Annotated in this window: 70 protein-coding genes and 1 riboswitch (2 of these 71 running past the window's edge); of the genes, 15 read left to right on the forward strand and 55 right to left on the reverse strand. The window is 39.4% G+C overall.

Annotated elements, in window-relative coordinates; genetic code table 11:
- The 5 genes from FS608_RS21455 to FS608_RS30490 all read right to left on the reverse strand — a co-directional run.
- A protein-coding gene (locus FS608_RS21455) for a tetratricopeptide repeat protein (protein ID WP_144554622.1) crosses the window boundary here: on the reverse strand, positions 1–244 show its 5' end (the start). Its footprint begins 977 nt before the window's first position; 244 of the gene's 1,221 nt are visible here — the first part of the coding sequence; it begins with the start codon at positions 242–244; its stop codon lies beyond the left edge, outside the window.
- A 145-nt stretch (positions 245–389) separates the two neighbouring features.
- Positions 390–1,649, reverse strand: a complete 1,260-nt coding sequence (locus tag FS608_RS21460; protein WP_144554623.1) for a S8 family peptidase — start codon at positions 1,647–1,649, stop codon at positions 390–392.
- Positions 1,650–1,801: 152 nt separating this feature from the next.
- On the reverse strand, positions 1,802–2,740 hold the full coding sequence (locus FS608_RS21465; protein WP_144554624.1) for a magnesium transporter CorA family protein: 939 nt from the start codon (positions 2,738–2,740) through the stop codon (positions 1,802–1,804).
- A gap of 229 nt (positions 2,741–2,969) precedes the next feature.
- Positions 2,970–3,920 (reverse strand): cation diffusion facilitator family transporter, encoded by a 951-nt coding sequence (locus FS608_RS21470; protein ID WP_313958728.1) that lies wholly within the window; start codon positions 3,918–3,920, stop codon positions 2,970–2,972.
- Between the two features lie 67 nt (positions 3,921–3,987).
- Positions 3,988–4,125, reverse strand: coding sequence for a hypothetical protein (locus FS608_RS30490; RefSeq protein WP_186328845.1), 138 nt, complete (start codon positions 4,123–4,125; stop codon positions 3,988–3,990).
- 99 nt (positions 4,126–4,224) lie between these two features.
- Between FS608_RS30490 and FS608_RS21475 the strand changes: the two genes are divergently transcribed.
- Positions 4,225–4,440, forward strand: a complete 216-nt coding sequence (locus FS608_RS21475; protein ID WP_144554625.1) for a YozQ family protein — start codon at positions 4,225–4,227, stop codon at positions 4,438–4,440.
- A gap of 56 nt (positions 4,441–4,496) precedes the next feature.
- Here FS608_RS21475 and FS608_RS21480 read toward each other — a convergent pair whose 3' ends face one another.
- On the reverse strand, positions 4,497–5,252 hold the full coding sequence (locus FS608_RS21480) for a yteA family sporulation protein (protein ID WP_144554626.1): 756 nt from the start codon (positions 5,250–5,252) through the stop codon (positions 4,497–4,499).
- A 230-nt stretch (positions 5,253–5,482) separates the two neighbouring features.
- Between FS608_RS21480 and FS608_RS30495 the strand changes: the two genes are divergently transcribed.
- A complete protein-coding gene (locus FS608_RS30495; RefSeq protein WP_186328846.1) occupies positions 5,483–5,644 on the forward strand; it encodes a hypothetical protein in 162 nt (53 codons plus the stop codon).
- Between the two features lie 18 nt (positions 5,645–5,662).
- Positions 5,663–7,018, forward strand: coding sequence for an amino acid permease (locus tag FS608_RS21485; protein ID WP_144554627.1), 1,356 nt, complete (start codon positions 5,663–5,665; stop codon positions 7,016–7,018).
- A 37-nt stretch (positions 7,019–7,055) separates the two neighbouring features.
- Here FS608_RS21485 and FS608_RS21490 read toward each other — a convergent pair whose 3' ends face one another.
- The 5 genes from FS608_RS21490 to FS608_RS21510 form a co-directional block, all read right to left on the reverse strand.
- Positions 7,056–7,682: a LysE family transporter gene (locus tag FS608_RS21490; RefSeq protein ID WP_144554628.1), complete on the reverse strand. Its 627-nt coding sequence runs from the start codon at positions 7,680–7,682 to the stop codon at positions 7,056–7,058.
- 154 nt (positions 7,683–7,836) lie between these two features.
- Complete coding sequence (locus tag FS608_RS21495; RefSeq protein ID WP_260871768.1) at positions 7,837–8,259, reverse strand: GtrA family protein; 423 nt, start codon at positions 8,257–8,259, stop codon at positions 7,837–7,839.
- Positions 8,225–9,265: a glycosyltransferase family 2 protein gene (locus FS608_RS21500; RefSeq protein WP_144554630.1), complete on the reverse strand. Its 1,041-nt coding sequence runs from the start codon at positions 9,263–9,265 to the stop codon at positions 8,225–8,227. The genes FS608_RS21495 and FS608_RS21500 overlap by 35 nt, the downstream gene beginning before the upstream one ends.
- A gap of 19 nt (positions 9,266–9,284) precedes the next feature.
- Positions 9,285–10,961, reverse strand: a complete 1,677-nt coding sequence (locus FS608_RS21505; RefSeq protein WP_144554631.1) for a DUF6044 family protein — start codon at positions 10,959–10,961, stop codon at positions 9,285–9,287.
- Positions 10,962–11,123: 162 nt separating this feature from the next.
- Positions 11,124–11,285 carry an aspartyl-phosphate phosphatase Spo0E family protein gene (locus FS608_RS21510; protein ID WP_144554632.1) on the reverse strand — a complete coding sequence of 54 codons (162 nt, stop codon included), beginning with the start codon at positions 11,283–11,285 and terminating at the stop codon, positions 11,124–11,126.
- Between the two features lie 241 nt (positions 11,286–11,526).
- On the opposite strand from FS608_RS21510, the gene FS608_RS21515 reads away from it, so the two are divergent.
- Entirely contained in the window at positions 11,527–12,513 is a 987-nt protein-coding gene (locus FS608_RS21515; RefSeq protein WP_144554633.1) for a potassium channel family protein, read from the forward strand.
- Between the two features lies 1 nt (position 12,514).
- Here FS608_RS21515 and FS608_RS21520 read toward each other — a convergent pair whose 3' ends face one another.
- Together FS608_RS21520 and FS608_RS30890 are read right to left on the reverse strand one after the other, a co-directional pair.
- Positions 12,515–12,922, reverse strand: a complete 408-nt coding sequence (locus tag FS608_RS21520; RefSeq protein WP_144554634.1) for a YugN-like family protein — start codon at positions 12,920–12,922, stop codon at positions 12,515–12,517.
- A 43-nt stretch (positions 12,923–12,965) separates the two neighbouring features.
- Positions 12,966–13,127: a hypothetical protein gene (locus FS608_RS30890; protein WP_222127390.1), complete on the reverse strand. Its 162-nt coding sequence runs from the start codon at positions 13,125–13,127 to the stop codon at positions 12,966–12,968.
- Between the two features lie 528 nt (positions 13,128–13,655).
- Here FS608_RS30890 and FS608_RS31420 point away from each other — a divergent pair.
- Positions 13,656–13,778: a hypothetical protein gene (locus tag FS608_RS31420; protein ID WP_260871769.1), complete on the forward strand. Its 123-nt coding sequence runs from the start codon at positions 13,656–13,658 to the stop codon at positions 13,776–13,778.
- Positions 13,779–13,824: 46 nt separating this feature from the next.
- On the opposite strand, the gene FS608_RS21525 is transcribed toward FS608_RS31420, so the two are convergent.
- From FS608_RS21525 to yugI, 5 genes are all read right to left on the reverse strand, one after another.
- Complete coding sequence (locus FS608_RS21525; RefSeq protein ID WP_144554635.1) at positions 13,825–15,171, reverse strand: glucose-6-phosphate isomerase; 1,347 nt, start codon at positions 15,169–15,171, stop codon at positions 13,825–13,827.
- A gap of 120 nt (positions 15,172–15,291) precedes the next feature.
- On the reverse strand, positions 15,292–16,455 hold the full coding sequence (locus FS608_RS21530) for an iron-containing alcohol dehydrogenase (protein ID WP_144554711.1): 1,164 nt from the start codon (positions 16,453–16,455) through the stop codon (positions 15,292–15,294).
- Positions 16,456–16,549: 94 nt separating this feature from the next.
- Positions 16,550–17,833, reverse strand: a complete 1,284-nt coding sequence (locus FS608_RS21535) for a Glu/Leu/Phe/Val family dehydrogenase (protein WP_144554636.1) — start codon at positions 17,831–17,833, stop codon at positions 16,550–16,552.
- A 27-nt stretch (positions 17,834–17,860) separates the two neighbouring features.
- Positions 17,861–19,060, reverse strand: a complete 1,200-nt coding sequence (locus FS608_RS21540) for an ornithine--oxo-acid transaminase (protein WP_144554637.1) — start codon at positions 19,058–19,060, stop codon at positions 17,861–17,863.
- 169 nt (positions 19,061–19,229) lie between these two features.
- Complete coding sequence (yugI, locus tag FS608_RS21545) at positions 19,230–19,634, reverse strand: S1 domain-containing post-transcriptional regulator GSP13 (protein ID WP_144554638.1); 405 nt, start codon at positions 19,632–19,634, stop codon at positions 19,230–19,232.
- 234 nt (positions 19,635–19,868) lie between these two features.
- Here yugI and FS608_RS21550 point away from each other — a divergent pair, with 234 nt between their 5' ends.
- Positions 19,869–20,066, forward strand: coding sequence for a helix-turn-helix domain-containing protein (locus FS608_RS21550; RefSeq protein WP_144554639.1), 198 nt, complete (start codon positions 19,869–19,871; stop codon positions 20,064–20,066).
- Between the two features lie 133 nt (positions 20,067–20,199).
- Here the strand turns inward: FS608_RS21550 and FS608_RS21555 are convergent, their stop codons facing one another.
- The 6 genes from FS608_RS21555 to FS608_RS21580 all read right to left on the reverse strand — a co-directional run bounded on the left by FS608_RS21555 (position 20,200) and on the right by FS608_RS21580 (position 24,135).
- Positions 20,200–20,463, reverse strand: a complete 264-nt coding sequence (locus FS608_RS21555; protein ID WP_144554640.1) for a DUF1871 family protein — start codon at positions 20,461–20,463, stop codon at positions 20,200–20,202.
- A 115-nt stretch (positions 20,464–20,578) separates the two neighbouring features.
- Entirely contained in the window at positions 20,579–21,775 is a 1,197-nt protein-coding gene (locus FS608_RS21560) for an alanyl-tRNA editing protein (RefSeq protein ID WP_144554641.1), read from the reverse strand.
- Positions 21,776–21,902: 127 nt separating this feature from the next.
- Positions 21,903–22,322, reverse strand: coding sequence for a hypothetical protein (locus FS608_RS31670; RefSeq protein WP_144554642.1), 420 nt, complete (start codon positions 22,320–22,322; stop codon positions 21,903–21,905).
- Positions 22,323–22,476: 154 nt separating this feature from the next.
- On the reverse strand, positions 22,477–23,004 hold the full coding sequence (locus tag FS608_RS21570; protein WP_144554643.1) for a superoxide dismutase family protein: 528 nt from the start codon (positions 23,002–23,004) through the stop codon (positions 22,477–22,479).
- An 84-nt stretch (positions 23,005–23,088) separates the two neighbouring features.
- Positions 23,089–23,298 (reverse strand): hypothetical protein, encoded by a 210-nt coding sequence (locus tag FS608_RS21575; RefSeq protein ID WP_144554644.1) that lies wholly within the window; start codon positions 23,296–23,298, stop codon positions 23,089–23,091.
- A gap of 93 nt (positions 23,299–23,391) precedes the next feature.
- Positions 23,392–24,135, reverse strand: coding sequence for a peptidylprolyl isomerase (locus FS608_RS21580; RefSeq protein ID WP_144554645.1), 744 nt, complete (start codon positions 24,133–24,135; stop codon positions 23,392–23,394).
- A 116-nt stretch (positions 24,136–24,251) separates the two neighbouring features.
- Between FS608_RS21580 and kapB the strand changes: the two genes are divergently transcribed.
- The gene (kapB, locus tag FS608_RS21585) at positions 24,252–24,632 is read left to right on the forward strand and encodes a kinase-associated lipoprotein KapB (protein WP_144554646.1); all 381 of its coding nucleotides are present in this window, start codon (positions 24,252–24,254) and stop codon (positions 24,630–24,632) included.
- A gap of 37 nt (positions 24,633–24,669) precedes the next feature.
- On the opposite strand, the gene kapD is transcribed toward kapB, so the two are convergent.
- The 9 genes from kapD to FS608_RS21625 all read right to left on the reverse strand — a co-directional run bounded on the left by kapD (position 24,670) and on the right by FS608_RS21625 (position 31,204).
- The gene (gene kapD, locus FS608_RS21590; protein ID WP_144554647.1) at positions 24,670–25,293 is read right to left on the reverse strand and encodes a 3'-5' exonuclease KapD; all 624 of its coding nucleotides are present in this window, start codon (positions 25,291–25,293) and stop codon (positions 24,670–24,672) included.
- A gap of 153 nt (positions 25,294–25,446) precedes the next feature.
- Entirely contained in the window at positions 25,447–25,830 is a 384-nt protein-coding gene (locus FS608_RS21595) for a hotdog fold thioesterase (RefSeq protein ID WP_144554648.1), read from the reverse strand.
- A 120-nt stretch (positions 25,831–25,950) separates the two neighbouring features.
- Positions 25,951–26,175: a hypothetical protein gene (locus FS608_RS21600; RefSeq protein ID WP_144554649.1), complete on the reverse strand. Its 225-nt coding sequence runs from the start codon at positions 26,173–26,175 to the stop codon at positions 25,951–25,953.
- 110 nt (positions 26,176–26,285) lie between these two features.
- Positions 26,286–27,794: a leucyl aminopeptidase gene (locus FS608_RS21605; RefSeq protein ID WP_144554650.1), complete on the reverse strand. Its 1,509-nt coding sequence runs from the start codon at positions 27,792–27,794 to the stop codon at positions 26,286–26,288.
- Between the two features lie 107 nt (positions 27,795–27,901).
- Positions 27,902–28,510: a 3D domain-containing protein gene (locus FS608_RS21610; RefSeq protein ID WP_144554651.1), complete on the reverse strand. Its 609-nt coding sequence runs from the start codon at positions 28,508–28,510 to the stop codon at positions 27,902–27,904.
- 151 nt (positions 28,511–28,661) lie between these two features.
- Positions 28,662–28,985, reverse strand: coding sequence for a YuiB family protein (locus FS608_RS21615; protein WP_144554652.1), 324 nt, complete (start codon positions 28,983–28,985; stop codon positions 28,662–28,664).
- 141 nt (positions 28,986–29,126) lie between these two features.
- The gene (locus FS608_RS30500) at positions 29,127–29,252 is read right to left on the reverse strand and encodes a YuiA family protein (RefSeq protein WP_186328847.1); all 126 of its coding nucleotides are present in this window, start codon (positions 29,250–29,252) and stop codon (positions 29,127–29,129) included.
- Positions 29,253–29,408: 156 nt separating this feature from the next.
- The gene (locus FS608_RS21620) at positions 29,409–29,900 is read right to left on the reverse strand and encodes an NUDIX domain-containing protein (RefSeq protein ID WP_144554653.1); all 492 of its coding nucleotides are present in this window, start codon (positions 29,898–29,900) and stop codon (positions 29,409–29,411) included.
- 86 nt (positions 29,901–29,986) lie between these two features.
- Entirely contained in the window at positions 29,987–31,204 is a 1,218-nt protein-coding gene (locus FS608_RS21625; RefSeq protein WP_144554654.1) for an NAD(P)/FAD-dependent oxidoreductase, read from the reverse strand.
- Positions 31,205–31,615: 411 nt separating this feature from the next.
- Here FS608_RS21625 and FS608_RS21630 point away from each other — a divergent pair, with 411 nt between their 5' ends.
- A complete protein-coding gene (locus FS608_RS21630) occupies positions 31,616–32,656 on the forward strand; it encodes an NAD(P)/FAD-dependent oxidoreductase (RefSeq protein ID WP_395947804.1) in 1,041 nt (346 codons plus the stop codon).
- 41 nt (positions 32,657–32,697) lie between these two features.
- Here FS608_RS21630 and FS608_RS21635 read toward each other — a convergent pair whose 3' ends face one another.
- Together FS608_RS21635 and FS608_RS21640 are read right to left on the reverse strand one after the other, a co-directional pair.
- Positions 32,698–33,063 (reverse strand): HesB/IscA family protein, encoded by a 366-nt coding sequence (locus tag FS608_RS21635; protein ID WP_144554656.1) that lies wholly within the window; start codon positions 33,061–33,063, stop codon positions 32,698–32,700.
- Positions 33,064–33,192: 129 nt separating this feature from the next.
- Complete coding sequence (locus FS608_RS21640) at positions 33,193–33,432, reverse strand: YuzB family protein (RefSeq protein WP_026567906.1); 240 nt, start codon at positions 33,430–33,432, stop codon at positions 33,193–33,195.
- 225 nt (positions 33,433–33,657) lie between these two features.
- On the opposite strand from FS608_RS21640, the gene FS608_RS21645 reads away from it, so the two are divergent.
- The gene (locus FS608_RS21645; protein WP_144554657.1) at positions 33,658–34,725 is read left to right on the forward strand and encodes an NAD(P)/FAD-dependent oxidoreductase; all 1,068 of its coding nucleotides are present in this window, start codon (positions 33,658–33,660) and stop codon (positions 34,723–34,725) included.
- Between the two features lie 164 nt (positions 34,726–34,889).
- Here FS608_RS21645 and FS608_RS21650 read toward each other — a convergent pair whose 3' ends face one another.
- On the reverse strand, positions 34,890–35,216 hold the full coding sequence (locus FS608_RS21650) for a YuzD family protein (protein ID WP_144554658.1): 327 nt from the start codon (positions 35,214–35,216) through the stop codon (positions 34,890–34,892).
- 124 nt (positions 35,217–35,340) lie between these two features.
- Here FS608_RS21650 and FS608_RS21655 point away from each other — a divergent pair, with 124 nt between their 5' ends.
- Positions 35,341–35,604, forward strand: coding sequence for a NifU family protein (locus FS608_RS21655; RefSeq protein WP_231507843.1), 264 nt, complete (start codon positions 35,341–35,343; stop codon positions 35,602–35,604).
- Between the two features lie 57 nt (positions 35,605–35,661).
- Here FS608_RS21655 and yutH read toward each other — a convergent pair whose 3' ends face one another.
- On the reverse strand, positions 35,662–36,672 hold the full coding sequence (gene yutH / locus FS608_RS21660) for a spore coat putative kinase YutH (RefSeq protein WP_144554659.1): 1,011 nt from the start codon (positions 36,670–36,672) through the stop codon (positions 35,662–35,664).
- Positions 36,673–36,869: 197 nt separating this feature from the next.
- Here yutH and FS608_RS21665 point away from each other — a divergent pair, with 197 nt between their 5' ends.
- Positions 36,870–37,382 (forward strand): phosphatidylglycerophosphatase A family protein, encoded by a 513-nt coding sequence (locus FS608_RS21665; protein ID WP_144554660.1) that lies wholly within the window; start codon positions 36,870–36,872, stop codon positions 37,380–37,382.
- Between the two features lie 30 nt (positions 37,383–37,412).
- Here FS608_RS21665 and FS608_RS21670 read toward each other — a convergent pair whose 3' ends face one another.
- Both FS608_RS21670 and FS608_RS21675 read right to left on the reverse strand, forming a co-directional pair.
- Positions 37,413–38,177 (reverse strand): TIGR01457 family HAD-type hydrolase, encoded by a 765-nt coding sequence (locus tag FS608_RS21670; protein WP_144554661.1) that lies wholly within the window; start codon positions 38,175–38,177, stop codon positions 37,413–37,415.
- A gap of 69 nt (positions 38,178–38,246) precedes the next feature.
- Positions 38,247–38,684: a DUF86 domain-containing protein gene (locus FS608_RS21675; RefSeq protein WP_144554662.1), complete on the reverse strand. Its 438-nt coding sequence runs from the start codon at positions 38,682–38,684 to the stop codon at positions 38,247–38,249.
- Between the two features lie 232 nt (positions 38,685–38,916).
- Here FS608_RS21675 and FS608_RS21680 point away from each other — a divergent pair, with 232 nt between their 5' ends.
- Both FS608_RS21680 and FS608_RS21685 read left to right on the forward strand, forming a co-directional pair.
- On the forward strand, positions 38,917–39,183 hold the full coding sequence (locus FS608_RS21680; protein ID WP_144554663.1) for a DUF3055 domain-containing protein: 267 nt from the start codon (positions 38,917–38,919) through the stop codon (positions 39,181–39,183).
- 57 nt (positions 39,184–39,240) lie between these two features.
- Positions 39,241–39,531, forward strand: coding sequence for a cytosolic protein (locus FS608_RS21685; RefSeq protein WP_144554664.1), 291 nt, complete (start codon positions 39,241–39,243; stop codon positions 39,529–39,531).
- Between the two features lie 28 nt (positions 39,532–39,559).
- Here the strand turns inward: FS608_RS21685 and FS608_RS21690 are convergent, their stop codons facing one another.
- The gene (locus FS608_RS21690) at positions 39,560–39,826 is read right to left on the reverse strand and encodes a YutD family protein (RefSeq protein WP_395947805.1); all 267 of its coding nucleotides are present in this window, start codon (positions 39,824–39,826) and stop codon (positions 39,560–39,562) included.
- A 124-nt stretch (positions 39,827–39,950) separates the two neighbouring features.
- On the opposite strand from FS608_RS21690, the gene FS608_RS21695 reads away from it, so the two are divergent.
- Positions 39,951–40,589 (forward strand): YhcN/YlaJ family sporulation lipoprotein, encoded by a 639-nt coding sequence (locus FS608_RS21695; RefSeq protein WP_144554666.1) that lies wholly within the window; start codon positions 39,951–39,953, stop codon positions 40,587–40,589.
- A gap of 36 nt (positions 40,590–40,625) precedes the next feature.
- Here the strand turns inward: FS608_RS21695 and lipA are convergent, their stop codons facing one another.
- Entirely contained in the window at positions 40,626–41,543 is a 918-nt protein-coding gene (gene lipA, locus FS608_RS21700; RefSeq protein ID WP_144554667.1) for a lipoyl synthase, read from the reverse strand.
- A gap of 201 nt (positions 41,544–41,744) precedes the next feature.
- Here lipA and FS608_RS21705 point away from each other — a divergent pair, with 201 nt between their 5' ends.
- Positions 41,745–42,743 (forward strand): M23 family metallopeptidase, encoded by a 999-nt coding sequence (locus tag FS608_RS21705; protein ID WP_395947806.1) that lies wholly within the window; start codon positions 41,745–41,747, stop codon positions 42,741–42,743.
- Between the two features lie 21 nt (positions 42,744–42,764).
- Here the strand turns inward: FS608_RS21705 and yunB are convergent, their stop codons facing one another.
- The 14 genes from yunB to FS608_RS21775 form a co-directional block, all read right to left on the reverse strand.
- Positions 42,765–43,556, reverse strand: a complete 792-nt coding sequence (gene yunB / locus FS608_RS21710) for a sporulation protein YunB (protein ID WP_144554668.1) — start codon at positions 43,554–43,556, stop codon at positions 42,765–42,767.
- A gap of 117 nt (positions 43,557–43,673) precedes the next feature.
- A complete protein-coding gene (locus tag FS608_RS21715; protein ID WP_144554669.1) occupies positions 43,674–43,976 on the reverse strand; it encodes a YunC family protein in 303 nt (100 codons plus the stop codon).
- Between the two features lie 65 nt (positions 43,977–44,041).
- Positions 44,042–45,394 carry a bifunctional metallophosphatase/5'-nucleotidase gene (locus FS608_RS21720; RefSeq protein WP_144554670.1) on the reverse strand — a complete coding sequence of 451 codons (1,353 nt, stop codon included), beginning with the start codon at positions 45,392–45,394 and terminating at the stop codon, positions 44,042–44,044.
- Positions 45,395–45,401: 7 nt separating this feature from the next.
- Positions 45,402–46,223, reverse strand: a complete 822-nt coding sequence (locus tag FS608_RS21725; protein WP_144554671.1) for a sulfite exporter TauE/SafE family protein — start codon at positions 46,221–46,223, stop codon at positions 45,402–45,404.
- 21 nt (positions 46,224–46,244) lie between these two features.
- A complete protein-coding gene (locus FS608_RS21730) occupies positions 46,245–47,090 on the reverse strand; it encodes a DUF72 domain-containing protein (RefSeq protein ID WP_144554672.1) in 846 nt (281 codons plus the stop codon).
- A 287-nt stretch (positions 47,091–47,377) separates the two neighbouring features.
- A complete protein-coding gene (gene sufB / locus FS608_RS21735) occupies positions 47,378–48,775 on the reverse strand; it encodes a Fe-S cluster assembly protein SufB (RefSeq protein ID WP_026567869.1) in 1,398 nt (465 codons plus the stop codon).
- A gap of 55 nt (positions 48,776–48,830) precedes the next feature.
- The gene (sufU, locus tag FS608_RS21740) at positions 48,831–49,268 is read right to left on the reverse strand and encodes a Fe-S cluster assembly sulfur transfer protein SufU (protein WP_144554673.1); all 438 of its coding nucleotides are present in this window, start codon (positions 49,266–49,268) and stop codon (positions 48,831–48,833) included.
- Positions 49,258–50,487 (reverse strand): cysteine desulfurase, encoded by a 1,230-nt coding sequence (locus FS608_RS21745; protein WP_144554674.1) that lies wholly within the window; start codon positions 50,485–50,487, stop codon positions 49,258–49,260. Before FS608_RS21745 ends, sufU begins: the two co-directional genes overlap by 11 nt.
- Positions 50,487–51,797, reverse strand: coding sequence for a Fe-S cluster assembly protein SufD (gene sufD, locus FS608_RS21750; protein WP_144554675.1), 1,311 nt, complete (start codon positions 51,795–51,797; stop codon positions 50,487–50,489). The genes FS608_RS21745 and sufD overlap by 1 nt, the downstream gene beginning before the upstream one ends.
- Positions 51,798–51,818: 21 nt before the next feature.
- Positions 51,819–52,604 carry a Fe-S cluster assembly ATPase SufC gene (gene sufC, locus FS608_RS21755; RefSeq protein ID WP_026567865.1) on the reverse strand — a complete coding sequence of 262 codons (786 nt, stop codon included), beginning with the start codon at positions 52,602–52,604 and terminating at the stop codon, positions 51,819–51,821.
- 380 nt (positions 52,605–52,984) lie between these two features.
- Complete coding sequence (locus FS608_RS21760) at positions 52,985–53,830, reverse strand: MetQ/NlpA family ABC transporter substrate-binding protein (RefSeq protein ID WP_144554676.1); 846 nt, start codon at positions 53,828–53,830, stop codon at positions 52,985–52,987.
- Positions 53,831–53,843: 13 nt separating this feature from the next.
- A complete protein-coding gene (locus tag FS608_RS21765; protein ID WP_144554713.1) occupies positions 53,844–54,473 on the reverse strand; it encodes a methionine ABC transporter permease in 630 nt (209 codons plus the stop codon).
- Positions 54,474–54,507: 34 nt separating this feature from the next.
- Positions 54,508–55,533 carry a methionine ABC transporter ATP-binding protein gene (locus FS608_RS21770; RefSeq protein WP_144554677.1) on the reverse strand — a complete coding sequence of 342 codons (1,026 nt, stop codon included), beginning with the start codon at positions 55,531–55,533 and terminating at the stop codon, positions 54,508–54,510.
- A gap of 168 nt (positions 55,534–55,701) precedes the next feature.
- A riboswitch (SAM riboswitch) is annotated at positions 55,702–55,811 on the reverse strand.
- A gap of 121 nt (positions 55,812–55,932) precedes the next feature.
- A protein-coding gene (locus FS608_RS21775; RefSeq protein WP_186328848.1) for an O-acetylhomoserine aminocarboxypropyltransferase/cysteine synthase family protein crosses the window boundary here: on the reverse strand, positions 55,933–56,256 show its final stretch. It continues 993 nt past the right edge of the window; only the last 324 of its 1,317 coding nucleotides appear in the window; its start codon lies off the right edge, out of view; it ends in the stop codon at positions 55,933–55,935.

Consider the following 56,256-nt stretch of genomic DNA (forward strand, 5'->3'; position numbering starts at 1 on the left):
GGTAAAAGTTAATCTTCTCGTCAAGCCCTTTTAATAAGGACTTGATTTCTTCTTCCTGCTCCTCCATCTCTTCGAGGCCAATATTTAGACGCTTTAGTAAAAGAGAGATGGTCCCTTCATTTGCTTCTTTTGAGTTGTTTTCAATTTTACTTAAATGCGGGACAGAACAAATTCCCTTTGAAAGCTCTGCTTGTGTTATTCCTCTCTGCGTTCGATAAAATTTAATCAGGGCTCCATATTCCATATTGCCACCAGACTAACCTTTCTTTTTTTCCTATTTTACATCAAATGGAATTTTTCCAACAGTACTTTTCCCACTATTTTAAAAATTTCGACTTCACTTCCAAAAGGTCATCAGTCAAAATGACCTGATGACCCCTTTCAAGGTTTTACTTGACTCTCGGAAAACCAAATCCTGATGCGTAATCATCACCTGTTGCTGATCCGCCCCCGCCCAGAATATCATTACTCCTTGCACGATTTTGAAGCTCTAATCGAAGCTGGCTATTTGTCAGGGAAGAGTTAGCGGCCCAAATCTTTGCAGCAAGCCCAGATATATGCGGCGTTGCCATCGATGTGCCACTAATGGTGTTGTAACTTCCATCATTCCAAGTAGACTCAATTGCCCTTCCTGGTGCAGAAACCTCCACATCCCGCTCTTGAATTATAAAGTCACCATCAGTACTCGGATTTCCACGTGATGAAAAGTCCGCGACACGGTAGGTGCCATTTTCCTGAACGTTTTCCAGGGCGGCAACTGCTACAACATTTACTAGTGCCCCAGGATAGCCAATCGTGTTGGTTCCAGGTCCATCATTTCCTGCAGCAGCAACAATTAATACCCCTTTTCCATAGGCATATTCAACTGCACTCGAGATGAGGGAATCCTTTGTGCTTGACCCGAGTGACATCGAAATAATGACTTTTGATCCAGTGCGGATCGCTTCATCAGCTACCTTGCGAATGGCCGCCGCAATATCATCAGAGTATCCCGATCCACGGTTGTTTAACACTTTATAGGACCAAAGTTTCGCCCCTGGTGCTACCCCGTAAATTCCCTGACCAGATCCACCGTTGGCCAAAACCGTTCCGGAGACATGTGTTCCATGTCCATTTCCATCCGCGCAACTTCCCTCAACCAATGAGACTTTATTTTGGGAAAAATCCTTACATTGTTCAACATTGCTCTTTAAATCCACATGATTTACATTGACACCCGTATCAAGGACCGCAACCTTAATTCCACTTCCACCTGAAGTACTCGCAATCGCTGGATCATTATAAATGGCCTGAATGCCCCATGGTGTTTGATCACTCGGTCCTGAAACTGCTGTCCCGCCTGGCTTTGCCGCTAATTCTGTCTTAGATATGAACTGTAATTCTGATAATCTCTCAATCGATAAATTCTTGTTATTTAGCAGGGCTTGATATTGTTGGGCATTCACGGTAGTAGTAAACCCTTTGCTTGCGAAATCCCAGCGGATTCCGAAGCTCGCCTTCGCTTTTGCCTTTTCAGAAGCAGGACCTTGAATTAACACACGATAAGTTTCCTGGCCATTTGTTTGCTGTCCGAATGCTGCGGTCGCAAACATCGAAATTCCCATGATGAAGCTTAGTAATACAGATCCTACGATTCTCTTTTTCTTCAATAAAAAACTCCTCCTCCACCCAAAGTAAAAGCCATCACTGATACTTATTACTATTCAAAATATCTCAGTTACATATCAATCGAGCCAAACTAAAAAGTTGGGAAAATTTTTAGTTTTTAATAAAAAAACCAGTCCACTGAAAGGACTGGTTTCTAAAAATATTTCTTTTTCCAAAAAATAAAAGCTGTTAAACTCGTTAAAAATGCCGAGATTACTAGTGGTATGGCATACGAATGGGTAGCATGCTGCAAAGGGATATCCACATTCATCCCGTAAAAGCTCGCCACCATTGTTGGGAAGGATAAGATAATCGTAATCGAAGTTAAGAACTTCATGACGATGTTTAGGTTATTGGAAATAATGGATGCGAAGGCATTCATCATTCCAGTTAAAATGGAACGATAGGTTTCGGCCATCTCAATCGCCTGTGTTTTTTCAATAATAACGTCTTCTAATAAGTCCTTGTCTTCTTCGTACATTTTTAAATAATTAAATCGCAGGATCTTATCGAGGACAACTTTATTCGACTTTAAGGAAGTCGTAAAGTAAACCAAACTTTTCTCTAATGCTAGAAAGGCGAACAACTCTTTATTTTTTAATGACTGATGAACGACATGTTCAATTTCATTTGTTTTCTTGTTAATTTGTTTTAAGTAGCGTAAATAATACGAAGAAATAACGAATAATATTTGCAAAGCAAAACGTGTCTTTTTAAACGTGAAAAACTCTTTTACTCTGTTTTTCCGAAATTCTTCTAAAATGGGGGTATCTTTTAAAGAAACCGTTATGATACAGTCATCTGTTAGAATAATACCGATCGGAATGGTTTCATATCCAGCAAAGCCATTTTCATCATGAACGATATAAGGAAAGTCGACAATGATATACACGCGGCCATCGTCTCGTTCAATCCTCGGACGTTCCTCATCATCGAGCGCATCTTTAATGATATCTACATCGACCTGGGCTTCCATCGACACCTTATTGATTTCTTCTTGGGTTGGGGAATACATATTAACCCAGCACCCTTTTGATATAACATTAACTGTTTCTAATACTTTTGTCTCTGTACTTTTAAAAATTTCCAGCATGATTTAACCTCCTCACTCACTTTGTTCGAGGAAGCCAACAACCTTTTCTAGAGTTGATATTCTTGCTATTCATTTCAATCCATTCAAAGATCACATTGACTTCCCCACACCTACTACTTGGGTCCGGGTCTACGGAATAACTCAAAAATATCAACTCCCTCTAACTTTTTTTATTTCCTATCCTATCATAAACCCTAATCACTTAAAGTACAAAGGAGTTTTTCTGAATTTATTCATCTTCTGCAAAAAAGGGATTTAAATGGATTAAAACTTCTTGAATGTTATCGTTTTTATCCATCAGTTTTTGTTTGATCGCTTTTGCCAAATCATGTCCCTGCTTGATGGTTTTATAATGATCGATCGAGATGCGCAAATCCACCAATACATAATGACCAAGTTCTCTCGCTCTAATTCGGTCAATTCGTTTTACTTCATTGAATTCCTTCACAACCGCAACGTATTCTTGCAATGTCTCTGAATCAATGTTCCGTTCCAGTAAGATATCAAATGCCTCGGTTAACATTTCTTTAGCAATTTTAAAAATCAAATATGCGACAAAAATACTGGCGGCCTTGTCTCCGTATAATAAAAAGTGAATATCAAACCGGCTGCCGGCAATCGAAAGGAGCACCCCGATTGCAGCCGCAATGGATGCCACAATATCTGCCTTATGATCAAATGCAATGGCTTCAATGGCCTTACTCTTATTTGCTTTTGCCACTTTTAACGAACTTCGATACAGAATAACCTTAGTCACATAAGAAAAGAGGGCCACCCACATCGCCAAAAAGCTCGGTGATTCCACTTCATGAAAGAAACCGCTAATCCCTTCGTAAACCACATAAATGGCAACCAGAAAGAGCAAGATCCCAATTATCCCAGAAACAATGACTTCTGCCTTTCCATGTCCATATGGATGTTCATTATCGGCTGGTTTATTTGCAATTTTTATGACTAATAAGACAATCACTGAAGCAAACACATCCGCCGCTGAATGAATCCCATCTGCGAAAACTGCGTCACTATTTCCAACCAATCCAATGATTATTTTTCCTAATGTAAGTATAATGTTACTAATTACACTAATCCAGGCCACTTTTTTAGCCAAAGTTTCTCTCATTTCCATAATATGTAAACCACCTTTAAAAATACCTCTAGAAATCATAGCAAATGCATCCATGATGGGTCTAGAAAAAAAGTCTTGCCCGCTTCAAGCTATGTTGCAGCCAGTTAAAATATGTATGTCCTTATCCTTTCTCGCCTTCCATTTCTCCTTTCACCATTTCCACTTCTTCAACTACAGATATTTTGTTAATTTGATCATGAAGAAAATGAAACGCCTCATCTAATTCTTCTCGTGATGGAAACTCATTTTTTTTGTTCATTACGGTACCTCCATTTAGATTTATTTTTTATTAGGAGTAATCCTGTTAAAAAAAGAAAAAAATACCCTTGTATCCAACATTGAAAGGGAGGAATACAGGATGGACAATAAGAACCAGAAAGCAAATCCTAAGAAAGAATTGGCAGGCAGTTTCTATCATCCCAGTTATTATCAAGAAACAGATGATTTATCTGCCGGTATAGCAACTACACATGAGCAAGCCAGTGACACCTTTACTGAAGGTGAAATTGGAGCGGTCATTGATGATGTGAACGGTAAGGATATACCAATACCGCAAAAAGGCTACGATAAATAAAAAATCAGAGAAAACAGCTCTCGCTATGGAAGCTGTTTTCTCTTTTTATGTCCTCATTATTTATCATCATCAACGTAAGGATCGTGTTCAAAGGCGGGTAAATCACCAAAACTGGTCATGATGCCTTCCTCATCAAGGGCATCTTCGTAACTTTCATGCTGCGGATTTGGATAAACCTTGATATTATTTCCATACATGTCATTTCCAACAAAATTTTCATAGTCCTCGACATAGCTAATGTTTTCGTCTGCTTCAGTATAGATATCACTATAACTATCCTGTGGAAAGGCTAAATCGGAAGGAGTCTCGGATGTGCCCCACGCGGCAACAGTCTGCCAAGAATCCTCTGCATCAAAAGCAACGTTCTCGTCTTTTTCGTCCATATCAAACTTACCAAAGGGAGGCATCAAAACGCCTTCTTCCACAGGGCGCTTGTGAGAAGTCACCTGATCAGGGCTGTGCTCAATACAATAGGTTGTATTTGGCAATGCCTGTAATCGTTCTAAAGGAATTTCTTTTCCGCATACTTCGCAGTTTCCATACGTGCCATTTTCCATTGCTTCTAATGCGTGATCTATATTTCTAATTTCAAATTGATAATGTTCATTTAAAGCAATATCTTTCTCCCGCTCATATAATTCTGTTCCTTCGTCTGCAGGGTGGTTATCATAGCTGGATAACTCTCCCATTGACTCGTGAAAATGACCTCTTTCTAAACCAAAATGGTCATTTTGTTCGATATGTTCTTTTACCTCACTCTTTTCTTTTAACAATTGTAAACGTAACTCAGCTAACTGCTGTGTTGATAACATATGATAAACCCCTTTCAATGAAAAGCGCTAAGTATCTTGCTCCATCTATTTCACCTTTATATTTATTGTTTTTATCTTTCTCTTCTATTTTCATTTTTTTCGTGGTTGATTATGTAATGAAAATTTAATTCCATCAAAAACCTAACTGCAGGATTGTTCATTAACTGAATAAGAAATGGACAGGAGTGTATCTTAAGATATATCCAAACTAGGAGAAATGAGGCGATTATGTGGTTAATGAAAACTTTGACAAATTTAGACAGGAGCAAAAGGAACATCAATCAACTTATTTAGGCGGAAACAGAAACCAAAAACCCGGGCTTAATGATGCAGAATATAATAATCAAGATAATACCGACAAATCACCAGGAGCGACCGGTAGAGATATTTAGAGAAAAAGGAGGATTTCGATGAGTAAATCCAATTCCGGCGGGAATGAGAAGAGCGACATGAAATGGTGGCAGCTTTCTTTGTTTGGCGTGGGCTGTACGATAGGAACAGGTTTCTTCCTTGGCTCAGGCTTAGCAATTAAAATGACAGGTCCATCGATCTTAGTTGCCTTTATGATTGCTGCCCTTGGGACATATTTCGTCTATGATGCTTTATCCAAAATGACGTCCCAAGAACCCTTACAAGGCGGGTTTCGGTCGTATGCGAAGAAAGCCTATGGCAGGTGGGCCGGATTCAGCAGCGGTTGGGTCTACTGGTCATCAGAAGTGTTAATTATGGGAAGTCAAATGACGGCGCTTTCGATTTTTTCCCAATTCTGGCTTCCCAAAATCCCCTTATGGATATTTGCTACTATTTACGCAGTTTTAGGACTAGTAGTGATTTTAATTGGAGTAAAGGTCTTAAATAAGCTCGAAAATATACTTGCAGTCTTAAAAATCTCAGCGATATTAATGTTTATTGTAATTGCATTTCTCGCTATTTTTGGGGTGATCGATGGTGATCGTCCTATTCAGTATCCGAATACCCAAAAAGAAATCATGCCCCATGGCCTGAAAGGCTTGTGGTCAGCAGTCATTTTTGCATTCTATGCTTTCGGGGGCATTGAAATTCTTGGATTAATGGCCACCAATTTAAAGGATCCCAAGGAAGCACCAAAAGCAGGAAAAGTCATGTTATTTACACTTATGGTTATCTATGTAGTATCGATTGGTCTTGCTGTCATTATTGTTCCTTGGAATCATTTTAACACTAAGGAGAGTACCTTTGTTGTCGCTTTAAATGCATACCATCTTTCCTTTGTTCCTCATTTTTTTAATGCAACATTAATTATTGCTGGATTTTCAACAATGACTGCATCTCTTTATGGTGTAACCAGCGTGCTCGTTACTCTTGGGGAAGAGGGTGATGCACCTGCATGCTTTTCAAAACCCGGGAAATTAAAGGTCCCGCTGGCATCCCTGCTTATTACCATGTTAGGAATTTCTGCTTCGGTTGTTTCAGCCTTGGTTTTGCCTAATAAAATTTATGAGTGGGTTACCACAGGTGCCGCCTTAATGCTCCTTTATAACTGGCTCTTTATTCTGGCTTCCTCTCGAAAAATTTTAGAGTTAAAGCTGAAGGAAAAAATCATGTATTCCATTGGCGCCCTGTTTATTTTAATTGCCGTCAGCGGTACTCTTTTTCATGGAACAAGCAGACCAGGCTTTTTTATTAGCCTGGCCTTTCTTGGCATCATCGGAGTGATTACCTTATTCATGCAGTTAAAATGGAAAAAGTCGAAGAAAAAAGTGCTTAGCCCATGGCCTACTGCGTAGAAAAAACCAGCGAGTTTCTTTTTTGCTGGTTTTTTTGTTACACAAACAACACATTAAAAGCTTGCATTCCAAAATATATCCCAAAGCCAATCAATGAAAGACCGGACAGGCAAGATATACCTACTAGTAATCGGGGAGTTAAGAAATTACGAAAACTGCTTGATACACTTGCCATGGCAATATCCCAAATCAACAGCCCAATAAAAATCGCACAGCTGTAGAGGACTAATTGAGTCGGATTTGAGGATGCAGCTGTTTTTGCAAGGACGGACCCATAAATCCCTAACCAAAATAGAATCGTTAAGGGATTAGAGATCGACATAAGAAATCCTGAGAAGAATGATTTTATCAGTGGTTCCTTCCCTCTGGATTGCTCTAAATTAATTTTACCCGCGTTCATGAATGTTTCTATTCCTGTATACATCAGGACAAAACAGCCAAAAAACCAAAGAAACGTTTGCATAAATGCTGTTTCAAGAAACTGGACAACTCCTATATAAACTACAAGCATATATACGCCATCTGCAATAACAGCCCCGACTCCAATAAGCCACGAATTCATAAATCCATTCCTTATGCCTCTGTCAATCTGCGCTGCATTAATCGGACCAATCGGGGCAGCCAGCGATAATCCTAAAAGGATATAGCTCAAAAATACATTCATCCATATCTCTCCCTAATAAATAAGTAGAAGCCTGTCTATAATTTTTATTCAGAGAAATAGGTTTGTACCACTAAAAAATAAAAAGAGCTTCCTTAACATCAAGGAAAACTCTCACAACTGATTTTATATAAATCAACAAAGTCAACGAAAGCAGCTATTCTTTAAAAACAAAAAACTTTTGTCCAAAATAATTAGCTATTGTATACAAAGTACTTCCTAATAGAACGGAGGCACTTTCCTTAATAGAAGTGCTAAGCAGATAATATTGACTTGTTAATTCGAATAATTTCTTACTACAGAAATAAGCTGAAAAATAACAAATAAGAATAAGCACCAAAAACCTTGGCACACCTTCATGATAGGAAACATTGCTTTTAAACGTAAAAGTCCTATTTAATAAAAAGCTTACAGATGCCCCTATCGCATTTCCTGTTAATGTGGATGTCCAGTAGGATAAGCCCACAACGTAAAGAAGAAAGAATATACAACCTAAACCAATAAATGTGTTCGCAATACCCACAAGGAGAAAACGAACAAGCGAGCTAGTGGTTGGTTTCAGATATTTTTCTAAGTTCAAGATTATAAGATTCATCCTCTACTGTTTGATTAAGTATCTGATTCCTAGGTTTCGGCAGACTAAAGGAATCAATATCAACAATATATTTTGGACGCTGCTTTGATTCTTTATAAATTTTTCCAATATATTCACCAATCAAGCCGATCGCAATTAACTGTAAGCCCCCAATAAGCCAAATCGAGGTAATAAGCGATGTCCAGCCCGTCTCAGTATCCCCAAAAAACTTTAGCGTTAAAAAATAGACTCCAAAGAATAGGCTCAAGAAAAAAGAAATCAGTCCCAATAATAATACAAAGCGAATTGGCGAAACAGAAAAGGAGGTAATTCCGTCAAAAGCAAAGGCAAGCATCTTTGTTACAGGATATTTCGTTTCCCCCGCTTGCCTTTCAAGCCTGTCATAATAAACTACATCCGAACGAAAGCCGAGGAGCGGAACAATCCCGCGTAAAAATAAATTGACTTCGCTAAATCGTTCTAACTCATGTACTGCTCTTTTACTCATTAATCGGAAATCAGCATGATTATAAACGAGGTCAACACCCATCTTTTCCATGATTTTATAAAATCCGATGGCAGTAGATCGTTTAAAGAGAGTATCTGTATTACGTCTCTTCCGCACACCGTAAACAATTTCATACCCTTCATGAAACTTCTGTAAAAACTGACGAATTACTTTGATATCATCCTGTAAATCGGCATCAATGGATACAATGCAATCAGAATGATCCTTTGCTGTATATAAACCTGCAAGTAATGCATTTTGGTGACCTACATTTTTAGATAACTTTAAGCCCCGAACAAATTCATTCCTTAATCCTTCTTTATATATCATTTCCCATGTATGATCCTGACTTCCGTCATCGACAAACAAGATTTTGCTTTGTTTCGAAACAAACCTATCGGAAATAAGTTCTTCCAACAAATATTGAAGCTGCAATATGGTTACAGGTAAAACCTCCTCCTCGTTATAGCAAGGCACAACAATTGTAAGAACTGGTTCCATCATCTAATTAAAACCCCACTGTCTACAATGTCTTATATAAAAAAATTTTCCATGCTGATGTTTTCGATTCGAATACTTTAAGATACACTAATTGATTTTCCTTGGGTTTATCGATAGGCAGAGCCGAAAAAATATAGCGGCCGCCCATTTCTTTAAAAACATCCGTATTCAATTCTAAATTCTTCAAATGTTGTTTAGAATCTTTTTTGATCATATAATGTTTTCCAAGTTGAGCGGTAAAAATGTAACAACGACCGCCCCATTTATTAAAATATTTGCGTACCTTTTTATTTTTCGCCAATTCCTTCTCAATTATTTTTCTAAACTGATGTTTATAGGCTAATGGATAAAAATTATTATAGGTATCTAACGTGTAGAACCCGTTATATTGAGAGATTGCGGGGTGTATTCCTATACTGGCCACTCGATATTCTTCCTTTGGAAGTTCGATATACTCCTCAATTTCCCGAAACAAATCCACAGCAAAAAATTCTTTGACAGTGGGCTTTTCTCGATAAATGACTTCATCATTAAACAACCCTAATAAGAGGAGCTGCAAGATGGCAAAACACTTAGCCGTCCTAGCCCATTTCTTTCCTTGAAGCGAAAGGATTTTTAATGCAAGAGCAAAGCCTACATAGATCACCAACGGTCGTAAAAAGTGATACCGGGCGAAATTAAAGGTACCCAGAAAATGGAACCTCTTGACCAAAGGCATCCATCCTTCATAAAACCAAAAAGCATACCAAATCGATAACAAAATATTTAAAATGAATAAAAATACAAATATCTTTTCCTGCTTCCAAAGCTTTTTCATGTAGACAAGATAAATAGCAATAAAGGTTGGGGGTAAGATAAATAAATTATGAACCGTCATCACATGGGTGTGTCCTAGCAGATAATTTTTTAAAACAAGTCTTAACGATCTCCAAAAAGGGAGGGTTGCATAAATATTTTCATCCCGACTATTTGGGTCATCTATTACTAGAAACGAAAAAATGAGTCGATATTCAACCAACATAAAAATCAATGTCATATAAACTATTGCTATTAAAAAACGAAGGTTCCATCCCTTCCCTCTAAAATAATCGGTTAACCATAAGCCACCCATAGCCGTTAAGAAAAAGAAAAAGCCTAAAACAATACTTGCATAAAAAGGTAATAGAGTGAGCACCAGATATTCCTTCCATGCTCCCTCACCGTTGCGAATGTTAAGGAATGCCCAAAGTGCAAGCGGCATCCCCATCGTACTCAGCATCCCTGACGGCCAAAACGGCGTAAGGGCAAAGGCGAGAGCGGTTGCAATTTGTAAAAACAGCCACTTTTCACCAGGTAAAAAGTGTTTTTTTAGGAGCCAATACATTCCAAAAAATGCTACTATTCTTGTCAGGGCTTGGCTTAAACCATACGCTATCATCGTTGGGAAAAGGGCGTAGAGCCAAACAATGATACTGTATTCTGTTCCAAAAGCATTTCTCGATAATTGCCCATTTATTATTTGGGGAATGGTTGCATTAACAGAGCCGAACATTTCTCCACTTCTAGCTAAAACCTTATACCAAGCCAGGTTCGAATCCAGATTATCATGGACTCTTATATGCGCATTTTCCTGTAGAATAAATAGTGGAGAAAGATAGGTCACTATAACAAGCAAAGCAAAGAGGATGAATCTCTGATCTTTTTGGATTTTAATTCGCACTTTCTTCACCTCATAGGTCAAGACTTAATAACGGGCAATTCCGTTATAAATTTTGCATTTATAGGAAATTTATTCTCTCTTTTTTACAGAGGATTTTTGGAATTTTATATATACAAAAAATAACCTTCCGAAACAACGGAAGGTTTTATTGTGTGTCCTACATTATCGTTTTCCAAAATTATCATAGACATTTAATAGAGAATCGAGCTTCTGACTGCATTGGACTACATTAGGATTAGAGTAACCGTAACGATGCGCTAATTCAACCATTTCAACCCTTGTTTTTTCAATATTTGATAATAGCGTGTTTAAACTAGTCCCCATGAAACTAACCCTCTTCCTATGATGTAACTATATTAATGGTAGTAACCATAATTTAAAAGTTTTGGGCATTAAAAACAAGTAGCTTTGAGAAAAATATAAGAATCTTTTGTGAACATTGTCCTATTGTCAAAATCATCAATTGGTCCTATTAGATTGCTTCATTTTCGTCAATAATAGAATTAACTGTTTAAGCACCTAATCTCAGTGATGGAGCTAAAGACACAAGAAAGAGGTGACGATTATGCCAAACAGAGTGTATATCAGTTTCTTACGTTTGCCGCTCCTCGTCCGAATTCTATTAATGGCATTGCTTGTGTTTCTCTCATTTGGAATATCTATTCACTTTTTAGAACCAGCCACTTTTCCCACCATTTTTGATGGCATCTGGTGGGCCATTATTACTGCATCAACAGTAGGATATGGCGATTATGTCCCACACTCCTTCTTAGGCAGACTAACCGCATTAATCCTTATCCTATTCGGTGTTGCATTTGTTTCTTCCTATTTTGGAACATTGGCCGCAGCTGCCGTTACAAAACAAGATGCCCTGTCCGAAGGGAGAATTCCTTATAAAGGTGAAGGTCATATTATCATTATCGGCTGGAATGAACGATCGAAAGAGTTAATTAGTAAGCTTACAACCGCAAAATATCAACAAATGATAGTATTAATTGACGAAACGCTTGAAGCAAACCCAGTAAAGTCAAGGTTTGTGCACTTTATCCAAGGGAAAGGTCATGTAGATGACACCATCGTTAAAAGTGATATCAAGAATGCGGAGAAGGTACTAATTACTGCAGATCGAGGAAACGATGAACTGCAGGCAGATATGAATAGCATTCTTACTCTGCTCACTATTAAAGGAATATGCGCACAAGTAAAATGCATCGTTGAAATATTAACGAGAGAGCAAGTAATAAATGCTTATCGAGCCGGTGCCGATGAAGTGATTCAATCAAATAAATTGACAAGCGTCTTTATGGTAAATAGTCTGCACTCAAATGGGGATGGACTGTTGTCAAATGTCGTCCATGAGTTACAGGAAAGTAGATTGTCATCCTATATAGTGGAGGAACCTGAAATTGGCAAGCCATTCAGCGATGTATGTCATTTATTCTTAAAAAAAGGCTACCTCCTAATTGGCATTCAAAGAGGGGAGGATACATTACTGAATCCATCCCACTCAATGTCTATTGAAGAGAATGACCAATTATTAATTTTTAAATAGCTTAATCTTGAAGGAGAAGCATTTCCAATTCCTGTACCAGCGCTGTTCCAGATTCTCTATACTTCTCGGGAATGCTCGCATCCTTATCAACAGGTTCCTGAAATTGATTTATGGTCCCTGAAAAGGTTCCTGTGCTTCCTTCGTCATCAAGCCCTGCTTCATATTTATGGGACAAGAGAAATGGTCTTCCTAGCCTAACCGTACAATTGTTATCATCTAGCTGCCCATCAACGGCTTGAAATGGCACCCGCACGAATTGGTAGCCATCCTGATCATCAAGTTTATAGTCAAAGGCACCATGGTCATAATCCCAGTTTCCGCCAATCGAATAGCCGATTGGTTTTAATTTTTGTTCAAGTTCGTATAAGTCAAACTGTTTTCCTTCTACTTTCGATGGTAACTCAATCATCAACATTAACCCCCTAATTTTCGATACCATTAGTTTCTCCAAATCAAATCATTTTAATAAAAGGCTGTGTTAAACTTGTCTGTTGATTTCCGTTCCAGGCACGAGCGGTTCGCGGGCGTGCCGGGGAGCCTGTCCAGCTACAGCGCCTTGCCCCTCGAGGTCGCTTCGGCCCTGGAACGAAGGTCAACAGAGTGAAAATCAACATTAACTGTTAAACACAAGCCTATTAAAAAAAGCTGTCGGAATAATTGTTGTTTTTGGAACCGATTTAATCACAAAAATCTACAGAAGGAATTATAATTCGGACACGTTTGCCTTTAAAGTTACGAAAGCTGTCCGAAGTCAACCGATGTTCGGACACGTTTGCCTTTGAAATCACGAAAGCTGTCCGAAGTCGACCTATGTTCGGACACGTTTGCCTTTGAAATCACCAAAGCTGTCCGAAGTCAACCGATGTTCGGACACATTTGCCTTTGAAATCACCAAAGCTGTCCGAAGTCAACCGATGTTCGGACACGTTTGCCTTTGAAATCACCAAAGCTGTCCGAAGTCAACCGATGTTCGGACACGTTTGCCTTTAAAATCACCAAAGCTGTCCGAAGTCAACCGATGTTCGGACACGTTTGCCTTTGAAATCACCAAAGCTGTCCGAAGTCGACCGATGTTCGGACACATTTGCCTTTGAAATCACCAAAGCTGTCCGAAGTCAACCGATGTTCGGACACATTTGCCTTTGAAATCACCAAAGCTGTCCGAAGTCGACCGATGTTCGGACACGTTTGCCTTTGAAATCACGAGAGTTGTCCATATAGGCCACGAATCGAACACAGCAACAAAGTTTACGATAAGAGCCTAATAAAAAAGAGAACTGAATGTATTCCATCAGTTCTCTTTTCGATATTTTATAAACGTTTTTCTAATTCTGCTTTTTTCTCTTCGTATCCTGGTTTACCTAGAAGGGCGAACATATTTACTTTGTATGCTTCAACACCTGGTTGGTCAAAAGGATTTACTCCTAGTAAGTAGCCGCTCATGGCACAGGCTTTTTCAAAGAAGTAGACAAGATACCCTAATGTATACTCATCCATGGCTGGAATTGTCACAATTAAGTTCGGCACGCCGCCATCGGTATGGGCAAGCATCGTCCCTTGAAATGCCTTATTATTGACGAAGTCTACTGTTTGACCAGCAAGATAATTCAAACCATCTAAATCATTTTCCTCGGCTTCAATTTTCAGCTCGTGACGAGGAGTTTCCACTTTAATGATTGTTTCAAACAAATCACGGCGTCCTTCTTGAACATATTGTCCAAGTGAGTGAAGATCCGTTGAAAAATTCGCTGAAGAAGGATAAATACCTTTTTGATCTTTACCTTCACTTTCGCCAAATAACTGTTTCCACCACTCTGAAAAATATTGCAAACCTGGCTCATAATTAATCAGCATTTCAATGGTTTTACCTTTGTTGTACAACACATTTCTAACAGCAGCATATTGGTAAGCAGCATTATCTTCGAGTTCGGAATGACCAAAGTCTGTTTGTGCCAACGCTGCACCTTCCATGATCTTCTCAATGTTTGCCCCGCTTACAGCGATTGGAAGCAAACCAACTGCTGTTAGAACAGAATAACGTCCGCCAATATCATCAGCGATGACAAACGTCTCATAGCCTTCTTCTGTTGCTAAGGTCTTTAGAGCTCCTCTTGCCTTATCTGTTGTGGCATAGATTCGTTTGCGCGCCTCATCCTGACCGTATTTTTCTTCAAGAAGCTTACGGAAAATGCGGAAAGCAATTGCTGGTTCAGTTGTAGTTCCCGATTTGGAAATGACATTAATAGAAAAGTCTTTTCCATCAAGGAGATCCATCAAATCTCTCATATAAGTGGAGCTAATATTATTCCCTACAAAAATCACTTGTGGTGTTTTTCGCTTATCTTTCGGAAGGACGTTATAGAAGCTATGCTGTAACATTTCAATCGCAGCTCTTGCTCCAAGATACGATCCTCCAATTCCAATAACAAGAAGAACATCAGAATCAGCTTTGATTTTTTCAGCTGATTTTTGAATGCGTGAAAACTCTTCCTTATCATAGTTGGTTGGAAGGTCAATCCACCCTAGAAAGTCATTACCTGCACCGGTTTGCTCATGTAGTGAATGATGAGCAACTTTTACGGCATCACGTAAATATGTAAGTTCATGTTCTCCAAAAAAGGTTAAAGCTTTTGAGTAATCAAAACGAACGTGTGTCATGCATGATCCTCCATAATTTTATTTACATAATCACTTTAACGAATGATGGGATGATTATCAAGGAAGGTCCACCATTGAAAGCGCACCCATTTTCGACAAATTTCTTTTTAAGTATTTATATTATAGTGATGCGCGATAAATAGCTAAAACATCCTCACGGTTTAACTTTTTAAAATTCCCAAACTCGCCGTTTTCCATTGCTCTGTCTGCCATTAAGTCAATTTTTGAATCATCAATATCATAATCAGCTAAACTGGACGGTGCTTCAATACTATTCCAGAACTCCCGTAATTTTTGAATCCCTTCGAGACCTATTTGTTCTGCACTCTTGTCCGCTGCATTTACACCAAACACCCGAACGGCAAGCTGCTTAAAGCGTTCAGGCTTCACCGCTAGATTATGCCTCATCCAATGTGGGAAGAGTATAGCCAGTCCGCCGCCATGTGGAATGTCATATACGGCCGATACAGCATGTTCTAAATTATGTGTAGCCCAATCACCGCGATATCCCATATTTAAGATTCCATTGAGAGCCATCGTCCCACAGTAAAGAATGGTTGCCCTGTGCTGGTAATTTTCTAGATCCGCAAGCAACATAGGTGCCGTTTCCATTACGGTAATCAATAAAGATTCACACATGCGGTCTTGAAAATCTGTATCTTCTTCTAAATGAAAATAGTGTTCAAGCACATGTGACATCATATCCACTATGCCATAAATGGTTTGATTCCTTGGCACCGTAAATGTGTTAACGGGGTCTAAGATCGAGAATTTTGGATAGGTAACCGGACTTCCCCAGCCATACTTTTCATTTGTTTCCCAATTAGTAATGACCGAGCCTGAATTCATTTCTGAACCCGTCGCAGCGAGCGTTAACACCGTACCAAATGGCAGTGCATCTTGTGCAATTGCCTTTTTAATAACTAGATCCCAAGCATCACCTTCATACTTCGCACCGGCAGCAATAAGTTTGGTACAATCAATGACACTTCCGCCCCCGACCGCAAGCAAGAATTCAATTCCCTCATGTTTACAGATTTCTACCCCTTTTCGTGCAGTAGTAATCCGCGGGTTCGGTTCCACTCCTGGGAGTTCAAAAATCTCCGCTCCAATTTCTGTTAATAAATTTATCACATTTTCATACAAGCCGCTTCGTTTAATACTGCCGCCGCCATAGACAAGCAAAACCTTTTTACCGTAACAAGGTACTTCTATTTTTAGTTGCTCCAACTCACCTTTTCCAAAAATCAATTTGGTTGGATTCAAAAAAGTAAAATTTTCCATCATCATACACCATCCTTTCCTTACTCATTATTAGTTATTATGATTCTTTTTGCAAAAAAACTTCCTCGCACCAATTATGATGCAAGGAAGTTTTTTATGCCCATCCCCTATATAAGGAGGCTTCTGCCATTTTTCTGACGCCGATCATATATGCAGCCAATCGCATATCCACGTTGCTAGATTGCGAAAGTTGATAAATATCCTCGAAAGATTTGACCAGTTTTTGGCGCAATTTCACTTCTACTTCTTCTTCACTCCAATAAAACCCTTGCTTATTTTGAACCCATTCAAAATAGGAGACGGTAACACCACCTGCTCCAGCCAAAACATCTGGTACAAGCAATATCCCACGTTCGGTAAGAATATTGGTTGCTTCAAGCGAGGTCGGCCCGTTTGCAGCTTCTACAACAATTTTAGCCTTTATGTTGTAGGCATTTTCAGCGGTAATCTGATTTGAAATCGCTGCCGGTACTAATACATCACATTCCTGCTCAAGCAATTCTTTGTTGGTGATTGTCCCTTCGAATAGAGTAGTAATTGTACCAAAGCTGTCCCGGCGATCCAACAGATAATTTATATTCAATCCATCAGGATGATAAAGGGCTCCATAAACATCAGAAATTCCAACTACATTCGCTCCTGCTTCATGCATAAACTTTGCCACATAACTGCCTGCATTTCCAAACCCTTGAATGATGACACGGGATCCCTTAATGCTAATACCCCGTTTTTTGGCTGCCTCCTCAATACAAATGGTTACGCCCTTTGCTCCTGCCCTTTCCCGGCCCTCAGAGCCTCCAAGTACAAGGGGTTTGCCGGTAATAAAACCAGAAGAATCAAATTGGCGGAGACGGCTGTATTCATCCATCATCCATGCCATGATCTGAGAATTAGTGTACATATCGGGTGCTGGGATATCCTTGGTCGGACCGACAATTTGGCTGATTGCACGAACGTAACCACGGCTTAATCGTTCAAGTTCACCAAATGACATCGTCCGCGGGTTACAAAGAACCGCTCCTTTTCCCCCGCCAAATGGTAAGTCAGCGATTCCACACTTCAAACTCATCCACATCGATAATGCCTTCACTTCAGTTGCAGTGACCTTAGGGTGAAAGCGAACCCCGCCCATGGTCGGCCCAATTGCATCATTATGCTGAGCTCTATACCCGTTAAATATTTTGGTCGAACCATCGTCCATCCGAACGGGAATTCTAACATCTGACATTCTTAATGGTTCTTTCAATAATTCGAACATTTCTTCGTTATAGCCCATCTTTTTTAATGCATCATGAATAACAATCTGTGTTGATGTGAGCAGGTCTAATTTCTCTATAACCTTATCACCGCCACTATTTGTTACATCATAAATCCCCATTTTTGCACCCCTAGTATTTTTTACCTTTCATCCAAGTACGTTGTTAATCCTCTCCAAAGCCCAATTCAGTTCATCTTTACTAATAATCAGCGGTGGCGCAAAGCGAATCACCGTGTCATGGGTTTCCTTACACAATAGCCCCTGCTCTTTTAATTGCTCACAATATTTGCGTGCAGGCTGAGATAGTTCTACACCGATAAATAAGCCACGGCCGCGAATATCTTTTATGATTGGATTTTTTATTTCTTTTAATTTACTAATAAAATACTCGCCAAGTTCTAACGATTTTTCTGCAAGTTTTTCATCCACTAACACATCAAGAGCTGCTATGGAAACTGCGCATGCCATTGGATTTCCCCCGAAAGTAGAGCCGTGTGATCCTGGGTTAAATACACCTAAAATATCTTTATCAGCGACAACACATGAAATCGGGAATACACCGCCGCCTAGTGCTTTACCAAGAATATACATATCCGGTTCGATCCCTTCCCACTCACAAGCAAACATTTTACCTGTCCGGGCCAAACCAGCTTGAATTTCATCAGCAATAAACAAAATATTGTTTTCTTTACATAAATCATAGGCCGCCTTCATAAAGCCTTCAGGCGGAATAACAATCCCAGCCTCTCCCTGAATCGGTTCAATTAAGAATGCCGCTGTATTAGGTGTAATCGCAGTTTTTAATGCCTCTAAATCACCATAAGGGATTAGCTTGATCCCTGGGAGCATGGGTCCAAACCCGCGTTTATACTCGTCATCTGATGAAAGGGAAACAGCCGTCATTGTTCTGCCGTGAAAATTCCCAATACAAGCAATAATTTCCGCTTGGTTCTCAGCCACTCCTTTTACATCATAGCTCCAGCGGCGTGCCGTTTTCACAGCCGTTTCCACTGCCTCCGCCCCGGTATTCATGGGTAATACCATTTCTTTTTTTGTTAATTGACATACTTTTTCATACCACGGACCAAGTTGGTCATTGTGAAATGCCCGGGAAGTTAATGTAACCTTATCAGCTTGATCCTTTAACGCTTGAATAATTTTTGGGTGACGATGCCCTTGGTTCACAGCTGAATAGGCGCTAAGCATATCCATATATTTATTGCCTTCTGGGTCCTCTACCCAAACACCTTCTGCCCTTGTAATGACAATTGGGAGAGGATGATAGTTATTAGCTCCATATTTCTCTGTTTTAGCAATTAATTCATTCGTATTTACATTTGCTGTCATAAATAAACCCCCGTTTCATTGTATATTATGTACATATAGTACTATTGTAGCCGAGCATGAAAAAAGAATGAACACCCCATTAAAACTTTATCACTAAAAAAGCTCTAATTATGTAAAAAAAAGCCTAGCACAAGCTAATCATAGCATTGGGTCTAGGCTTTTCTTGATTTTATTTTTTTATTAAATCTTCACGTTGTGACTGATCAATCCACTCTTGCAATTTATCCTTTAATGTGTTAAATCCTTGCTGACCTTCCACTTCTGGAATAATCGGAGCAACTGGACGTTTACGAGGCTTCTTTGCTTTAGGAGCAGCCTGCTGAACAGGAGCTTCTTCTGTAGCACGGATAGAAAGACCAATTTTGCCTGCACCTTCATCCACTGATAATACTTTTACCTTAATTTCGTCCCCTACTTTAAGGTGCTCGTTAATATCCTTAACATAGCCATGTGTAATTTCAGAAATATGGACAAGACCTTGTGTATTATCGTCGAGCGCAACAAACGCTCCGTATGGTTGAATTCCTGTTACTTTACCTGTTAAAATACTTCCAGTTTCGATCTTTTCTGACATGAAAACACTCCTAAGTAATTAATTATTTTATCCCATATATACGCATTATAATATTATATCACAAAGAATACCTTTAATCAAAAAAAGAATGAAAAATCACCTACAATAAAAGTTTACTTAATTGAAATTGTCGAAAAATCTTAACATAATATTCAAGGATGAGGAAAGAAATATTTACCAAACGTGATAAACTAATAGTGAGGAAATCTATTTTTAAAGGGAAGGTGATCCAGTTTGAATACCATCGGCCAAACCATTAAAAATGCCCGCGAAATGCTCCATATGTCTCAGGAGGAGCTGGCACAAAAAGTAAGAGTTGGAATTCACACAATTGAGAAATACGAATCTGGGGAACAAATTCCAAGCACACAAACATTATTAAAGTTATCAACTGCATTAGATCTTCCTGCTACAGAATTAATAAAACAATAATTACAGTTTTTTTCTACGCTACTGCATAAAAAAGGGAATACTGGATAACCTTATATCATAAGGCTTTCTAGTATTCCCCCCTTTTTGAAGTGGACATCCATCATGGTATGTCCTTTTTTTTTGCTCTAAATCGTTAAATAGAACAAGCATCATTTGCTTTAATGACTAATAATTCTTTTGCTATCTTCAAGCACTCTTCTAACGGAATCATTTTTTCAAATGAAAAATCATAAATGCTTTGTATTCTTTTGGCCAACTCATCACAATCATCTAGTTCATGGATTGCCTGAATGGTATCAGCGATTTCTGTGTCATATCCTCCATTAGCTAAATTGAAAGGGTCCCACTCATTTAATAGATCCACATATTGCAAATTGGTTTGCAGTTCTTTTCTCATTGTTTTTAACTCCCAAATTTTGGATTAACCTGGGCACTTTTATATTGCCCTGATGTGGTTCCAGTATACTTCTTAAGGAGTGAGGTGTAAAAAGATTGAAGTATCAACCAACCAACTATCGTGCTATATCCAATAAATGATGGAGCATTTGCTCTCCAGACATTAGCGCTTCACCGCCCCCCTGTGCGAAAGCATCATTTCCGCCTCCTTTTCCATTAATTAGCGGCAGGGCATGAGCGATGACTTTCTTCATACTTTCCTTTCCAGCTTGTCCGCGCGCACAAACTACTTGCAATCGCTTATCATTTTCTGATACAAAATAAACAATTACAGCCTCATCTTCAGTAGTGATGATTCGTGCTAAATTTTGCAGTTCTTGAATGGACCGATTTTGAAATACTTTACTTACGAGCAGCCTCTCATTTTGATTTCTATTTTCTAGGAAGTCCTTCGCCTCATATTGGAGGATTTTTTCCTGAGTTTGTTCAAGGGTCTTTTCTAATGTTTTGTTCATTTCAAGGAGACGGACGACAGCCTGTTCCATTTCCTTTTCAGGTGCATTGAGGATTTTGGTTAATTCAAGGAGTACTGTTTGTTTTTTTCCAAGCTGTGTAACTACTCGATTCCCACAAACAAATTGAACCCGGATCTTCTTCTTTTGGCGTTCCCAATCTAATACTTTTATTGCTCGAACCTCACCAGTAGCTCTTGGATGTGTACCGCCGCACCCGTTATCATCAAAATCCGGGATAATAACCAGGCGGATATCCTCTTTCACTTTTGTCTCTTTTCGCAGACTATATTGAGACAATTCTTCTTCTGTGACCCATTTCGTCTCAATCGGTCTGTTTTCTAGGATGACCTGATTTGCAAGTTCCTCTGCTTCCTCTATTTGTTGCTGGATAAGATGTTCCGTCTCTAAATCAATGGTGAGCATTTCTGCCCCTAAATGAAACCCGATTGTTTTGTATCCGAATAAGTTGTCAAATGCCGCAGATAAGAGATGCTGACCCGCGTGTTGCTGCATATGATCCAAGCGTCTTTCCCAATCGATAGTCCCTCTGACTTCTTTTCCTGTATTATCTATTGGCCCCTTAAGGTAATGTCGAATTTCTCCATTGATTTCTTCCACATTCATAACCTTTTTATCAGCAATTGTTCCCAGGTCATGCGGCTGCCCGCCGCCGGTTGGATAAAAGGCCGTTTGATTCAATACAATATACCAGCTGCCAGTTGGGTCTTGTTCTTGCTTTACCACCTTTGCTTTAAAAGTTTGTATGTATGAATCTTGATAATAAAGCTTGTTCTCCATGTTTGTGGTCACTCCAATATATATTTATAAACTCATTGTCTGAAAAAAAGGAAAATAAAGCAAGCAAACAAAAAACTGCTCCTCCTTTATTTGAGGAACAGTTTATTCTAACTCAAATGTGATTTAATTACTTCTTTTCTTTACGCTGTCCAAAAGAAGTAGGCATCGTTGGTGGTTTTTGTCCACCTTGTTGGAAACCGCCCATGCCTTGAGGAAAACCGCCCATTTGCGGATAGCCTCCCATTTGTGGGTGTCCCCCCATTTGCGGGTAGCCTCCCATTTGCGGATAGCCTCCCATTTGTGGATGTCCCCCCATTTGCGGGTAGCCTCCCATTTGTGGATGTCCCCCCATTTGCGGGTAGCCTCCCATTTGTGGGTGTCCCCCCATTTGCGGGTAGCCTCCCATTTGTGGATGTCCCCCCATTTGCGGGTAGCCTCCCATTTGTGGATGTCCCCCCATTTGCGGATAGCCTCCCATTTGTGGGTAGCCCATTTGCTGGTAAACAGGTTGTCCCGGAAATCCGCCAAAAAATTGTCTTTTTTCCAATTTTATCGCCTCCTAAACCGTCTCCATGCTAGTGTATGTCCACTATTAGGATAAGCATAGATTCTTACCTATTTATAAGAAAAAAATTCAATGTAAAAGGCTATCACACTTAGTTGATAGCCTCCAAATAATATTATCTCTTATTCCGTCACTTCTATTGACCCGCTTTTTTATCTTTTGTAATTTCACCACAGGCAATCCGTTTTCCAGAGTCTCCCGAAGGCGGTGTCATGCCATCATCTTTCCCTTCATCAATGACGATTGTGGTACCCTCTTTTGTAAAAAGTGATGTCTTTCCATCTTTCAAGGTGACATTGGGTGCCATTAAATCTGCTTTAACACTCCCATCATCCCCAACAATTAAATTAGGCAGGTCCCCTGCATGAGCACCTTTTGGATGAAGAAGTCCATGCTCCTTTTTATCAGGATTAAAATGGTTTCCTGCTGATTTAAAATCTGGAGCTTTACACTTTCCTTTATCATGGATATGAATCGCATGCTCCCCGGCTGGCAGGCCTTTTAAATCTACTGATAATTTTACGCCGCTGGATTGCTCAGCTACCTTTACTTTGCCGAGGGAATCTCCGACCGAATTATACATCTCCACTTCAACCTTTTTGATATTCTCTTCTGTACATCCTGTTAGAAGGAGAAGTGGAATGATCATCCAACTTTTCTTCATATGTATACCCCCACACTAGACAATTTGCCCTTAGTATGAACAATCCCGCTCTCCTTTATCCAATGAAAAAGGAACAGTATTGGGTTAACTGTTCCTTGGAGAGTGCTCTTGATTTTTCAATTGTTCTTCTAATTCTTTTGCCTTTTTTGCCTCGCGTTTAGAGACCAAAATGATGACGCGCATTGTTAGAAAGGCTCCAATTAGGAAAATCATAAAGGTGATCGCAGCAGGTATATATTCCGATTTATCTTCCGGAAAGTATAAAAACAATGAAAGTACCGATGGATGAAACATTTTTCTTCTCCCTTTCTCTAAAGGAACTGCTCTAATAATTCATTATAGCAACAAAAAACATTTCATACCACTTTCTCAATTTACCTATAACTGTTATTCTTCTATCACCTTTATTTTCTTAATGATTACATCCTTTTCAGGTTTATCTTGGGCGCCAACAGGTGTGTTAGCAATTTTATCCACGATATCCATGCCCTCAACCACTTGTCCAAAAACAGTATGACGATGATCAAGCCACGGTGTACCACCGTTTTTATCATATGCTTCAATAATTTCTTTTGGATATCCTGCTTTTTCCATTTGTTCTTTCATGGCTGGATCCAGTGACGAGCTTTGTACAATAAAAAACTGACTTCCGTTTGTATTACTGCCAGAATTAGCCATTGATAAGGCACCGCGGAGATTATAAAGGTTTTTGGAAAATTCATCTTCAAAAGGCTGGCCATAAATGCTTTCCCCGCCAGTACCATTACCATTCGGGTCACCGCCCTGGATCATGAAATCTTTAATGACCCGATGAAAAATTAGTCCATCATAGTAGCCTTCTTTACCATGTTCAATAAAGTTTTCAACTGCTTTTGGGGCATACTTAGGAAACAATTTGATTTTTATGTTTCCCATTGACGTTTCCATTTCAACGACCTTTTCATTATCTAGAACCTCTGTTGAAAGCTGAGGATAGACAGCATTTGACACGGTTTGGTCCCCTTCCTTTTGTTCCGCTTTTGGCGTGGTCTTTTTGGTTGTTGCATCTTCTTTCTCCGTGCTTGTCCCACATGCTGCCAAAACTAGAACAATTGTAAATAATGTTAGTAAGAATTGCAGATTCTTTCTCATATATCATTCCTCCAATTTTTTCACTTTAACCGAAATAAAATAATTTCACACATTGTTTTTAATTTACTATGTTTCATATTAAAATAAAAGAGGAAAAGCGAAAGGGGTGTTTTTTTGTGTCAGAATTACAAATTGGTAGTATTGTAACTGCCATTTATAAAACAGGGAAATATATCGGTGAAATAACGGAGGTACGCCCGCAGCATTATTTAGTACGAGTTCTAGCTGTACTTAAACATCCCATGCAAGGAGATTTACATAGCCCTAAAGATGCAGATGTACTAATTTTTCATGAAAGAAAAGCACTCAGCTATCGTGAGCAAGCGAATATTCCCCTCAAAATGGTTAAGCCCTTTGAGAATGAGGTTCCCGATTATAAGGAGTCATTAAAAGAGGCGTTAGCCAAAATAAAACAGGACTTAGCAGAAACACCTTCAGAATGGGCTGAAATGAGTCTGAGAGCCTTGGAATCGCTTGAAAAAGATTATAAAATATAAATGCTAAAGGCCAAATCAGTTTGAATGATTTGGCCTTTTATGCGAATTCATTTAATAACTTTGAGAAATCAATCCGATCCCCAATTGTCGTTGGTTCAGGTTTTTCTAAATAACGTTTATCCTTTTCAACGAGTTTGAATATATTAAAGGTAGTCAACGCATCATCAAGTGCACGATGATGTTTGCCTGTCCCTTCTTTCCCGTATTCCTGAACTGCCTTCCAAAGTCCCGTTTGATTTTGATCACCAAAGAATCGTTTATATTCCATGGAAAGATCCAGCTCCGAAGCCTTAAGCGGAAAAGCAACCCCAGCCTTTAAACAATTATGACGAAGCACCTTCATATCCATATTTCCCCAAGTAACAATGGTTGTTTCATAATTATGCTTATTGAATTCCTCCAATTTTTTAACAAGTTCAAATATAGATAAACCCTTGTCTACCTGCTGCTGAGAGATATGTAAAAAGGATTTACAGCGTTCAGTTAGTTTTGGGAATTTAAGTGGAGTAACAAAGGATGAAAACTGTTCTGTTACTTGATCATCTACGACTGCAACAATTCCAACTTCGATAATTTCCGCATAAAAATCCTTCATGCGTACATTCCGTTCAGGCATTGTAAACTCAAAATCGATAAATAAATGTTGCCGCCTTGCCCTCATCAATTTCACCACCTTTACGTTTACTCTTACTACATTATATAAAGAAACATGTACAAAAAATTGTGCTTTTTTTCTATTTTTTCTTATATTATAACACGAAATTAAATTTAATTTTTTAAATTTTAAATCAATAATCAGATAAAAAGAATATGATTATTTTTTTAGCTTAATGACAGCCATCGTACATCTTGATATGCATATCATGCGGTCTTGCTCGTCAGTAATTTTTATATCCCAGACTTGAGTTGATTTTCCTTGATATAGTACAGTTGCAATTGCTGTAACCTCACCCTCAGTTTTTGGCCGAACATGATTGGCATTAATCTCTAGACCCGCGACAGCCTCCGTTTCTTTATCTACCAATTCATAGGCTCCAACGCTGGCCACTGTTTCAGCCAAAGCAACAGATGCACCGCCGTGCAGTAATCCAAATGGCTGGCGAGTCCGCTCATCCACAGGCATGGTCGCCATAACCCTTCCTTTTTCGACTAAGGTAATCTCAATTCCTAGAGAATGTAGCAATGTATTTTCAATCATCTAAGTTCCTCCTATATGTAAACAGTTGTTATCTATATAAACTATTCGCCTTTTTAACTAATTTTCCTTTAATTCATCATTTTCCGCATAAAAAAACAGCCCAAGAGCTGTTTTTTCAATTTAGTAATAATAAGGAGCACCGAAGCCGGGATAAAAAGCCCCAGGGTAGCCTATGGGCGGTGGGGGCGGGGGATAAAAGCCAGGATATCCGTAACCACCATAAAATGGCCGGCTAATTAATGCGCCTCCTAATAAGCCTCCTAAAAATCCTCCAAGTAATGGCAACCCGAAACCAATAAATCGTTGATCTTGAACTTGATGAGGGTTCCGATAATAAGGGTACATGTAGCAAAACCTCCTTCCTAATACTCGCCTACACTATTTCATATGCGAAATGAAGGGGTTTGGAGTGGGCAAAAAAGCCTCCGAATGTCTCGTGAGGCTTTTTCAAAGCATTATTTCTCTATGGGTTCAAAGCGTTCAACAAATAAGGCAAGGGTACGGGCCATAATGCCGGTTGCACCTGCTGGACCTAGATCATAGGCTTTCGCGGTGGTGGCTGTCCCAGCAATATCCAGGTGCACCCATGGTGTCCCTTCGGCAAATTCACCGATAAAAGCCCCAGCAACCAACGCATGACCTTCACTGCCAGGGGAATTATTTAAATCGGCAACTTTACTGTTTCTTACCCGTTCAATCTCTGTTTCAAACAATGGCAGCTGCCACATTTGCTCACCGGCTTCATTCGAAGCTTCTAATACCTGTTTATATAATGGTTCATGGTTGGTCATTGCCCCAGTTGTATGGAGACCAAGTGCGGTAATTACTCCACCTGTTAAAGTTGCGACGTCGACAAGATAGTCTGCACCGTGTTGCTTAGCATAGGTTACCGCATCCGCTAGAACAAGCCGTCCTTCAGCATCAGTATTTAATACCTCGATGGTCTTACCACACATCGATGTAATCACGTCATCAGGCTTAAAGGCATGGCCGCTAATCATATTATCCGTAGAAGGAATAACCGCGACCACATTTTGCTCCGGCTGAATTTCACCGATGATTTCCATAGCACCAAGAACCGCAGCTGCTCCGCCCATGTCAGTTTTCATCCCAACGATCCCTGATTTCGTTTTAATGGAGTAACCGCCCGTATCAAAGGTTATGCCTTTTCCAACTAAACCTATAACATCATTCCATTCATCTTTCCCTTGATATTTAAGGACAATCATTTTAGGAGGCTCTGTTGATCCCTGATTCACGGCAAGGAAAGCTCCCATTCCAAGCTTCTCTATTTCAGCTTTATCCAAGATTTCCACCTCGAAAGCATATTTACTTCCAAGTTCTTGTGCATAATTAGCTATATCTGTTGCAGTTAACATATTGCCCGGGATGTTAACGAGCGTTCGTGCCGAATTAGTTCCTTTACCAAACGCATGTCCTACCTTTAACGAAGCTAATACTTCTTCTCCATCAAGGCTGTCACAATAAATCGTTAGATGATCCAGCTTTTTCTCTGGCTCGTTCGATTTTTGCTTGTACCCTTCAAATTGATAAGTTGAGAGGGCAAAGGCTTCGCTCAGCGCATGGGCAGCATCCAAACCATCCACTTGTTCAGTCGTAAAGGAATCTAAATAAGTGGCTGCTTCTTCAAGTTTATTTGCCTTCACTTCCTTAAAGAGCCTTCCAAACGCAGATTTTAGTTTATCAAAGGTAAACTCTTTTTCCTTCCCAAGGCCGACAAACCAAATACGTTTTGAGCCGATTTTACCTAAACTATGTACTTTATTGATATTTTTTAACTTAGCTGAAATGTCACCTGATTTTACAAGCTCTTTTAATTGACCATTGAATGCCTCATCGAGCAATGCTAATATTCCTGTGAATTTTTCAGGTTTATCAAAGAGTCCAATGATTAAACCTTCATGCTCTGTTGATAGTTCAAGTTCTTTTTTAACATCAAACAAGTTACTTCACCTCCAGATTATTCGTGTTTAATTATAGCGAATATCGGTGTTTATTTCGAGCAACTAATTATTTTTTAAAAATAAAAAACAGGCCCAGCAGCCTGCTTTTATCTCTTCTCAGAACTTATATACTGCCCGCGGAAGACTTGCATCGATTTATCTTCATTTAATGACTTAAGTGTTTGCTCTGTTAGTTTTCCATTACCTTTTTGTACCACATAAATATCGAGTTTCTTTTTACCCCACTTATTATAAACATCTTCAACTGTTTCATAATAAAGGTCTAGTTCATTCCCTTTGATAGCCCCGCCCTTATCAGCAACCACACCATACCCATATCCAGGGATAAAGAGAATCGTTCCAATAGGGAATACGTTTAGGTCTGCGGCAATCGTAGAAAACAAATCACGTTTTACTTTTACACCGGAGTAAGTTATCCCATATTCAGGGTGGCCTTCACTTTTCCCTGTAGATTCTACTCCTGCTGTATAACCAGTGGCAGTAACCGTTTGTTTAGGATATTTCGACCAATCGATTTCGTTCTCCAAGGACCTTTGGGTTCCTGAAACATGTTCAGTCGATGCAAGAACAGACCCAAACTGGTTTAAAAACAATTGTGCATTTACTCCAGAGATTGATTGGAAGGTCGCAAAGACAGCCATTAAGAAGAGACAAACCATGGCTAAACGCCTACTCCAATGTTTCATTTTATTCATCAAAATTTTCACTCCTCCCAAAATATTCATTCCCAAGTTGCAGGAAAATATTCAAAATAGGAAAAGGGAAATTTTTCATGTATTTATTGCAAATCATAAAAAAAGGCTTTTACCAAGAGGGAATTGTCTTTCTTTCCCCTTGGTAAAAGCCTTAAAACATTTGGTATCCATTTTTGCGTAATAGTTTAATCGTGAAACCAGCAGCAACTGCACCAGCTAGTCCACTAATTAAAATAAGAATATCAGCAGTGGCTAACGAAGTAAACCTGTGGCCCAACTCACTAAATGCCATTTTACTATTTGTGAAATACTCACTAAAACTCACTTTATCTACAATAAAAATGGCTACAATAGGATAAACTACAGCCATAACCCACGACATGCGCAGCAACATATTAAGAATAAATCCAATTCCAAAAAATAAAACAAAGAAAAGTAAAATCGATATGATTAAGACAACAATGCTCATTTGCATCCGAGATTCCCCCTTATACATCAACATTTAGTGTACTGAATGTCGAAAAAGGAGTCAATATAAACGAATATTTTTCTTTTATATACAAGAAAAAAGCCCCTCGAATAATTCGAAGAAGCATCTCAATTTATACGATAAACTTTATTCTTTTTTCTTGCCAGTTCCTTCGCAGCAGCTGCAGGTTTCTGATCCCCCTAGAACTAGTTGAAAATAGCCTTTCCCGGAACAATAATCACACGTTTTTGAATCTACGATCTTTACTGTCATTCTTAGTCAACTCCTTAATAATTAACTTAATTTTCTGATAATATATCAAGAATTTCCTAAAAAAGAAAGGACGGAAATCTGGCAAATTCAATCGAGAAAGCGGATACATGTCAAGTTTTCTTACAAATACTAGTTGTCACTTAAATTTTCTAAAAATTACAAAAATAACTTATAAGCTGTATATCCAAACTGGTCCCCTGGGTTTAAATCATCAATACCTTGCTTCGAGAAGGTAATATCATTTCTAATTAAATATTGGAGTATGATGGATGCATCTTTTTCATGGAGCAGTTCTTCTGGTGCCATAAATCTCGCTTCAAAAAGTTCGTTATCCTGATGACTCACCACCTGTTCATTCACCGGTTCAAGTAGAAAATGGAGCAAATTATCGCTAATTTCTCCTTTAATCACACCAGTTCTTAGGCCAATGAGTCCCTTCACCTGACATTGGATGCCGGTTTCTTCCAATACTTCTCTAATAACAGCCTCATCCGCTGTTTCTCCCATTTCAACAAAGCCTGCGGGCAGTGACCATTTGCCCTTTAAGCCGCCATATCGTTTCTTTACGACGAGCCATTTCCCCTCATATGACCTGACAACACCTGCAACAGCTAACCAAACCTTGCCCCGTTTTTCATGATTACTCACTCAGACTCCCCCTCACAAAGTATTACTTAATTTAATCATAACAAAAAAAGGACAGATATTTCTCTGCCCTTTTATCTATAATAATTTTAAAAAACATTAAATTTTCCTTTTTTCAATACAAGTCCAGCGCCGCCAATCATATAAAGAGAACGGTTATCGACTACTTTTTTCATGAAGGATGCTTTTGCACCGGTAATTTTTTTACCAAATACAACTCCGATCGCATCATCTTCGCCTAGGGAGCAAACGGTCCCTTTATTATCGAACGTGAAAGTTTCTAGCTCCGATTTATTACGAACTAAAGCCGCGATATTACGGGCACAAACTTCCCCTTGCTGCATGGCAATCTGTGCAGTCGGTGGATATGGGCGGTTGATTTCTTCATTAATCATCAATGAACTATCACCGATCATGAAAGTATCATCGAAACCAGGAACGCGAAGATCCGGCTGAACTTTGACCCGGCCTCTCATTGCTTCAAAGCCTGATTTTTCAACAATAGCATTCCCGCGAATTCCTGCGGCCCACACGACAGTACCCGCCTTGATTTCACGTGGTTCCTCTTCACCTTTAGCGACAAAGATGCCTTCTTCCGTACATTCTTTAATCGCTGTTCCGATTAAGAATTCAACACCTTTTCGTTCTAATTGTGCCACTGCATAATTCACTAGTTCAGGATCAAAACCTGGGAGTACTGTTGGGGCAGCTTCGACACAAATAATTTTTACTTTATGTGAATCCACATCATACTCATGACATAATTCAGGAATTCTATTTGTTAATTCCCCAAGGAATTCAATTCCCGTAAAGCCAGCACCACCGACAACAATAGTCAAACGATTGTCGTTTTTCTCTTCTTCCATATTGTATGTCGCAAATTGGTATTCAATATGTTCACGCAATTGACGAGAGGAGTTTACATTTGAGATTCCAAAAGCAAATTCTTTTAATCCTTTGATCCCAAATGTTTCTGGTTCACCACCAAGGGCAATAACGAGGTAGTCATAGTCGACTTCCCCTTTTTCCAAAATAACCTTCTTGTCATCTTTATTAATTTCTACGACAGTATCTTGAACAAAATCCACTTTACTGCGGTCAATTACATCACGGATATCATAACGTACACGGTCATGATGCAATGTGCCTGCAGAAGCCTCATGCAGCCATGTGGTTTCATAATGATAGTCATTTTTATTTACTAAAACAATGTCAGCTTCATTCACGCCGATTAACTTCTGTAAGCGAACTGTTGTCATTAGTCCACCGTAACCAGCACCGAGAATAACAATTTTAGGCTTTCTCAAAGTGATCACTTCCACCCTTTATTTTTTAGATAATCCCTTTTTTCTTAGTTTCCACTGCTATGACCATTTTTATTTTGTATAATAAAAAAATGTATGTGATATAATTCACGAATAAGGCCAAAAAAAACAAGTTTCCTGGTATCCATATAGATCAAGCAAGGAAATTACTAAGAATGCTATATATTACTACTTGACATAAAAATTTGCTTTTTATGTCACAAAAAATTAACAATCTATCCTCAATACATCTTATGCTACTTTTACACGATTATCAAGCGATTTTCATAAATTTTTCTTTAAGTTTTAGAGATTATTGAATTGGATTTGACTAATAAATAATATTTTGAAAATTGCCTTAGTTTTGAATATTCCACCCCTTAAAGATGTGAGAATTTTTTGTTTTATGATATTATGAATGAAGGAGTCTGTTACTACAGGTTGGGGGGATGCGGAGTGGAAGAGAAGCAAGAGGTTTATGATATTACAATCATTGGCGGAGGTCCTACCGGTTTGTTTACTGCTTTTTACGGGGGTATGAGACAAGCCTCAGTGAAGATTATTGAGAGCTTACCACAACTGGGCGGCCAATTGTCAGCGCTTTACCCGGAAAAGTATATTTATGATGTTGCTGGTTTTCCAAAAATCCGTGCACAAGAACTAATAAATAATCTTAAAGAACAAATGAGCAAATTCCAACCTGCGGTTGCACTAGAGCAATCGGTTGAAAAGCTGGAGAAACAAGAAGATGGAACGTTTAAATTAACAACAAACAAAGAAGTTCATTATTCTAAAACCATTATTATTACAGCAGGCAATGGTGCCTTCCAACCACGCCGTTTAGAACTCGAAAGTGCTGCTCAATATGAGCGTAAAAATCTATATTACTTCATTGAGGATTTAAATCAGTTTGCAGGTCAAAAAGTAGTTGTTTTTGGCGGCGGCGATTCTGCAGTTGACTGGGCCTTGATGTTAGAGCCAATTGCTGAGCAAGTTTCGATTGTCCACCGCAGAGATAAGTTCCGTGCTCACGAGCATAGTGTAGAAAACTTATATAATTCCAAAGTAAATGTAAAGACACCTTATGTTCCTGTAGAATTAGTTGGTGATGAAAGTGGAATTAAACAGGTTGTTCTTGAAACTGTTAATGGTAAAGAGAAAGTTAAAGTAGATGTCGACGCTGTCATTTGTAACTATGGATTCGTTTCTTCCCTTGGACCAATTAAGGAATGGGGCTTAGCCATCGAAAAGAATTCGATTGTAGTCAATTCTAAAATGGAAACGAGCATCCCTGGAATCTATGCAGCTGGAGACATTTGTACCTATGAAGGAAAAGTGAAATTAATTGCCTGTGGCTTTGGTGAAGCACCAACAGCAGTTAATAACGCTAAGGCCTTCATTGATCCGAAGGCAAAAATTCAGCCATTACACAGTTCTTCAATGTTCAATAAATAAGAAAAAGCGTCCCTTTGTATGGACGCTTTTTCTTATTTATATTAGCATTCTTCCGGTGTACCAGTAGCAGTAGCTGTTCTAAACGATGACCCACATCCACATGATGCAATCGCATTCGGATTGTCAATGGTAAAGCCGCCGCCCATCATTGATTCCTTATAATCAATCTTGGTTCCTTGTAAAATGGCTGCACTCTCTTTATCGACTAAGATTTGAATTCCAAATTGTTCAAGTTTCAAATCATCTTCATTTACTGTATGTTCAAAGCCCATCCCGTAAGATAAACCGCTGCATCCACCGCCTTTTACGCTGACACGTAACAATGCGCCTTCTTCTTCGTTATGCTTCATCATTTCTTTAATATGCAGCGACGCCGCTTCTGTTAAAATAACTACATCATTACTCATTGTAATACCCTCCCTAAATGAGGCTTTTAATTTATTATATACACGTATTGTTAACTACTCAAATAATACGATTCCTTCGTACTATCCTATGAAATATATATAAATAAGGGAGCGGCAGCGCTCCCTATTTTAAAACATTGGATTATCTTCCAAGTATTGATAAATGTTATCGACCAATTCGTCAGGTGTTTTTCCTGTGACTACTTCTCCATTTACAAGAGCGTATAACGTAGTCGCACATTTACCGCAATATCCAAGACATCCATATTCAATAATATCCAAATTAGGATCTTTTTCTAATTTCTCAAGTGCCTTTTGTGCACCATTCGCAAGATTGCTTATACAAAATTCGATGATGGGTTGAATCATTGCTTTCACCTCTCCACAACTAATTATCCTACTCCATTTCATCCACTCCGTCAAATACCATGTATACTATATCGATGTCAAGAAAATCATGAAAATTGTTGTTATTTTGACATAATTCCGCTATACTCGAATGTGTTAAAGGAACGGAATTATTTTGCTACTATTTTTTTATGACATTTTAGGCAACTTTAAATATGAAATGGGATATTCAAAGGGGAAATAAAAATGAAAAACCTTGTAATTCTTGGTGGCGGCTACGGCGGGATGAAGATTCTAAATGAAATTCTCCCTAACCATTTACCCGAGGACATGACGATTACACTAGTGGACCGTGTACCTTACCACTGCTTAAAGACGGAGTACTACGCATTAGCAGCAGGAACGATTTCTGACAAAGAAGTAAGAGTTGATTTTCCAGAGCACCCGCGATTAAAAATAGTGTATGGTGAGATAATCGGGATTCAAACAACTGAAAAAAAGATCACTCTAAAGGACGCTGCGCCTATCGACTATGATGACGTAATCATTGGTCTAGGCTGTGAGGACAAGTATCATGATGTTCCTGGAGCCGATCAATTTACCTACAGTATTCAATCAATTGAAAAATCTCGACTTACCTACTCTGTCTTAAATAATTTGGGACCTGGCTCAGTGGTTGGTATCGTAGGCGCTGGTCTTAGCGGCGTGGAACTAGCAAGTGAATTGAGCGAAAGTCGTGAAGACCTAAACATCAAATTATTTGATCGGGGAAAACATATTCTCTCTGCTTTCCCGGAACGATTAAGCAAATATGTAGAAAATTGGTTTGTAAAACACAATGTCGAAATTATTAATAACTCGAATATTACCAAAGTGGAAGAAAATTTATTATACAATCACGATCAGCCGATCCATTGTGATGTCATCGTTTGGACAGCAGGAATCCAAGCCAATAAAATTGTCCGCGCTATGGACGGGGAAAAAGATGGAATGGGAAGACTAGTGATAAGCCCACTTCACCACCTGCCCAATGATGAACATGTCTTTATTCTCGGCGATTGCGCAAGTCTTCCTCATGCACCTAGTGCTCAATTAGCGGAAGGTCAGGCGGAACAAATTGTTGAAGTATTAAAAAGACGTTGGAAAGGCGAAGAGCCTCCAACATCTTTCCCGCAAATTAAATTAAAGGGGATCCTTGGTTCCCTTGGGAAAAAGCACGGATTTGGGATGATGGCAGACCGCGCTATTACAGGACGTGTCGCCCGTTTGCTTAAATCTGGAATTCTGTGGATGTATAAGTTTCATAACGGTTAATATAAAAAGCGCAAGCGCGTTGAACAGGTGCGTGAGTCTAGACGAGCCGGCGTGAAGGTTGTTCTTTAACCTTCAGGACGGATTGGCTGTAGACCTTCGAGCCCCTAGGCGCTGGAGCTGGATTCAAACGAAGAAGCATTCCATTCTGGAATGCTTCTTCGTTTCTAAATAGCCTTATATCCATATTTCTCTAGTTCTGCGAAAATGGTTTTTAAACGCGGGTTCCCTTCGCCAACGATTTTGTCTTTGATGACAACCACTGGATAAAACATATCCTCTTCAATTACTTTTTCTGCAAAAGAAATCTTTTCATTCTCCCCACTTGGCTGATAAATATCCACGTAGGTCATTTTAAACGGTTGGTCCGGAAATTTTCTAGCAATTGCTGCTTCTAGCCATTCAAACGTTTCTTTGGAAGATGGTAAATTGACACAACTCGGGCACAATTGTTCCGCACCATAAACAACAATTTCTACTTCTGCACAATTCATCTAATTATTCCCGCCTTTTTATTTCAGGTTAACTCATTTTTACGATATTAACCACGAAAATGTCTATAAATGTGTGTTTTCCTAATTTCTGATAATGGATTTTTCACGATGATGACATTATAATATAAGTATAGGAAGGGAGTCGATTAATTTGGCAGAACAAGAAATTTTTGAACAAGTTCAAGAAGTATTAGATAAATTACGTCCATTTCTTCTTCGCGACGGCGGAGATTGTGAATTAGTAGATGTTGAAGAAGGCATTGTCAAACTTCGCCTTTTAGGTGCATGCGGAAGCTGCCCTAGTTCAACCATCACACTTAAAGCTGGTATCGAAAGAGCACTTTTAGAAGAAGTACCAGGGATTGTGGAAGTAGAACAGGTATTTTAATAATCAAAAAAAGTGATTGCCATCCATAGGCAATCACTTTTTTAATGAAAACATGTTTTAGTACAGCCATTCCAGTAAAGGCAGGTTTAAACGCTTGATTGGAGCGTCAGTAAGTTGATAAAAACCCGCCAAAAATTGTTCATATTCTCCGGACTGACGTAAAATTCTCATTAACTTTTCTTCCAATACTTTTTTGTCCTGTTCTGATGTAGTAATATAATAACTTTCAATACATTCAAAATAGTGGAGCGGAAAAATTAACCGGGAATACAATAATCGCCAGGAAAATGGCGACAAAGGGGCAACACTTTGATATTCTTCAAAAAAGCGCTTTAATTCTACATCATAGGTCTGGGAATTGTGAAGATATCTTTCCCTAGTCCATTCAGCGATGTCCCGGCTGCGATGGTCAAATACCCAGTCAAACGGATTTTTAATCATATAATTATTGAGCGGCCCCCAAGTCTTTTGTGTGAAACGTTCATGACAAACCGTGCCGCTATCCGTTTCAAGTGGTTCATCATCAATCTCCGTATCCACAAGATATTGAATAGCGTTTTCTGTTAAGCCTAGATAATAGGGGAAGGAATCAATAAACATCCGCTGAAATTCATCCTCAGGTGTTTGAAATAGAAGACCATTCCACACCTTTTCCATCTGCTCAAGTCGTTTTTCCCATAAGGACTTCCATTGTCCGATCCTGCTAGACCTCTCAATTTGAAAGGGAACTCTTCTGCCGCGTTCATGGAATTTTGCTAATTTCCTGCCCAATTTAATTTTTTTTTGTTCTTCTAGTTGCCGATTTGCAAGGACACAATATTTATTTTTTTCCCATTCCGTAATTAAATGCCCTTCTTTAGACGGCAAAATGACGGGAACATTATGATCACCATAATTTCGTAAATGCTCCGCGATTTTCTCAAGTTCGGCAATATCTTCTTCTGCCTTTCCCGCTGGTTTGGAGATTAAATAGAGCCAGCCATTTCCTCTTAACGCGTCAAACCTTTCCAGTTTTACATATTCATCGACCGTAACGCCATATTGATTTTCCAGCATTTTTTGAAGCATTTTTAGTCCACCTCATTTCTTTCCCTTTTCTTACCTCATATATATGTTTTAGCTTAAGAAAACTTGTTCTTGAATAGCTTAGAAAAATGAAGGAGAATATAAGGTTTTAACCATGCTCTTTTTTAGGCATCTTTTGCATAAGTTAGAATAATACAGTATATATATAGTGAAAATCCACAGAAAAGGTGATCAAAGGAATGGCAGACCACAAAAACGTAAATCTAACCGAAATAACTGCACGCAGATGGCTGAATGAAAGGGGCGTCAAAGTACAGGACATCGCTGATTTAGTTTTCTTTTTACAGGAAAAATATCATGAGAACTTGAAAATGGAAGACTGTTTAGCAAACGTGGAACGCGTTCTTTCCAAACGTGAGGTTCAGAATGCAATTTTAACAGGAATACAGCTGGATGTACTTGCCGAAAAAGGAATGCTTGAGGAGCCTCTCCAATCAATTATCGGAACAGATGAAAGTCTTTATGGAGTCGATGAAATTCTAGCCTTTTCGATTGTAAATGTATATGGTTCGATCGGTTTTACCAATTACGGATATATCGATAAATTAAAACCTGGAATATTAGCGCACTTAAATGATAAATCAACAGGCGAGTGCCATACTTTTTTAGATGATATCGTCGGGGCGATTGCAGCTGCCGCATCGAGCCGACTCGCACACCGGGCGGCTAGGGCTGAGAGTGAAAAGAAATGAACCATAAAAGGATGGGTTTCCCCATCCTTTTTAAATTTCCCATTGATCTAAGGAATCAACGGTGTAGGTTGGCATCCGGTCATAGCCGGAAAGCAATTCTTTCGTGGTTACCCCTGTATGTACTAGTAAGGTATCCATCCCGGCATTCATGCCTGCTAGAATATCCGTGTCATAATAGTCCCCGACCATTAATGTCTCTTCTTTCGGTGTTCCAAGTACCTTTAAAGCCTGTTCCATGATGATTGCTTCGGGTTTGCCAATAAAAATCGGTTTGGTTTGTGTAGAAACGGTAATAACGGAAGTTAGTGAACCATTCCCTGGAACCAAGCCTCTTTCTGTAGGGATCGCGATATCTCCATTAGTAGAAATGAACGTCGCTCCGTTGCGGACGGCCAAACAGGCAACGGTCAATTTTTCATAACTGATTTCCCGGTCGATTCCTACCACGACAAACTCAGCATCTTCTCCGGCAAATTGCAGTCCCTTTTCCTCTATTGCTGTCCGTATCCCCTCTTCCCCAATCACATAAATGCGCGCATCATTCTTTCGTTCATATATATAGTTAGCCGTCGCTTGGCTTGTTGTGAACACCTGCTTTTCTTCCGCTGGGATGTCAAACTGGGTCAACTTATCAGCAACTTGTGCTGGTGTCCTTGAGGAATTGTTTGTAACAAAAAGATAGGGTATCTGTTGATCCCGGAGTTTTTTTACAAAGTCTGACGCGGCTTCGATCCGCTCTGACCCCTTATACATGGTTCCATCTAAGTCAATTAAATAACCTTTGTAATTTTTCATATCTCTCACTCCAAAAAGTTTTTTTCCATATATAACAAAAAGACCGTGCATAACGGTCTTAATATATTATCAATTTCTAAACGCTGAAACTGGTCCTAACTCTGTGGTAAGATATTCACGAACGTTGGAGGCAAAATTCCCTAACTCATGTAAATGCTTGGTAAACATCTCTTGAAGTTCGTGATGATTAACATCTGTATAAGATTGGACAAGCATTTTTCGATATTGAATCAGGACTTTCAAACTATTTCCAGTTTCAGATGAAATAACTCTTTCATCCATTAAGATATCAATGATGTCTTCGTAACTGCCTGGGTCGCGCATAATAAACCCATCAATCATTGCATTTCCGACGTCCAAAACGGACTCAATCATCATATGGTTCACACGCTCTAATGCTGCCTTTTCAAGTGGGTTGGACCACTCTTTTTGACTTAAGAATAGTTGAATTTGCATTTCTAAAAATTTCAGTATCTCTTCAATTTTTTCTCGATCAACAAAATACATATGAGCACCTTCTCCATTTTTCTAAGATCGTATATCTTTGCAAGCGCAGACGGTCAGGCATAGAACTTTCCAGATTCCAAATTTATTGTAACATAATTTGACAGCCTTCGCGTTTTTCGATTGATAAAACTTTGAAAATTGTGTATAAATCTTTACTCCCCTTGATTGGTTTTATTTGTTACTATATAGAAGATGTCTAAAAATATCTATTTTTATTAAAGGAGACCATTAAATGAGTGAACGTTTTTTCTTATACGATGATACAGAAGATACAAAAACAAGATTTGTCAGCTTTGTCGGCGAAAATCAGCGCTTTGATTTAGCGATTGTTCAAAGTGACCGTCATTATGGAAAGCATCTTGTTCTTGATATGCAAGGAAGCCGTTTTGCAATTATTGGCTTAGATGATTTGCAAGAGGAAGGATATTTAGAATTCGCATTTCAATTAAATGAAGAAGATGCGGAGGAATTAAGATCCTTTTTAATGGAATTAGTGTAATGGTTCGACATGAATTATGCTCCCTTTGAAAATAATAATCCTAAAGGGGGCGTAAGTATGACAAAAAATGAAGAAGAAAAGTATACGGATTTATCCAATGTTGAAAAACAAAGGAACTTTCTTACAGCAGAAGAATTTCCAGAAGGTCCTTTTGGCTCTGCCATTCGTCAAGACGAACCAGTTGAGAACAAAAGCACACCATGGAAAGAAGGGCAACGGCCTTACAGTGCCTTTAATTATGAAAATAAAACCCTTCATCAAGATCTTCCTCGGCAAATGGACGGGGCCCATCCAACCCATGATGACCCCGAAGCAGACCAGCAGCCGCCATATAGTGAATCAACATAAAGAAGGGCCAGCAAGCTTGGCCCTTCTTTTATTTTTTCACTTTTTTCAAGACAAAATAGGCACAGCCAAAATTACAGTATTCATACAGATATTCACTTAGTGTGCTAATTTTTGTATCGAAAGTAGCTTTTTGGTTTTGGTCATCGAAAAACCCCTTTAATCGGAGTTGTCCATATCCCCAATCCCCCACTACATAATCATATCTTGTTAGAATATCACTAAATCTCGCTTTAAGGGCTTCTTCATTAAATCCGTTTCGGTGTTCTTGGACGATTTCATAAACGGCGTTGTTCATTATTATCAAGATATTTCACCTCTTTTGCCAGCTAATTCCTACTACCCATTATAACCGATTCCCCATCAATTACTAAGAAAAAAAATCACCTTATTGGCTATTCTAAGAAAAGGAGGTGTTTAAATTGAAAAAATTAGTCATCATCTTGGGATTATGTACGGTAACGGCTTTAACAGGCTGTACTAAGGATATGAGCAACCGAGATGTCTATGAAGAAAGCGGTAATACCATTAATGTCAACAATAAAAGGCATGACCTCTACAATGAAGGAGCAAGCCGTGGGATGCGTAATGTGAGTAACAATTACGGCTTCGTACGTCATCAAAAAAGTCCGCTAATGAACGATAATATGGCTAATGACCATTATTCTGCATTAGACCGTGAACAGGCGGCCAATATTATTAGTAAATTAAGTACAGATATTCCCAATGTACATGATGTATCCACACTTGTTACTGACCAAGAAGTGTTAATTGCTTATAGTACCGATTCAAAAGACCGCAATTTGACTGCTGATCAAGTGAAAAAATCAGCAATGTCCGTCGTTCCAAGGTATTACCATGTCTATGTTACTGACAATAAAGTGTTAAGAAGAGACGTAGAAAATTTGGCAAACGTTGATTCCACAAGCCGAAATGCCCGTAATTTGGTCAATGGGCTAATTACACAGATGAAAAAATCACCACAAGGGCAGCGGATAAATGCAAGTGAGGACGAAAATGGGCGAACTGCGGACGACAATATGGGCAGGGACAATCGATAAAAGAAGAGTTCAGTCAACTTGACTGAACTCTTTGTTTTAGGCTTCTTGAGCTTTTTCTTCCCCAAGCATTTGCTTGTGTTTCGCTGCTGCGTTCACTTGCTCGTCAGCATGATAGGAGGACCGAACTAGCGGACCTGCTTCACAATGACTAAAGCCTTTGCTTAATGCAATTTGCTGTAATTCTTTAAATTCATCTGGGCTATAATATTTTTCAACCTTAAGATGACTTTTTGTCGGCTGTAGATATTGACCAATAGTCATAATATCGACATGATTTGCTCTTAAATCATCCATCACTTCAAGTATTTCTTCCTTTGTTTCACCAAGTCCAACCATTAAGCTCGATTTTGTTGGAATATTCGGCTGCATTTCTTTAGCACGACGGAGGAATTCAAGGGAACGATCGTATTTCGCCCTAGCTCTTACTCTAGGGGTCATCCGTTTAACCGTCTCAATGTTGTGATTTAAGATATCAGGTTTTGCATCCATTAACAGACGTAAATTTTCTTCTTTCCCGCCCATATCAGATGGAAGCACTTCAATGCTTGTAAATGGATTTTTGCGGCGAATAGCGCGGACTGTTTCGGCAAAAACAGCTGCTCCGCCATCTCTAAGATCATCACGAGCTACTGCGGTGACCACGACGTGTTTTAAGTTCATCAATTGAACGGAGTCCGCCACTCTTTCAGGTTCTTGCCAATCCAACTCTGTTGGCAATCCAGTTTTAACTGCACAGAAACGGCATGCGCGTGTACATGTATCACCAAGGATCATGAAAGTAGCCGTACGTCTTTCTGCCCAGCATTCATGAATATTAGGGCAGCGTGCTTCTTCACAAACCGTATGAAGGTTTTTTTCACGCATCATTTTCTTCAAGCCCGTATAGGACTCATTTGTGTTAAGTTTTATTTTTAACCAATCCGGTTTTCGTAAAATATCTTCTTTCTTACTCATTAATTGCTACACCCCTTGAAGCTAGAAATGGATCCTCATTGTCACTTTAACATACTAAAAAAATATCGACAAGCATATCGGGTTAATTATTATGATGAACTGTTCCATCGGCAAAAAATATTGTTTACCATTTATTAACCATAATGAAATGGTTTATAAAACATAAACTAACCTTGTACATTAATTGGAAGGAGGATTCTTGTGCGGGTAGTTCTATTATTGGGAACTTTTCTTTTATTCTTTAGCACTTCATTGGCTGTTACGGACGTTAGTGCCGCTGCAAATGAACCGAATCCATACCAAGAACGAATGAAGCTGTATAAGAAGGTGGAAACCGTTACACAAATTCCTTGGTACTATTTAGCGGCCATTGATCAATACGAAAGAAGCATCCGCCAGGTCCGCAGAGACTTACCTAAACCAGATAGTGTGATCGGCATCTATTTTCGCCCGGAAGAGTGGTCTGGATTAACCAATCCAAATCCTATGGAAGAAAACCCAGCCACGATTCAATTTTTTGATGGAAAAGGAGTAGATGGGGATGGGGATGGGAAAGCAAGTGCTAAAAATGATGAGGATGTCCTCTATGCGTTTGCAAAATATCTCCTATCATACGGTGTCGATCATGATAATATAAAAATCGGCTTATGGAATTATTATCATCGTGATAAAACGGTTAGTATCATTGCTGGAAAAGCAAAAATATATCGGCATTTCGGTCGGATTGACTTAGATACTCAAGTATTTCCTGTCCCAATTCGCAGTAATCACAGTTACCGAAGCACGTGGGGGTCTGCCCGCGGCTGGGGCGGCCGCAGGATACACGAGGGTACTGATATCTTTGCTGGTTACGGCGTTCCTGTTCGAGCAACGAACTATGGGATTGTTGAAATGAAAGGCTGGAATAAGTTTGGCGGCTGGAGAATCGGTATTCGCGATATTAATAATACCTATCATTATTTCGCCCATTTAAGTGGTTTTGCTAAGGATTTAAAAATCGGTCAAGTGGTTGAGCCAGGAATGCTAATTGGCGGTGTAGGAAGTTCTGGTTATGGCCCTCCTGGAACCTCAGGAAAATTCCCTCCCCATTTACATTACGGGATGTACAAAGACAACGGTGTCACCGAATGGTCTTTTGATCCTTATCCGCATTTAGCAAAATGGAAGCGGATGGAACGGATGAATGCACGCAAAAAATAGGACTTTCCACTGTGGAACGTCCTATTTCTTCGTGTCTGATTTCTTCGTGTCTGTCTGTTTATCAGGAAGTTGAATCGATGGGGTTATCCCGCTGCCGCCATTATAGAATTGCGGAACATCTCCTTGGATGAGCGAACCATCAACAGGGATACTTTGTGTCAGTTTGGTGATTTTCGTAGCAAACGGTGTAATGATTTGGACAGATACTTCGATATGTATCGAAACATCAACCCAGGTATTATTAATCCCTACTTCTTTCGTTTCAATTTTTACATCTGGCTCCACTTCACCAATGGCATGAAACTTGACTGGAATTTTCGGTCCTATATTTCCTAATAATGAAATATTGGTTGCTTGACCGAGCGGGACGTACCACATAATCCCGTCTTCCTTATTCGAATTTTGCGTTTCTATTTCTACATCAGTTAACTGCTCCAGTGAGGAAAGATCGCCTTTTTTGGCTGCTTTCAAGTTCTTTTGAATTTGTGCAGTTGTTTCCGCTAAAACCCGGTTTATATAAACGGTATTAAGTTTGACGTTTGACGCCTTTCCATTTTCACTTGGCAGAATTACAATGACTTCATTGTCTTCCCCAGTATCAGTTGTCCGTTTTGTGATCGCCTTATTTATGACCAATGATGCAATATTTCGGGTTTCAGAGGTAGCAATTCTCATCAAGGTAGGTTCAATCCCCTTATTTACAAGCCATAATCCAGTCGCGGTAGAGAATAGAAAAAAGACAAACGTCAATAGCATGACATAACGGAAAGGCAGCGGTCCCTTTTTAGGCCGCCGTCTGCGAAACTTCGCCAAGAAAATCACCCCTTCAAGCTATATGTATGCTTTAAAAAGAGGAACTAGCCTAAAAAAGTGGCTAAAATATTGGGTAATGGTTATCAATAAAAAAGCTTGCTGTTTCTAGCAAGCTTTTTAGATCATTTTTAATAATGCGTCTCTGCCAATCATGCCAGGATGAATCCCTAATTCCTCTGCCTCAGCAGTAACAGACTCTAACGGGGCATTCAGAAGCTGTTCAATGGTCCTTACTCCGACGGCACGGCCGGCAATTATTTTGCGGTCCTTTAGCTTTTCATTTAACAAACCTACGTCTAAGGCACCGCACATGATATACCCTTTATCATTTGAGACCGATAGCAAGGTTGTTTTCGGAAGTAACACTGAAACACCGATAAACATATGTCCATTTATATTAATGGGTAAAAGATCAACCACAGATTCCCCACACTCCTTTCCTCCCTATCACATTATGATTAGAAAGGAAAAAGCGTGTTTAGGGGCTATGATTGCCTTTGTAATTTCCACTTTAAGATATCGCGAAGAAATTCCGGTAAGAAGTATTTCTTTTCCTTATGTGGCAGTATCTCTTTGAAAAAGTGACCAAATGTGAACATATCCGGAAGAGCCAAACTATATTTGCGTTCATAATCCAAATGCATTCCATTTACGAGGATGATTTCATCCTGGAAGCTAATTTGGTCGTAGACAAATACCCCTAATAGAGTCCCTCTAAATCCAAGACCTTTAATGTGTTTATGGACTAACTCTTCATTTTTTGATTCCCACAATACCTTTTCTAATTCAAGACCGGTCAGTTTCACTACACATGGATTTATCGGATGCGGGCAGATCTTTAGCAAATCGTATACTGTTACATCATCCTCTAAAGAACCTAAGAGGAGTCCCGCATTAATCATCGCACAATCGGTTTGACACCATTCCCTTAAAGCCCCGCTGAGCATTCGAGAAAATTCCGTTTCCTTAAACAGGTCGGTTTTAAGTGGTGTTTTTAAGGTAGTTACTTTTTGATTTAATAAGGCTTTTCCTTTTGAAAAATACGCGTCTATTAGTTCCTGCTCATTGTGAGCCATCGGTAGTTCTTTCGTGTCAAATAGAATGGCTTCTTTACTTGTAATCGATTTTTGTTCGTTTACACCTAGTGTGATGTGACCAACAAATTGTCCATACTTTCCAGCCGCGCCAAGGAGGGTATTACCTACGAATTTTCCTTTTTCAAGAAAGTGGTGTGTGTGTGAGCCTAAGATGACATTAATATCAGGAAATTCTGCTGCAATCGATTCATCCTCATTCAGGCCGAGATGGGAAAGTAAAATGATGATATCCGATTCGGCTTTTAATGGATCCAGCCATTTCTTTAGCTCATTGATCGGTTCAGTTACCTTCCAGCCTAATAATCCATAGAGATGGGCAAAGTGGGCGGTTAAACCGATGACACCCACCCTCGTTCCCTTTTTCGTCTGATATACCTTATATGGCTTTACCCAGGTAGGATATCCTTCGTTGGGCTGATAAAGATTTGCTACTAATACATCAAAGTGTGCATGTTCATAAAGCGTATTTAAGTCGTCATAGGGAAGGTTAACTCCTTCATTGTTGCCGATTGTTACCGCTGTATACTGGCTTTCATTTAAAAGGTCGATGTTTCCTTTTCCCTTGGTAGCCTCGGTGAAGGGATGCCAGCGGTCAATAAAATCGCCAATGTCAAAGAGAAACACATCCTCATTTTTTTGTTGATGGTTTTCATGTTTATCAGCCAGGAACTGCTTTATACGCGGCCAATTTTCTATGTGACTGTGGACATCATTTGTATGATAAATATGTATGGTTTCCATTCTGTACCTACCCAAAAATTCCTTGATAAATTAAACGAATCCCAACAACGATGAGAATCGTCCGTAACATTAAGACTATCGTTTTACTCTTAAGCTTTGTGTTTAAATAAACACCTATTTGAGCCCCGATCCATGCCCCTGGAACTAATGCCAGGGAGTACATCCAGTCAACATTTCCTAAGGTAATGTGCGTAATCGAGCTCAGTAATGAGGTTGGTAAAATCATAAACATCGATGTTGCCGTAGCTACATGAGGCGGAAAAAAGAAAATCAAAATCATCGTTGGAACCAATAAGGAGCCGCCACCTACCCCGAAAATCCCTGATATAAACCCCACAACAAAGGCAATCAGAACGGCGATAACTGGATTATATCCATATTCTGAGGTATTACCTCGATTATCGGTAAACGTGCGGACGATTCCCCTGTCCTTCTTATATGGCAATGGTTTTAATTTGTCCTTTAGTAATAAAATAATCGAAACAAAAATAATAAATAGACCGAAAAAGATATTGAAGGTCTTCATATGTAATCCTTCTGTTACCCACGCGCCCACGATACTTCCGGGACCGCTGCCAATCAGAAAAATCAAGCCGCTTTTATAATCAATGGTCTTGTGTTTCATATACGCTATGGTGGAAGAAAGTCCTGTAAAAATCATCGTAAAAAGGGAAGTTCCCACCGCGACCTGTGGTGTTATATGCCCAAAGGCTGACAGTGTTGATAAATAAAGTAATGAGGGAACAATTACAATCCCGCCGCCTAAACCAATGAGCGAACCTAATGAGCTTCCGAGTATACCGATAATTACGATTAAGATCCATTCCATGTTATTTCTTCTCCTAACTTTTTATAGTAAATCCAACTGGCGTGGAGCGAGCCCCTTGTATACGAGCTGCAAAAGATTGATCATCTCCTTTGCATTATCAGCTGCATCTCCGCCAGAATTGTTGTTAAAAAGGAGATAGATATCTTTCGAGTCTTTGGCTAATTCTTGAATGGAGTTTGCCCATTCTTCTAACTCTTGTTGGTTATAGCGGTATAGATACCGAACCTCGCGCCAATCCACTCCCACTCGTTTTTGCCAGCCATGAAGATTACGGCCATGAAAACGGACGAGGACCTTCTCAGGGGTGGTAGACTGCAATACCGTTGGGATGGACCCTTCTCCTGATTGTGGTTCATCGCAAATGCTATGTATCCATTTTCGTTCCGTCATAAACTCGATGGTTTTTTGACAATATTGGGGGGCAAACCAGGATTGGTGTCTGAATTCTAATGCAGATGGGATATCCCCCATTTCCTGCTTGCACCATCTTAGGTATTGGACATTTTCTCTCGTACACGTAAACCAGGGTGGAAATTGAAAGAGGGTCATGGCTAATTTATTGGTTTCTATGTATGGCTCGAGTGATTCTTTGAAATCTCTAAACATCGCTTGTTTATTTTCAAACGGAATTTCTCCGCGCATATGTCCGGTCATTCCTTGGTAGGCTTTGACGATAAACTGGAAGCCAGCCGGTGTTTCATTGACCCACTTTTCCGCATTTCTTTTCGGCTGAATCGCATAAAAGGCCGAATCTACTTCAACAATCGGAAAATGGCCTGCATAGGCTTTTAGCTTGTCCCGTGAGGATATCTGACCTGGATATAAGCTATCATGATCGCCCCAGCCCGTTACGCCGATATAGATCAAAAAACTCACCTCCAACTATTAATAATAGCATAACCATTTTTGGATGGTGGTAATTTTTGAAAAGGAGGTTGTCGCCAGTTTTTGGGGGTTATCTGCCAGTATTTTGAGCTTTCGCCAGTAATGCGGAGCTATCCGCCAGTAAAGTCTCGCTAACCGCCAGTTATGTGTCTATTGAGAGTAAATTTACCTTATCAGAGAGTAACCCAATCCCATCCGAAAGAAACCCCAATCACCAGCACAAAAAACCCGCCTGCCATCCTCGGCAAGCGGGTTTTTAATTAAAACTATTAACCAATTGAGCCTTCCATCTCGAACTTGATAAGACGGTTCATTTCAACGGCATATTCCATTGGTAATTCTTTTGTAAACGGCTCGATAAAGCCCATAACGATCATTTCAGTTGCTTCCTGTTCTGAAATACCACGGCTCATCAAGTAGAAGAGCTGCTCTTCAGAAACCTTAGAAACCTTCGCTTCATGCTCAAGTGAGATGTTATCGTTTAAGATCTCATTATAAGGAATCGTATCTGATGTCGACTTGTTATCCATGATTAATGTATCACATTCGATATTAGAACGGGCACCGTCAGCCTTACGACCGAAGTGAACGATACCGCGGTATGTTACTTTACCGCCATGCTTAGAAATGGATTTCGAAACAATTGTTGATGATGTATTAGGTGCTAAATGAATCATTTTTGCACCTGCATCTTGGTGTTGACCTTTACCAGCAATCGCAATAGAAAGTGTCATCCCACGTGCGCCTTCACCTTTTAAAATAACGGCTGGATACTTCATCGTTAATTTTGAACCGATGTTACCATCAATCCATTCCATTGTAGCGTTTGCTTCACAAACCGCACGCTTAGTAACAAGGTTAAAGACGTTGTTCGCCCAGTTCTGGATCGTGGTATAACGGCAGTATGCATCCTTTTTAATCACAATCTCAACGACGGCACTGTGCAGGGAGTTGGTTGTATAAACTGGTGCTGTACAACCCTCAACGTAATGCACATGCGCACCTTCATCAACAATGATTAACGTACGTTCAAATTGACCCATATTTTCTGAGTTAATGCGGAAATATGCCTGTAACGGCGTATCCACTTTCACACCCGGTGGTACATAGATGAACGAGCCGCCAGACCAAACAGCCGAGTTAAGGGCTGAGAACTTGTTATCTGTTGGCGGGATAACCTTTGCCCAGTGTTCGCGGAAAATATCTTCATTTTCCCTCAAAGCAGAATCCGTATCTTTAAAGACGATACCTAGATCTTCAAGTTCTTCCTTCATATTGTGATAAACTACTTCAGATTCATACTGAGCAGATACCCCAGCAAGGTACTTTTGCTCCGCTTCTGGAATTCCTAGTTTATCGAAAGTAGCCTTGATTTCTTCAGGTACTTCATCCCAAGACTTCTCAGATTTCTCAGATGGTTTTACATAATAAGTAATTTCATCAAAGTTTAATGCGTTTAGATCGCCGCCCCATTGTGGCATTGGCATTTTGTAAAAATGCTCAAGCGACTTCAAACGGAAGTCTAACATCCATTGTGGTTCATTCTTCAATTTAGAAATTTCTTCTACAATTTCAGATGTTAAACCACGCTTAGATCGGAATATGGAAACGTCTTTATCGGCAAAACCATATTTATAATCACCGATTTCCGGCATTTTTTTCGCCATCGTCGTGTTCCTCCATTTCTTAAACGAATAAGGCCTAAAAATGCCCTATTTCATCCTATTCTTTGTCCTCGTTTTTCAATCCCTTTTCCATTGCTTTCCAAGCTAATGTTGCACATTTGATGCGGGCTGGGAATTTGGCTACCCCTTGAAGTGCCTCGATATCACCTAAATCGATATCTTCGTCATACTCTTTGCCTTGCATCATGTCAGAAAAGATTGTTGAAAGTTTTAACGCTTCTTCAATCGTTTTCCCTTTAATCGCCTGGGTCATCATTGAAGCGGATGACATGGAAATCGAACAGCCTTCGCCTTCTTGCTTTGCGTCAACCACGATTCCATCAACCACCTTAAGGGTCAATTGAATCCGGTCCCCACATGTTGGGTTATTCATATTAATCGTCAGACTGCCATCCTCTAAAACGCCACGATTACGTGGATTTTTATAATGGTCCATTATCACCCGACGGTAAAGATTATCTAAATTAGAAGACATCGCTGAAATACTCCTTTGTTTTAACAAGTCCTTCAACAAGTTTATCTATATCATCTTCTGTATTATACAGGTAAAAACTGGCACGAGCTGTTGCAGAGGCTTTTAGCCATCTCATTAACGGCTGGGCACAATGATGTCCAGCACGAACCGCAATTCCTTCTGCATCTAGAACAGTTGCCACATCATGTGGATGAACATCACTGATATTAAAGGTAACCAGTCCTGCCCGCTTTGCTGGGTCAAGTGGACCATAAATAGTCATTCCCTCAACTGCTGCCATTTTTTCTAAAGCATAAGCAGCAAGTTGATGTTCATGCTCGGCAATCTGATCTAAGCCCACTTCATTTAAAAAGTCGATGGCTGCTCCAAGACCAATGGCCCCAGCAATAATTGGTGTTCCGCCTTCGAACTTCCACGGCAGTTCCTTCCAGGTTGATTCGTACAATTGCACGAAATCAATCATTTCGCCGCCAAACTCGATTGGTTCCATGTTCTCGAGCAGATGTTTTTTTCCATAAAGTACACCAATGCCGGTTGGGCCGCACATTTTATGTCCTGAAAAAGCAAGAAAATCACAATCTAAATCTTGAACATCAATCTTCATATGCGGCGCACTTTGTGCCCCGTCGACTACCATAATTGCCCCGTTTTCATGAGCAATCTGCGCAATATCTTTGACTGGATTGATAACGCCAAGGACGTTGGATACTTGCATAACAGAAACAACTTTCGTGTTTGGAGTAATGGTTGCACGAACGTCATCGAGTGAAATGGTTCCATCTTCTTGTAATGGAATGTATTTCAACTGAGCACCAGTTCGTCTCGCCACTTGCTGCCACGGAATGATATTACTGTGGTGCTCCATATACGTAATGACGATTTCATCGCCTGCTTTTAAATTCGCCGCCGCATAGCTTGCAGCTACGGTATTAAGAGCGGTTGTTGTTCCTCTTGTAAAAATCACTTCTTGAATAGACTTGGCATTGATAAACTTACGAACCTTTTCCCTTGCCCCTTCATAAGCATCAGTTGCTCTTGTACCTAGTGTATGCACACCACGGTGGACATTGGAATTGATTTCACGATAATATTTTTCAATCGCCTCGATTACTTGGATGGGTTTTTGAGATGTTGCTGAACTATCCAAGTATACTAATGGCTTCCCATTGACTTCTTGATCTAAGATTGGAAATTGTGCGCGAATATCCCTGATATTCATTAGCGTACTTTCCTTTCAATTACTTCAGTTAACTGTTTCTTTACTCCTTCAATTGGTAACTGGTTAACAACTGGGGCTAAGAATCCATGAATAACTAAGCGTTCTGCCTCTTCTTTACGAATTCCTCGGCTCATCAAGTAATAGAGTTGAACAGGATCGACACGACCTACAGATGCTGCGTGACCAGCTACGACATCATCTTCATCAATTAAAAGAATCGGGTTGGCGTCGCCACGTGCTTTTTCACTTAGCATCAGCACACGGGATGTTTGTTCTGCATCCGATTTAGATGCACCATGCTCAATTTTACCAATACCATTAAAAATTGATGTAGCACTATCCTTAACAACACCATGATTCATGATATTTCCTACGGTATGTTTTCCGAAGTGAACAACCTTTGTGGTAAAGTTCTGCGTTTGGTCGCCACGTCCGACAACCACCGTTTTTGTATCGCCAGACGAACCATCGCCAAGAAGGTTAGTGGTATTTTCTGAAATAGTATTCCCTTCATTCATTAAACCAAGGGCCCATTCAATTTTAGAATCTCTGCCAGCAACGCCGCGACGATTTACATACGTAGTAATACCTTTAGCCAAGGTATCAACAGCACCGTACCGTACACTCGCGTTAACATTTGCAATGACTTCAGTCAAAATATTAACTAATGCATTAGAAGTTTCCACAGTGGAAATGTAGTTTTCAACATATGTCACTGCACTATTATCCTCAGCAACAACAATTACATGGTTAAATAAATTCGCCTCGGCATCATCCTGCACAAACACTGCCTGAATAGGTTCAGAAACTTCTACATTTTTCGGAATGTATAAGAAAATTCCTCCGTTAACTAGGGTCGCATTTAGAGCTGTTAAGCGATGTTCATCGGCATTGATGGCCTGAGTTAGATAATACTTTTTCAGGACGTCACCATGTTCTTTTGCAGCGGTAAAAATATCTGTAAAAATAACACCTTGGCTTTTTAGTTCTTCAGATAAAGATAAAAAAGCTGGAGTTTGATTTCGTTGAATATATAAATTTTTATTTTCGGCTTCCATGTCAATTAATTCTTTTACTTTTTCTGGTAATTCAGCCAGAGAATTGATGGGAGCACTTGTTACCGTATGTTGAGTGAACTGGGTGAAGTTCCATTTATCAATCTTTGTTTTATCAGGTCTTGGCATTGGAAGTTGCTCAAAATCAGCTAATGCCTTAAGACGGAGCTCCTCAAACCAAGCAGGCTCGCTTGTTTCTTTTGAAAAAGAGCGAACATTTTCCTGATCAAATGATAATTTGATTTCTGTTGTCATTGTAATCCTCCTAACCCTCTCTTACGCTTCTTGCCCAACTGTTTCATCTTCAATTCCAAGTTCTTGTTTGATCCAGTCATATCCTTCAGCTTCTAAGCGTTGTGCTAGTTCAGGTCCGCCTGATTTTACAACACGGCCCTGCATCATTACATGCACATGGTCTGGAGTGATATAGTTTAAAAGTCGTTGATAGTGTGTAATCACTAAGCATCCGAAATCTTCGCCGCGCATTTCATTGATTCCTTTTGAGACTACCTTCAGAGCATCAATATCTAGCCCGGAGTCAATTTCATCTAAGATCGCGATTTTTGGTTCTAACATCATTAATTGCAAGATTTCGTTACGTTTTTTCTCACCGCCGGAGAAGCCTTCGTTTAAATACCGTTGTGCCATATCAAGGTCCATTTCAAGGAATTCCATTTGCTTATCCATTTTACGGATAAACTTCATTAATGAAATTTCATTTCCTTCACCTAGGCGGCTATTTAGTGCTGAACGTAAAAAATCGGCATTTGTTACGCCGTTAATTTCACTTGGATATTGCATTGCTAGGAATAGTCCAGCTCGCGCGCGCTCATCCACTTCCATTTCAAGGACATTTTGTCCATCTAGAGTAATAGATCCGCTTGTTACTTCGTATTTTGGATGACCCATAATGGCAGAAGATAAAGTGGATTTACCTGTTCCATTTGGTCCCATGATTGCGTGGATTTCTCCACCCTTTATTTCAAGGTTGACACCTTTTAAAATTTCTTTCCCATCAATTGCTACATGTAAATCTTTGATCGTTAACGTTGATCCAGCCATATCTATACCTCCAAAGAGAAAGTGTTGTATCATGTAATCGGGTCATTTGATAACCCTATTCTCATTTTATTCTCATTCCAATCTTATAACAAATGAAATGTATTAGCAACTCTAAAACAGTAAAAACATAGCATCTATTTTCATTAAGCTAGTACCAAATGAGAATGAAAAGTGACTTTTAATGAAAATTCTGATTAATTCTATTTAGGAAAAATTCACCCGAGTAAAATCATACCTTATTTTTTTACTTTTTGCCAATGGAATTCAAGTCTAATGGTCTTTCTATTTTTACCCAATGAAACGGTATAAATGTATACCGCTTTAGACAATGGCAAAGAAAAAGCCAGTGTTGCCACACTGACTTTCTACCTATTTATAACTTATTCAGAGACCGGTACAACGGCACCTTTGTATTGTTCAAGGATGAAGTCTTGGATTTCTTTTGAATGAAGTACTTCTACAAGTGTTTTGATGCTTTCTTTATTTTCGTCACCGCTGCGGACAGCAATCACGTTTACATATGGCGATTCTTTGTCTTCAATTGCAATGGAATCTTCAACTGGGTTTAAGCCTGCATCAATAGCATAGTTAGAATTGATTAGGACTGCGTCGCCTTCGCCATTATTATAGATTTTTGGAAGTAAAGCAGCTTCATAATTTGTATCAAACTTTATGTTTTTAGGATTTTCAACAACATCTTTTAATTCTGCTTTTGTTTTATCAATGCCTTCTTTTAATTTGATAACACCTTCTTTTTCAAGTAAAGAAAGAAGACGGCCATGGTCAGCTACTGAGTTGCTCATGATTAAGTGTGCACCTTTTGGAAGATCACTTAGCTTTTTGTATTTCTTAGAATAAACACCAATTGGCTCAATATGGATTCCGCCAGCGTTCACAAAGCCATAACCATTCTCTTTGTTTTGAGAATTTAAGTAAGGAATGTGTTGGAAGTAGTTTGCATCAAGTTCTTTAGACGCTAATGCTTTGTTTGGTAATACATAATCTTGGAATGTTTTAACTTCTAAGTCAATGCCTTTTTCTTTTAATAGTGGTTTCGCTTTTTCTAAGATTTCAGCATGGGGCACGTTAGATGCTCCAACAACTAATTTTGTTGTTTTAGCTTCTTTACCACCAGTAGTGCCTTCTGATTTTTCCTCTGACTTGCCACAAGCTGCGACAACAAATACGATTGATAATGCTAGCAATAAACTTAATAATTTTTTCATTTTGACCTCTCCTTTATCTTTTATCTAATTTTGAAGTGATAAAATCACCGATAAACTGAATGATAAACACAATAATTAAAATGATAATTGTTGCGACTAAGGTTACGTCGTTTTGATTTCGTTGAAAGCCTTGAAGATAGGCAAGGTTTCCTAACCCACCTGCTCCAATAACTCCTGCCATTGCTGTGTAACCAACAAGAGCAATCGCCGTTACGGTTATCCCAGAGACCAGCGCTGGCATTGATTCTGGTAAAAGAACCTTCCAAATGATCGTACCAGTTGTAGCACCCATTGACTTTGCTGCTTCAATTACGCCTTTATCAATTTCCCTAAGGCCAATTTCCACCATCCTTGCATAAAATGGTGCGGCACCAATAATTAATGCTGGCAACGCCGCATTTTCACCAATCATGGTTTGAAAAATAATCGTTGTAAATGGAATTAATAAGACAATTAAGATAATGAATGGGATGGAACGAAAAATATTTACTATACCACTAATGATCACATTGATTGGTTTATTACTCCACAGGCTTCCTTTTGAAGTTAGAAATAATAACAATCCTAGAAGGATTCCCAGTATAAATGTGGCAGCAACGGAAATCCCCGTCATATAAAGAGTTTGTCTAGTTGCTTCCCACATCGCCGGCCAATCAAAATCTTCGAAATACGGTTTACTATTCACTTGTAACCACCTCCACTCCTATTTGCTGTGAACGAATGTAGTCGACTGCTTTATTGACTTCTGCTTCGTCCCCATCAATATGAATGAATAAGGTTCCATAAGACCCGCTTTGGGTTTGCGAAATCTTCCCTTGCAAGATATTAACGGTCACATTATTATGGCGAATAACATTTGTAATGATCGGCTGTTCAACAGATTCCCCAATAAAGGTTAATTGAACAATTTGACCGGAACGATAACGTTCAAGTAAATGTTCTGCTGTCTCTTTCGTCTCTTCTGGTTCGGTCACCTGCTGGACAAATCGTTTCGTAATCGACTGCTGTGGATTTTTGAATACATCTAATACTTGTCCAAGTTCAACGACCCTTCCACTTTCCATCACGGCAACCCGGTGACAAATCTTGCGTATTACATGCATTTCATGGGTGATGAGAACAATGGTCAGACCGAGCCTTTTATTAATATCAACTAACAACTCTAAAATAGAATCGGTCGTTTGTGGGTCGAGGGCAGAAGTAGCCTCATCACAAAGAAGTACTTTCGGATTGTTGGCAAGCGCCCTGGCAATCCCGACACGTTGCTTCTGACCGCCGCTTAACTGGGAAGGATAAGCATTTTCTCTTCCTTCCAGACCGACTAATTTAATTAGTTCACTTACTCTTTTTTGGCGCTCAGGACCTTTGATGCCTGCAATTTCTAATGGAAAAGCAATATTTTCACTAACGGTTCTTGACCACAGTAAGTTAAAATGCTGAAAAATCATACTGATCTCTTGCCGAGCCTTTCGAAGTTCAGCACCTTTTATTTTTGAAACCACGCGGCCAGCAACGGTTACGGTTCCACTGGTTGGCAGTTCCAGACCGTTTAACATTCGGATCAATGTGCTTTTCCCAGCGCCGCTGTATCCAATTACCCCGAAAATTTCACCTTCTTGAATCTCAAGGTTTACATCATCAACGGCTCTTAACTGACCTTGTTTAGAAGGAAAAATCTTCTGAACACTTTTTATAGAAATCATTGTATCACCTGCTTTTATCCAATTTACCTTAAAATTCTGAAAGATTTATTTTGTAATATACTATTTAATCTACTATAGGGTTTGATTTTTTCTACGAAAAGATTCTATTTTATTAAAATAAAAAGCCTTTCTGCACAGGCAGAAAGGCATCATAAATAATAATCCTTTCTCCCATCTTCCAAAGCAAACGCTTTGTGTGAATTGGCACCATTTCAATAATAAATATTGACGGTTGCCGGGCTTCATCGGGCACATCCCTCCACCTCTCTTGATAAGAGCATCAATTCCTATATTCAATTAAAACGTTAATTTGTTTAAGTAACTATATTACGAAAGTTATCGTATCACGGATAAAAAGGGGTGTCAATGAAAATAACTTCATATTCGGAAAAATAAGTTTTAGGCATTAACGTTTAAAGAAGTTAAACCAGTTGCCGAAACAATAGCCGATTCTAGGTCTTCAATGAGATCTTCCACATTCTCAATCCCGATGGATAGGCGAATTAAATCCTCCGTTACACCTGCAGCGACCAGGCCTTCGGCATCTAATTGCTGGTGAGTAGTGCTGGCCGGATGAATAATTAAACTTTTTGCATCGCCAACATTGGCCACATGCGCCCAAAGTGTGATGGAATCAATTAATTTAGCCCCAGCTTCTTTTCCGCCTTTTATTCCGAATACCACCATCGAACCGGCACCTTTTGGTAAATACTTTTTAGCTAG

The sequence above is a fragment of the Bacillus sp. X1(2014) genome, from assembly GCF_007678255.1.

Excerpts from the sequence above, each read along its gene's own strand:
- FS608_RS21465 (WP_144554624.1), bottom strand. The coding sequence starts at position 2,740 with ATGCTGGAAATTTTTAAAAGTACAGAGACAAAAGTATTAGAAACAGTT.
- FS608_RS21470 (WP_313958728.1), bottom strand. The coding sequence starts at position 3,920 with ATGGATGCATTTGCTATGATTTCTAGAGGTATTTTTAAAGGTGGTTTA.
- FS608_RS30490 (WP_186328845.1), bottom strand. The coding sequence starts at position 4,125 with ATGAACAAAAAAAATGAGTTTCCATCACGAGAAGAATTAGATGAGGCG.
- FS608_RS21475 (WP_144554625.1), top strand. The coding sequence starts at position 4,225 with ATGGACAATAAGAACCAGAAAGCAAATCCTAAGAAAGAATTGGCAGGC.
- FS608_RS21480 (WP_144554626.1), bottom strand. The coding sequence starts at position 5,252 with ATGTTATCAACACAGCAGTTAGCTGAGTTACGTTTACAATTGTTAAAA.
- FS608_RS21485 (WP_144554627.1), top strand. The coding sequence starts at position 5,663 with ATGAGTAAATCCAATTCCGGCGGGAATGAGAAGAGCGACATGAAATGG.
- FS608_RS21490 (WP_144554628.1), bottom strand. The coding sequence starts at position 7,682 with ATGAATGTATTTTTGAGCTATATCCTTTTAGGATTATCGCTGGCTGCC.
- FS608_RS21500 (WP_144554630.1), bottom strand. The coding sequence starts at position 9,265 with ATGATGGAACCAGTTCTTACAATTGTTGTGCCTTGCTATAACGAGGAG.
- FS608_RS21510 (WP_144554632.1), bottom strand. The coding sequence starts at position 11,285 with ATGGGGACTAGTTTAAACACGCTATTATCAAATATTGAAAAAACAAGG.
- FS608_RS21515 (WP_144554633.1), top strand. The coding sequence starts at position 11,527 with ATGCCAAACAGAGTGTATATCAGTTTCTTACGTTTGCCGCTCCTCGTC.
- FS608_RS21520 (WP_144554634.1), bottom strand. The coding sequence starts at position 12,922 with ATGATTGAGTTACCATCGAAAGTAGAAGGAAAACAGTTTGACTTATAC.
- FS608_RS30890 (WP_222127390.1), bottom strand. The coding sequence starts at position 13,127 with ATGTTGATTTTCACTCTGTTGACCTTCGTTCCAGGGCCGAAGCGACCT.
- FS608_RS21525 (WP_144554635.1), bottom strand. The coding sequence starts at position 15,171 with ATGACACACGTTCGTTTTGATTACTCAAAAGCTTTAACCTTTTTTGGA.
- FS608_RS21530 (WP_144554711.1), bottom strand. The coding sequence starts at position 16,455 with ATGGAAAATTTTACTTTTTTGAATCCAACCAAATTGATTTTTGGAAAA.
- FS608_RS21535 (WP_144554636.1), bottom strand. The coding sequence starts at position 17,833 with ATGGGGATTTATGATGTAACAAATAGTGGCGGTGATAAGGTTATAGAG.
- FS608_RS21540 (WP_144554637.1), bottom strand. The coding sequence starts at position 19,060 with ATGACAGCAAATGTAAATACGAATGAATTAATTGCTAAAACAGAGAAA.
- yugI (WP_144554638.1), bottom strand. The coding sequence starts at position 19,634 with ATGTCAGAAAAGATCGAAACTGGAAGTATTTTAACAGGTAAAGTAACA.
- FS608_RS21555 (WP_144554640.1), bottom strand. The coding sequence starts at position 20,463 with ATGAGAAAAGAACTGCAAACCAATTTGCAATATGTGGATCTATTAAAT.
- FS608_RS21560 (WP_144554641.1), bottom strand. The coding sequence starts at position 21,775 with ATGGAGAACAAGCTTTATTATCAAGATTCATACATACAAACTTTTAAA.
- FS608_RS21570 (WP_144554643.1), bottom strand. The coding sequence starts at position 23,004 with ATGAAGAAAAGTTGGATGATCATTCCACTTCTCCTTCTAACAGGATGT.
- FS608_RS21575 (WP_144554644.1), bottom strand. The coding sequence starts at position 23,298 with ATGTTTCATCCATCGGTACTTTCATTGTTTTTATACTTTCCGGAAGAT.
- FS608_RS21580 (WP_144554645.1), bottom strand. The coding sequence starts at position 24,135 with ATGAGAAAGAATCTGCAATTCTTACTAACATTATTTACAATTGTTCTA.
- kapD (WP_144554647.1), bottom strand. The coding sequence starts at position 25,293 with ATGAGGGCAAGGCGGCAACATTTATTTATCGATTTTGAGTTTACAATG.
- FS608_RS21595 (WP_144554648.1), bottom strand. The coding sequence starts at position 25,830 with ATGATTGAAAATACATTGCTACATTCTCTAGGAATTGAGATTACCTTA.
- FS608_RS21600 (WP_144554649.1), bottom strand. The coding sequence starts at position 26,175 with ATGTACCCTTATTATCGGAACCCTCATCAAGTTCAAGATCAACGATTT.
- FS608_RS21610 (WP_144554651.1), bottom strand. The coding sequence starts at position 28,510 with ATGAATAAAATGAAACATTGGAGTAGGCGTTTAGCCATGGTTTGTCTC.
- FS608_RS21615 (WP_144554652.1), bottom strand. The coding sequence starts at position 28,985 with ATGCAAATGAGCATTGTTGTCTTAATCATATCGATTTTACTTTTCTTT.
- FS608_RS30500 (WP_186328847.1), bottom strand. The coding sequence starts at position 29,252 with ATGACAGTAAAGATCGTAGATTCAAAAACGTGTGATTATTGTTCCGGG.
- FS608_RS21630 (WP_395947804.1), top strand. The coding sequence starts at position 31,616 with ATGAATGAAGGAGTCTGTTACTACAGGTTGGGGGGATGCGGAGTGGAA.
- FS608_RS21635 (WP_144554656.1), bottom strand. The coding sequence starts at position 33,063 with ATGAGTAATGATGTAGTTATTTTAACAGAAGCGGCGTCGCTGCATATT.
- FS608_RS21640 (WP_026567906.1), bottom strand. The coding sequence starts at position 33,432 with ATGATTCAACCCATCATCGAATTTTGTATAAGCAATCTTGCGAATGGT.
- FS608_RS21645 (WP_144554657.1), top strand. The coding sequence starts at position 33,658 with ATGAAAAACCTTGTAATTCTTGGTGGCGGCTACGGCGGGATGAAGATT.
- FS608_RS21650 (WP_144554658.1), bottom strand. The coding sequence starts at position 35,216 with ATGAATTGTGCAGAAGTAGAAATTGTTGTTTATGGTGCGGAACAATTG.
- yutH (WP_144554659.1), bottom strand. The coding sequence starts at position 36,672 with ATGCTTCAAAAAATGCTGGAAAATCAATATGGCGTTACGGTCGATGAA.
- FS608_RS21665 (WP_144554660.1), top strand. The coding sequence starts at position 36,870 with ATGGCAGACCACAAAAACGTAAATCTAACCGAAATAACTGCACGCAGA.
- FS608_RS21670 (WP_144554661.1), bottom strand. The coding sequence starts at position 38,177 with ATGAAAAATTACAAAGGTTATTTAATTGACTTAGATGGAACCATGTAT.
- FS608_RS21675 (WP_144554662.1), bottom strand. The coding sequence starts at position 38,684 with ATGTATTTTGTTGATCGAGAAAAAATTGAAGAGATACTGAAATTTTTA.
- FS608_RS21680 (WP_144554663.1), top strand. The coding sequence starts at position 38,917 with ATGAGTGAACGTTTTTTCTTATACGATGATACAGAAGATACAAAAACA.
- FS608_RS21685 (WP_144554664.1), top strand. The coding sequence starts at position 39,241 with ATGACAAAAAATGAAGAAGAAAAGTATACGGATTTATCCAATGTTGAA.
- FS608_RS21690 (WP_395947805.1), bottom strand. The coding sequence starts at position 39,826 with ATGAACAACGCCGTTTATGAAATCGTCCAAGAACACCGAAACGGATTT.
- lipA (WP_144554667.1), bottom strand. The coding sequence starts at position 41,543 with ATGAGTAAGAAAGAAGATATTTTACGAAAACCGGATTGGTTAAAAATA.
- FS608_RS21720 (WP_144554670.1), bottom strand. The coding sequence starts at position 45,394 with ATGGAAACCATACATATTTATCATACAAATGATGTCCACAGTCACATA.
- FS608_RS21725 (WP_144554671.1), bottom strand. The coding sequence starts at position 46,223 with ATGGAATGGATCTTAATCGTAATTATCGGTATACTCGGAAGCTCATTA.
- sufB (WP_026567869.1), bottom strand. The coding sequence starts at position 48,775 with ATGGCGAAAAAAATGCCGGAAATCGGTGATTATAAATATGGTTTTGCC.
- sufU (WP_144554673.1), bottom strand. The coding sequence starts at position 49,268 with ATGTCTTCTAATTTAGATAATCTTTACCGTCGGGTGATAATGGACCAT.
- FS608_RS21745 (WP_144554674.1), bottom strand. The coding sequence starts at position 50,487 with ATGAATATCAGGGATATTCGCGCACAATTTCCAATCTTAGATCAAGAA.
- sufD (WP_144554675.1), bottom strand. The coding sequence starts at position 51,797 with ATGACAACAGAAATCAAATTATCATTTGATCAGGAAAATGTTCGCTCT.
- sufC (WP_026567865.1), bottom strand. The coding sequence starts at position 52,604 with ATGGCTGGATCAACGTTAACGATCAAAGATTTACATGTAGCAATTGAT.
- FS608_RS21760 (WP_144554676.1), bottom strand. The coding sequence starts at position 53,830 with ATGAAAAAATTATTAAGTTTATTGCTAGCATTATCAATCGTATTTGTT.
- FS608_RS21765 (WP_144554713.1), bottom strand. The coding sequence starts at position 54,473 with ATGTGGGAAGCAACTAGACAAACTCTTTATATGACGGGGATTTCCGTT.
- FS608_RS21770 (WP_144554677.1), bottom strand. The coding sequence starts at position 55,533 with ATGATTTCTATAAAAAGTGTTCAGAAGATTTTTCCTTCTAAACAAGGT.